This window comes from Achromobacter sp. SD115 (assembly GCF_017355315.1).
Taxonomy (GTDB): domain Bacteria; phylum Pseudomonadota; class Gammaproteobacteria; order Burkholderiales; family Burkholderiaceae_B; genus Achromobacter; species Achromobacter xylosoxidans_B.
In genome coordinates, this window is record NZ_JADIJM010000019.1 from 111,633 (window position 1) to 152,010 (window position 40,378).

A 40,378-nucleotide genomic window follows, 5' to 3' on the forward strand; every position below is an offset into this window, starting at 1 on the left:
CATCATCCAGGCGTTCTCGCTGGACGCCGGCCGCGAAGTACCGGCGCTGTCCTTGTACGTCGTGGCGGACCCGGAGACCGGCGAAGTCATCGAATCGGAAACCCGCCTGGAACGTATCGTGGTGCGCGAAAACCTGCGCCACAACATGCTGGACGCTCAGGTCACGGAAGCCAGCCTGTCCGATCCGTCGGCCGACCTGCCCTACGGCCATTGGCTGCGTCCGCTGTGGAAGCTGGCGCAGGCCCTGTCGGCGCAGCGCGAGAACGTGCGCGGCAAGCCAGAGAACAATTCCCGGGTGGAGTACAGCTTCTACCTGGACGGCAACCCCGACGATCCCGACACGCCGGTACGCCTGGTGCCGCGCCAGCGCAACGCGCCGCTGGACCGCATGGTGGCGGAATACATGATCCTGGCGAACAACCTCTGGGGCGGCCTGCTGCACCAGCATGGCGTGCCGGGCATCTACCGCTCGCAACAGGCAGGCCGCGTGCGCATGAGCACCCAGGCCCTGCCGCACGAGGCCATCGGGGTGCCGCAATACGCCTGGAGCACCTCGCCGCTGCGCCGCTACGTGGACCTGGTCAACCAGTGGCAACTGATCGCGGCAGTCGAGCACGGCGTGTCCGCCCGCCTGGTTGCCCCGTTCAAGCCGCGCGACGCGGACCTGTTCGCCATCATCGGCGCCTTCGACGCGCAATACGCGGCCTGGGCGGAGTTCCAGAGCGCGATGGAGCGCTACTGGTGCCTGCGCTGGCTGAAGCAGCACAACGTGACCCGTACCGTGGCGCACGTGCTGCGGGATGATCTTGTGCGGTTCGCGAATGCGCCGCTGGTGACTCGGGTGGGGGGGATGCCTGAGCTGGAGCGAGGCACCGCTGTCGAGATCGATATCCTGGGGATGGATGAGTTGTCTCTGGAGCTGGATTGCCGGTATATCGGGGAGATTAGTCCTGCCGTGGGTGGGCAGGAGTAAGGTCTTCTGCCTTGGCGTCTTTGGCGCTTGGTTGCGAGTTCTACCTAGGCTGCCCGTCATCGTCGGCCGCGCGGGCGGCCGACGATGACATACGTGATTTATTGAATTCCTATGATGTTCACTGGCGTGAATGCGGTTTGCGGTTTGCTGACGATCACTAGTTCATTGGGCGCCGCATGAACACCAAGAGGCCGCCGAAACGGCTGGCCTCTTGAAAACCCGCGACGCGCCGCAAGAAAACTAAGGCCGGCCCCGCAGCCACTCCTCGAGATCCGCCGCCGGCAACGGCGGAGAAAACAGAAACCCCTGCCCCGCCGCACACCCCTGCTCGATCAGGAACCGCCGCTGCTCCTCGTTCTCGACGCCCTCGGCCACCACCGGCAGGCTCAGGCTCTCGCCGATGCGAATCACCGCGCTGGTCAGCGCCCGCGCCGCGTCGTCGCTCTCCAGGCCCTGCACAAAACTGCGGTCCAGCTTCAGTTCGTCCACGATCAGCCGCCGCAAATGCCCCAGGCTGGAGTAACCGGTGCCGAAATCGTCCATCGACAAGCGCACGCCCAGGCGATGCAGCTCCGCGATGGTCCGCAAGGTGCCGGCGGTTGCGTCCAGCACCACGCCTTCGGTGATCTCCAGCATCAGGTCCGCGGCCGCCAAGCCGAATTCAGTCAGCGTCGCCTCGATCATCCGCGGCAGGTTCAAGTTGTGGAAGTTCGTCGCCGACAGGTTCACCGACACCGAGGGCACCTGCAGGCCCTTGGCGCGCCAGACCGCCAGCTGCGAACACGCTTCGCGCACAGCCCAGTCGCCCAGGTCGCCGATCAGCCCGCATTCCTCGGCCAGCGGCACGAAGCGCGCCGGCGAAATATCGCCCAAGGTCGGATGGCGCCAGCGGGCCAACGCCTCGACGCCGTACAGATGGCCGTTCTCCAGGCCTACCTGCGGCTGATAGTGCAGCCGCAGCGCCTTGGCCTCCAGCGCGTCGCGCAAGGCGGCTTCCAGCGCCAGGCGTTCTTGCGCCTGCCGGTTCATCTCGGCGCTGAAGAAGGAAATGCGGTTGCGTCCCGCCGTCTTGGCCTGGTACATCGCCATGTCGGCGTGACGCAGCAGCGTATCCATATCGCGGCCGTTTTCCGGGAACACGCTGATGCCGATGCTGACAGAAGGGTTCAGGGTGATGCCGCCCACCGAGAAAGGCTGGGCTAGGGCCACCAGCACGTGCTCGGCCGCGGCCGTCAGGCGGCCATGTTCGAAGTCCGGCATCAACATCACGAACTCGTCGCCGGACAACCGGCCCACGATGTCGGTCGCGCGCGCCAGGCGGCGCAGGCGCTGCGCCACGTCGCGCAGCAGCGCGTCGCCGATGGGATGGCCCAGCGTGTCGTTGACCTGCTTGAAACGGTCCAGGTCCAGGAACAGGACGGCAACACGCTTGCGCTCGGGTTCCGCGCGGGCGATGGCCTGTTCGGCCTGCGCCAGCAGCAGGTTGCGGTTGGGCAAGCCCGTCAGTTCGTCGTAGAACGCCAGTTGGCGGATGCGGGCGCGGGCCTCTTCGCGTTCCAGCGCCAGCGCGCATAGATAGACACACACGTCCACCAGCCGGTGGTGGAAATCGTCAGGCAGGCGCCGCTCGCGGAAATAGAAGCCGAAGGTGCCTATCACCCGGCCATCGCTGGATTTGATGGGCGAGGACCAGCAGGCCTTTATGTCCTCGGGCAGCGGCAGGTGCCGGTAATCGTCCCACAGCGGATCGGTGGAGATGTCCGGCACGATCACGGGCCGCCCCAGGAAGGCCGAGGTGCCGCAGGCGCCCGCCTGCGGACCGATGGCCACGCCGTCCAGGGCGTCGGCAAAGGCTTGCGGCAGGCTGGGCGCGGCCAGCGGTCGCAGCAGGCCGGCATCGTCCACCCGCAGCACGCTGGCCGCCACTTCGGGCGCCAGGCGCTCGACCTCGCGGCAGACCATGTTCATGACCTCGACCACCGAGGCCTCGTTGACCATGGCCTGCAGCACGCGGCGCTGCAACACTTCGTGCACCTTGGTGGGCGTGATGTCCGTCAGCACGTCCACGATGTTGACCAGCGCGCCGCGCTCGTCGAACACGGAGTTCGCCATGACCGATACCCACAGCGGCCGGCCGGCGCGATCGTAGACCAGCACGTCCTTGTGGTAACCCTCGCGGCAGGCGATGCGGCGGCCCAGTTCTTCGCGCGTGCCGCCGTCCTGCCGCCCGCCGGCCAGCAATTCACCCAGTTCCTGGCTCACGGCGTCGCCGCGGGCAAAGCCCAGCATGCGCTGGAAGCCGTCGTTCACGTAGACGATGCGGCCGTCCTTGCCCGATACCGCGACGGCGTTGCCGGTTTCGTTGATGCCCAGCAGCAGCAGGCGGATCTCTTCCTGGCGGTCGGCGTCCGCGATCGACTTGCGGGAGATGACGGAAATGCGGACCACTTCGCCGGCTTCGTCGGCGATGGGCATGTAGGTAGCCTCGATCCAGACGAAGCCGCCGTCGCTCTTGCGGTAGCGGCAAGTGCCGGTGAAGTGCTTGCCGCCCAGCAGCCTGGCCCACACCTGTTCGCCGCCGACGATGCCCTTGCCCTCGTCCATGCTGTCGCACAGCATGTCGTGGCGCAGTCCCAGGGCCTCTTCGCGGGCATGGCCCACCAAGGCGAGAAAGTTCGCGTTGGCGTTCAGCAAAGAGCCGGCAGGGTTGAAATCGAACAGCAGCAGCGCCCGATCCATGGACGCCAGGTAAGTTCCCGGGTGCCACGCGGCGCCTTGGGGACGCTCGTCGGTGACGCCTGGATAGGAATCAAGCATATGGGGCTCCATGCCGGATAACAGCGGGTCCGGTTTCATTCAGCGCTTCGGAAACCCGAGTTCGACGCGATCGCGTCCGTCCTGCTTGGCCAGGTACAAGGCCTGGTCCGCGCGGCTGAGCGTTTCAGAGAAGGTTTCTCCCAATTGGTGGTATGCCATGCCTATGCTGACCGTCAATCCCAAGACGCCATCCCCCACCGTGATTGCCAGGGCCCGCACCGCGCCCACCAGCCTGTCCATGACGCGCTGGGCGGCTTCGGGCTGGGTGCTGGGCAGCAGCACCAGGAATTCCTCGCCGCCCCAACGGCCGCACAGATCGTATTCGCGCAGGTTGTTGCACAGCGCGCCGGCCAGTTCGACCAACGCGCGGTCGCCAGTTTCATGGCCATAGCGGTCGTTGACCGACTTGAAATGATCCACGTCCAACATCGCCACCACAAAGGTCGAACCGCCGCGGGAGACCCGCAGGACCTCTTGCTTGATCATCTCCATCAAGGCCCGCCGGTTCAACAGCCCGGTCAAGGCATCGCGGTTGGAGGTTTCCAGCAGCGCTGAATTCAGATCCCGCATCATGCTCTGATAGTGGTCCGAAATGCGCGCGATGCGGGTCAGGCGGCGCAGTTGCCGGTCGAAACGATCGCACAGGCCCAGCTCGCGTTCGTGCGCCATGCTCTGGTAGGCGTCCGACAGCTGGGTTACGCGCTCGATGCGCGCCATCTGCTCGGCCGTATGCCGCCAGAGCGCGCCCAGCGCTTCGTGCAACGGATGGCCTTGATAGGCCGGGTCCGCCAGCAATTCGGCGATGCGCTTATCCAGCTGGGCGGCGTCGGATTTCATTGGCGGCCGACGACTGAAAAGGGAAAGGTGCAGTCTTCCTTGAATTCCTCGGCCAGCTCGCCGACGCGCTCGTTGCGCATGTCATAGAACCAGGTCACGCTGACCTCGCGGCCCTTGCCGTGAGCAGCCTCCAGCAGGTCGAAGATGTCCATGACGGACTTGATGCTGCTGGTGTTCAGGTACAGCAGCTCGAGCTCCAGCTTCAGGGGCGCGGCGCTGCTCAGCAAGTAGGCTTCGACCCATTCGATGACGGGGCCGAACAGCTCGAAGGAATTCTCGGGATAGGAGTCGCCGCGCATCGCCAACACGCCGGCAGCAGTGTCGGCGGTAATGGCGGGCGTGGACTGGGTCCCCGGAATATTCAAATCTTTCATCAATTGCTCCAAATATATTTCTTGGGCAGGCGCGTTCATATCACGACGCTCAGGCTGAAAAACGCCTGCCCTGCCGCCGCCGCAGGCGTGAGGCTGGCTTCCAGCGGCGCGCCTGCCCGGCGGGCGATGTCGATCAGCCCCAGGCCCGCGCCCGAAGCGACGCCCTGGGCGCGCGGCTTGTGCAGCTGCGTCTTGTACTCGGCCTTCAGGGCGGCCTTGTCCAGCGCCGCCAGTTCCTGGATGCGGGCGACCAGCGACTGGCCGTCCTCGGACTTGACCAGGTTGCCGGCCGACACCACATAGCGGCTTTCATCGCGGCGGCCGATCACCACGGTGGCCGAGGCATCCACGTCGCCATGCTGGGCGGCGTACTGGCGGATGTTCTGGATCATCTCGATGTAGACCGAGAAAACGTCCATGGCCTCGGCCGGCCGCGCGTGCTCCGCGTTCAAGTAGTTCTTGAGTGCGTTGCCGATTTCCTCGATCAGGCTGCGGGAAATCGGTCCGTTGAAGCACAACAGGGTGCGATTCTGGTTGAACCGTTCGCCCAATGCGTAAAGATCGGAGGCATTCATGGGGGTAACCGCCCTGATAACGTTTATTCGAAACGGAACGACAGCAAGGTGATGTCATCACGCTGCGGCTGGCCGCCTTGGTACTCGGCCAGCGCCTGGGTGAAGGCGGTCGCCTGTTCGGTTAACGGCCGGCGCGCGTGTGTCTTGAGCATTTCCGCGAACCGGGTATTGCCAAAGCCAAAACCGTGCTCGCCTCCTGCCTGGTCGAGGAACCCGTCCGTGACCAGATAGAAAGTCCAGCCAGGCTCCATCTGCAGTTCGATGTTTTCGTAGATCTCGGTACGCTTGTCCCCCAGCGCCCGCTTGCCGCCCGGCACCTCGCGCAGCTCATCGCCGTTGCTGGCATACAGGCTGATCTTGGCGCCGGCATAGCGCAGCCTGCCGGCTTGGCGGTCAATATAAACCAGGGCCGCATCCGTGTTGGTGGCCAGGGCGCGCGGCAATTGCGCATCCGCAAGCATGGCGCGGATGGCGTTGTCGGTACGGGTCAGGATGGCGGCCGGATCGGCCGGCCCCGTCTCGGTGATCGCCAAGTCTATGGCCGCGCGGGCCAGCATGGTCATCAGCGCACCGGGCACGCCGTGTCCGGCGCAATCCATGATGCCCAGCAGGCAGTTGGCGCCGTCGGAGCGGAACACGTAAAAGTCGCCGCCCACAACGTCGCGCGGCTTCCACAGCACGAAATGGTGTGCGCCCAGGGATTGGGTCAACTGGCGGTCTGGAAGGATGGCGCGCTGGATCAGGCTGGCGTAGTCGATGGAGTCGTCGATCTTCTTGTGCGCGGCGGCCATGGCGCGGTTGGCGTCCTCGAGTTCGGAGGTGCGCTCGCGTACCTTGGTTTCGAGTTCGGCCGTGTGCTGGCGCACCTTGTCCGCCATCACGCCGAAGGCGCGGCTGAGGTCACCGATCTCGTCCTGGCCGCCCGGCGGCAGGCGCACGTCGTAGCTGCCGTCGGCAATGGCGCGCGCCGACTGCTGCAGGCGGCGCAAGGGCCGCAGCATCAGGCGTTCGATGGCATATCCAAAGCACAGCAGCATGGCCGCGAACAGCACCACCAGGCCGATGGCGGCGGGCCAGAGCCAATCCGTGTCCAGCACCCGGGCCGCGCCGAGGTCCACCACGGTCAGCACGTGCCAGTGCAGTTCCGGCATGTAGGCCACCGAAACCAGCTGCCGGATGCCATCCATCTTGATCCAGGCGGATTGCACCGACTGCGGATCGGCCCGCGCCGCCTTCAAGGCCGCGGCCAGTTCGGCCCGACCCTCGCCGCCGTCCAGCAGGTTGAACACCGTGCCGCGGCCGGCGCCCGCGCCGCCGGCGCCCGAGTTGTAGGCGATGAGCGAGGCGTCCATGTGCGCCTGGATCGCGCCTTCCTCGTCGACGATGATGGGCGTGACTCCCGGCTGCCCGCTATTGACGAATTCGCGCAGGAACCCGCCCACGTCCAGGCCGGAGCCGGTCAGGCCGATGACCCGGTCGCCGTCGCGCACCTGGACGTTGATCCAGACCTTGGTGGTCTGCAGCTTCAGGTCTGGATTGACGTTGATGTTGTACTTGGCCGCGGACTCCAGCGTCAGGTAGAACCAGGCGTCGTCGGCGGCGCTCTTGCTCAAGGTGTAGCGCGGCGTCTCGGACAGGGGCTGGTCGTCGTTGAAGTAGTAGTTGCCCGAGGCGGCGCTGGCGATGAAGTAGGCGCGGCCAAGCAGATCGCGGCGATAGCCGTCGGCTTCGCGGAAGAACAGCTCGCGCGCGGCCGGATCGCCTTCGTGGCGCAGCCAGCGGCGCGTGACTTCGCTATCCGCCAGCCGCAGCGACAGGGCCAATTCGCGCGACACCGGCGCCAGGATGCGCTGGCGGTTCAATTGCGTGAAGTTGTCGGAGAAAGCGCGTCCGAAGTGCTCCCGGACGCCGTCCAGCACTTGCCAGCCGATCAAGGCGGCCGGCGCCAGCGCCACCACGCACGCCAGCAACAGCGCCATCAACGATTTTCTGCGCAAACCCCATTTCGCCATGCAAAGTCTTCCTGACAACTAGATAAGACGTAACGTGCGTGAAAAGGGGACGCATGCATGGGCGTCGGCCGTGTAAGCCGTCCCTTGCCGCGCGATTGCCCCGCCTGTTCAGCCGTGAGCCCGATGCGGGCGTACCCACGCGGCACGTCCAGCGCGACAAGTTTAGAGAACAGTGGTTCCAATTGAAACAGGCGCAAACGCTTGTAAGACGTTCCCGCGAGCTTAGTTGCATTGCTGCAATGTAAATGTCGATTTATTGCTTTTTATGTCACGACTGACGGCATTTGCCTGTTTACATTGCAGCTTTCTTGCTACACGCCCAGGTAGCGTTCCCACAGGCCGCGATCGGCGTCCAGGGCTTGGGAGTCGCCGGTCCATACCACCTTGCCGCGCTCCAGGATCACGTGGCGGTCGGCCAGGCTCAGCAACCGCTCGACGTATTTGTCGATGACCAGGATGGTCTGGCCGGCTTGGCGCAGGCGCGCCAGGCAATTCCAGATTTCCTCGCGGATCTTGGGCGCCAGGCCTTCGGTGGCCTCGTCCAGGATCAGCAGCCGGGGATTGGTGACCAGCGCCCGGCCGATGGCCAGCATCTGCTGTTCGCCGCCCGAGAGCTGGTTGCCCATGTTGCGGGCGCGCTCGTGCAGGCGCGGAAAGAGTTCGAAGACCCGTTCCGGCGTCCAGGGTTCGCCGATGTCCGGATTGCGGCCGGCGACGAAGGCCGTCAGGTGCTCGCGCACGGTCAGGTTGGGGAAGCACTGCCGCCCTTCCGGCACGATGGCCACGCCGACCCGCGCGATGCGGTCCGGGCTCCAGCCGCTGATGTCCTGGCCGGCGAACTGGATCTTGCCGCCGCGCAGGGGCAACTGGCCGAACAGGGTGCGCAGCAGCGTGGTCTTGCCCATGCCGTTGCGGCCCAGCAGGGTCACGACCTGGCCCGCGCCGATCTGCAGGTCCACGCCGAACAGCACCTGGCTGGCGCCGTAGCCGCTCTTGGCGGATTCGATGGTCAGCATCACGCGGTCTCCTCGTCGCCCAGGTAGGCCTGCCGCACTTCCGGGTTGGCGCGGATTTCGTCGGGGGTGCCGGTCGCGATGACCCGGCCGTACACCAGCACCGACAGGCGGTCGGCCAGGCGGAACACGGCCTGCATATCGTGTTCGACCAGCAGCATGGCGGCGCGGCCGCGCATGGATTCGATCAATTCAGTCAGCCGCACGGTTTCGTCCGGCCCCATGCCCGCCATGGGCTCGTCCAGCAGCAGCACGTCGGGCCGCGCGGCCAGGGCCAGCGCAAATTCGACCTTGCGCTGTTCGCCGTGCGGCAAGGTGCCGGCCGGGCGCTCCAACAGGCTGGCGTCGATGGCGCATTCCCGCGCCAATTCGCGCGCCTGTTCGTACAGGGCCGACTCGGCGGCGCGCGGCTTCCAGAAGCGGAAGCTGCTGCCCGCGTGCGCCTGCACCGCCAGCACCAGGTTATCCAGCACGGAAGACTGCTTGAAGATATTGGTGATCTGGTACGAACGCGACAGCCCGGCGGAGACCCGCTGGTGGGCGTTCATGCCGGTGACGTCGCGGCCGCCCACTTTCAGCGTGCCCGAATCCGCCGTCAGCGTACCGGACAGCAGGTGGATCAGCGTGGACTTGCCCGCGCCGTTGGGGCCGATCAGGGCGTGGATTTCGCCCGGGTTCAGGGACAGCGACACATTGTCGGTGGCGACCAGCGCGCCAAAGCGGCGCACCAATCCCGTAGCCTGCAAGGCCGGCGTTACGGCAGCGTTCATGATCCCACCTTGCCGGATTGGGGAGCAGCGGCGCGGCCGCTGAACAGCGGGCCGAACAGCCCGACCAAACCGCGCGGCGCGCCGAACACCACGCACAGCAGCAGCACGCCCAGGGGCAGGTGCCAGTATTCGGTCCACAGGCGCAGCACTTCTTCCAGAGTCAGCATGACCACGGCGCCGGCCACCCCGCCATAGCGCAGGCCGATGCCGCCCACCAGCACCATGATCAGCAGGTTGGCCGACTGGGTCCAGTGCATCAGGCTGGGCGAGATGAAGAGGTTGTGGTTGGCCAGCAGCGCGCCGGCCAGGCCGGCCACCGCGCCGCTCAGCGTGAAGGCCATCAGCTTGATGCGATAGACCGGATACCCCATGGACTCCATGCGCGATTCGTTCTCGCGTATGCCTTGCAAGGCGGTACCGAAGCGGGAAGTCACCACGCGGCCGAACACCCACATGATCAGCGCGAACAGCGCCAGCACCAGGTAGTAGAAGCTGACGTCATGGGCCAGGTCGATGCCAGGCAGGGTGGAATAGCCCGGCAGATTCAGCCCGTCCTCGCCGCCATACTGGCGCAGCGAGATGAAGATATAGAACAGCATCTGCGCGAAGGCCAGCGTGATCATGATGAAGTAAACGCCGCGGGTGCGCAGAGAGATCGCCCCCGTGATGCAGGCCAGCACCGCCGCCAGCAACATGGCCGCCGGCCAGACGATCAGCGCGGACGTGACGCCCGACATGGCCAGGATGCCGACCGCGTAGGCGCCCGCGCCGAAGAAGGCCGCGTGCCCCAGCGCCACCATGCCGCCATAGCCCAGGATCAGATTCAGGCTGGTGGCGGCCAGCGCGTAGATCAGCACGCGCCGCACGAAGGAAATATAGAAGTCCAGGCCCAGCGCCGGCGCCACCAGGGGGAAGACGGCCAGCGCGGCCAGCAGGACCACGGTCCAGATGATGGATTTCATGCTCAACCCCGCGCCGGAAACAAGCCGGAGGGCCGGAACACCAGCACTGCCGCCATCAATACGTAAATGGCGATGGCGGCCAGCGTCGGTCCGACGCTGGAAGCCACGGCCGGGGAAAAGACCTGGCGCAGCAGCATGGGCAAGAAAGCCCGCCCCGCCGTGTCCACCATGCCCACCAGCAGCGCGCCGACAAAGGCGCCGCGGATCGAGCCGATGCCGCCGATGACGATGCACACCAGCACCAGGATCAGGATTTCCTCGCCCATGCCCACCTGCACCGAGGTGATAGGACCGAGCAGCGCGCCGGCCACGGCTGCCAGCATGGCGCCCAGCACGAACACGCCCAGGAACAGCAGCGGCACGCGCACGCCCATCAGGGTGGCCATCTGGCGGTTGGACGCGCCCGCCCGCACCAGCACGCCCGCGCGGGTGCGCGTCACGAACCAGTACAGGCCCGCGGCGGCCGCCACTCCAAACACGATGATCATGAGGCGATAGGCGGGATACAGCAGATCCGGCAGCAGCCGGACCGGGCCGGACAGCGCGGCCGGCATGTTCAGCATGACGGGAGCCGGCCCCCAGATCATCTTGACCAGATCGTTGGCAATAAGAATGACGGCGTAGGTGCCCAGCACCTGGGCCAGGTGGTCGCGCAGCGCGAGGCGGCGGATCAGCGTGAGTTCCAGCACCACGCCGACGATGCCGGTGGCGACGGCCGCAACCAGGACGGCGGCGGTGAATGAACCTGTGCGCTGCATGGTCTCGGCGGCGACATAGGCGCCGGCCATGTAGAGCGAGCCGTGAGCCAGATTCATGATGTCCATGATGCCGAACACCAGGGTCAGCCCGGCCGCGATCAAAAACAACATCAACCCAAACTGCAGACCGTTCAGCAATTGCTCGACGATCAGCGTAAACGTCATAAAAACTTCCCCCTTGCCGCGAATTGCCGATGGCCTAGCTCGCGGTCAAATCACCAAAGCCAACTGATTGCCCATCACGCGCCGCGCGTGCAGCGGTGTCCCCCGACCCAGATGCCGCGGAGCCGGCTCCGCCGGTCCGCAGGCATGCCCCCTTGAGGGGGAAGCGCGCAGCGCTTCGGGGGTGGGCTACAGCTTGCACTCGCCGACGTAGACGTCCTGGTACTTGTCGAACACCTTGCCCACCAGCTTGTTGGTGATGCGGCCGCTGCCGTCCTTGTCGACGACGCGCAGGTAGTAGGACTGGATGGGATAGTGGTTCTTGCCGTAGGTAAAGCTGCCGCGCACCGAGGGGTAGTCGGCTTTTTCCAGCGCGCGCACGATGGCTTCGCGGTCGGAGGCCTTGCCGCCGGCCTGCTTGACGGCGGCGTCCATGGCCATGATCACGTCATAAGCCTGGGCGGCGTACACCGAGGGATAGCGGCCGTTGTATTCCTTGCGGAAGGCTTCGACGAAGGTCTTGTTCTGCGGCACGTCCAGGTCATGCGCCCACTGCGCCGTGTTGTACATGCCCAGCATGGGTTCGCCCACGGCCTGGATCACGTCCTCGTCGGCCGAGAAGCCCGGGCCGATCAGCTTGACGCTCTGCGCCAGGCCGGTCGAGACGAACTGCTTGACGAAGTTGATGCCCATGCCGCCCGGCAGGAAGATGTAGACGGCGTCTGGCTTGGCGGCGCGGATCTGCGCCAGCTCGGCGGCGTAGTCGATCTGGCCGAGCTTGGTGTAGACCTCGTCGCCCGGGGCGGTCTTGTAGCCGCGCTTGAAGCCGTTCAAGGCATCCTTGCCGGCCGGATAGTCCGGGGCCATGATGAACATCTTCTTGAAGCCGCGATCCGCCGCGACCTTGCCGGCCGCTTCGTGGAAGGCGTCGTTCTGGTAGGACGTGCCGAACCAGTACGCATTGCACTGCGCGCCGGCGAACTGGCTGGGGCCGGGGTTGTTCGACAGGTACGGCACCTTGGCCGCGAACAGGGCGGGGCCGACGGCCAGCGCCACGTTCGAGCCGATGGGGCCGGTGAAGAAATCGACCTTGTCGCGCTGGATGTAGCGCGTCACCAGTTGGCGGGCCTGGTCGGGGTTGCCGCCCATGTCGGTCTGCACGAATTCGGCGGGCTGTCCGCCCAGCTTGCTGCCCAGTTGCTTGATGGCCAGGTTGAAGCCGTCGCGGGCTTCGGCGCCCAGCGCCGAGAACGGGCCGGAGATGTCGTTGGCGATGCCGACTTTGATGGTGTCGGCGCTGGCCAGTGCCGGCACCAGGGCGGCGGCGGCCAGAAGGGAAGTGATCAAACGCATGGTGGTGTGCTCCGTGCGCGAGCCCGCGCAGAGGGTGTTCTTTTTTGGAATCGCGATTCGAAAGACTTCTTGCTGCACAGCCAAGGCTGGCGTGCTTCATAGTTTAGGTTTAAAGTATTCGGCAAAACAAGTCTAGGGTTTTTACCAAAGGGTTTTTACTAATAAGCTACCGCCATGGCTACCCTCCACCAAAACTATGAAAGCGCAGCGCCAGCTACCCGGCACGACGTTCGCGCGACAGTACCCGACATCCCGCCGATACTCAAGAAGCGCGCCGCCGGCAAGGCCACGACCTGCCCGACGATCCTCGTTCAACAGCATCTGGCGCCCGCCCCTCATTCCCGGTAATTTCCATAGCCATGACCGACACTCCCGACCTGGAATCCCGCGCCGCGCCCGACGATCACCATGCGTTGCGCCTGTGGCTGCGCATGCTGACCTGTGCCAATCTCGTCGAAAGCGAGATCCGCAGCCGCTTGCGCACTGAATTCGACACCACGCTGCCGCGCTTCGACCTGATGGCGCAATTGCAGCGCGCCCCCAAGGGCATGAAGATGGGCGAACTGTCACGCCACATGATGGTCACCAACGGCAACATCACCGGCATCACCGATCAGCTCGAAAAGGAAGGCCTGGTGGTGCGCACCAAGGTCGAGTCCGACCGCCGCAGCTCGCTCATCAAGCTCACGCCGCTGGGCAAGAAAAGCTTCGCCCGCATGGCCCGCGCCCACGAATCCTGGGTCAAGTCCATGTTCGGCGACCTGCCCGAAAGCACGCGCAACGCGCTGTTCCAGGCCCTGGGTGAACTCAAGCTGCAAGTGGTGGCGACCCGCTCGGAATCCGCCAAGACCTGAACGCCCCTGCGCGCCGATGTCCGCTTGCGGATTGGCGCATAATTGCCGCCATGATTCCGGTTTCTCTTCCTGGCGGTAATTTCTACGTGCTGATGGCAGCGTCGCTGGCCTGCCTCGCCACGCTGCTGACCTGGCTGGCCGTGCTAGCCACCACCCCCAGCGCCCGGGCATGGCTGGGCGGCCACCGACGCGGCGGCGCCAGCGTGATGGCCTTCCTCGCCATCATCGGCGCCATCTTTCCCTATCAGCAGTTCAGCCTGTGGCTCTCGGCCCGGCAAAGCGCCCAGGCCGATGCCGAACGCAAGACCGTGCTGGCCCAGCCGACCCAACTGGCGGGCGTGCAGATGCCGGCCGGCACCGTGCTCAGCCTGGCCAAGCCGGGCGACCTGACTTCGTTCGACCTCGCCGTCTTTCCCGAAGCCCACCCTGCCGCCATCCAGGGCGTCGCCGCCACGCGCATGTTCCGCTACCCGGCCAGCAGCAAGCAGGCCGAGACCCTGTCGGTGGAGATCGCGCGCGACCAGGCGCAGGACGGCTGGCTGTGCGCACACGGACACCGCCTCGAATTCGTGCTGCGCGAAGGCCAACCGCGCTTTGCCAGCTGCCATCTGGCCATCGGCAACACCCTGAACCAGCAACCCGTGCCGCCGGGCGCCTGGCTCAAGGTCATCAATGGCGGCGCCGCCGACGCGCCGCGCTGGCTGCTGCGCACTGAAGGCAGCGAGGCGCTGGAGGTGGCGCGCATGCCCCTGCTGAAGGTGGACATGCAGCTGGACAGCCAGCGCCGCATGCTGGATTTCGAGGGCCTGCTGGCCCGCGAAACCGCACTCGGCGACATGACCTACCAGCCCGGCACCCGGGTGCTGGCCGCCAATCTTCGCCTGCCCGGCGCCCAGCCAGGCGATCTGCTGTTCTCGCCTTCGCGCGGGCGTTCGGCGCGCCGCGCCGGCGGCGAGGACGTGCCGGCGGGCAAGTCGGTGCTGCAGGCCCCGGACGGCGCTGTGCGCAGCGTGCTGAGCAACCGCGAGGCCGGCGTGCTGGACGTAGCCGCCATGCGGATCGGCCCCTGACCGGACGCTGTCCCATTCCGGTGGGATAATACAAAGCTTTCCCCCGCGCGCCGCCTCGCCTGGCGGCGATTCCGTCCTGCTCATACATGAGACGAAGTCATGGCCGTTAATCTGCAGATCCCCTCCGAGTCCGAAATTTTTCCTGTTGCCGGCGTTGAAATCGGCGTTACCGAGGCCGGCATCCGCAAAGCCAACCGACGCGACCTGACCGTATTCCGCTTCGCGCCGGGCACCAGCGTGGCCGGCGTGTTCACGCGCAACCGCTTCTGCGCCGCGCCGGTGCAAGTCTGCCAGGCGCATCTTGCCGCCGGCGGCCCGATCAGCGCCCTGGTCATCAACACCGGCAACGCCAACGCCGGCACCGGCGAGGAAGGCCTGCAGAAGGCCAAGGACACCTGCGCCGCGCTGGGCAAGCTGCTGGGCGTGCCCGCCGCCGAAATCCTGCCCTTCTCCACCGGCGTCATCCTCGAACCGCTGCCGCTGGACCGCCTGGTGGCAGGCCTGCCGGCCGCCATCGCCGACCTGGGCGCCGACCACTGGTTCAGCGCCGCCCACGGCATCATGACGACCGACACCCTGCCGAAGATCGCTTCGGCCAAGGTGCAGATCGGCGGCAAGACCGTCACCTTCACCGGCATCAGCAAGGGCGCCGGCATGATCCGGCCCAACATGGCCACCATGCTGAGTTTCCTGGCGACCGACGCCGGCATCGCCCAGCCGCTGCTGGCCAAGCTGGCGGGCGAAATCGCCGACGCCTCGTTCAACCGCATCACGGTCGACGGCGACACCTCCACCAACGACTCCTTCATCATTGCCGCCACCGGCAAGTCGGGTGTCGAAGTGAATGCCGAATCCGATCCGGCCTACGCCGCCGTGCGCGCGGCCCTGACGGCCGCCGCGCTGGAACTGGCCACCAAGATCGTGCGCGACGCCGAAGGCGCCACCAAGTTCATGACCATCCGCGTGGAAGAAGCCGGCAACACCGAGGAAGCGCTGAAGGTGGCGTACGCCGTGGCCCACTCGCCGCTGGTCAAGACCGCCTTCTTCGCTTCGGACCCCAACCTGGGCCGCATCCTGGCCGCGGTGGGCTACGCCGGCATCGACGACCTGGACGTGTCCAATATCCGCTTGTGGCTGGACGAGGTGCTGGTGGCCAAGGACGGCGGCCGCAACCCCGCCTACCAGGAAGCCGATGGCCAGCGCGTGATGAAGCAGGCCGAGATCCAGGTGCGCATCGCGCTGGGCCGCGGCCAGGTCAGCGACACGGTCTACACCTGCGACTTCTCGCACGAGTACGTGTCCATCAACGCCGACTACCGCTCCTGATCCGCAACTTCCTGGACTGCAGACGTGACCGCAACCGAGTTCTCCACCCTTATCCAGCGCGCCGAGCGCGTGCTGGCGCAGCTGGAAGCCTGGCTTCCGCCCGCAACGCCCGAGATCGACTGGACCGCCCACGCCTACCGCTGGCGCAAGCGCGGCGCCCGCGGCTGGCTGGACGCCGTGCGCCACGTAGCGCGCATCGACATGGCGGACCTGCAGCACATCGAGCGCCAAAAGGGCATCATCGACCGCAACACGCTGCAGTTCCTTGAGAAGAAGCCCGCCAACAACGTGCTCATGACCGGCGCCCGCGGCACCGGCAAGAGCTCGCTGGTCAAGGCCATGCTGGCGGCCTATGGCGACCGCGGACTGCGCCTGATCGAAGTGGACAAGTCGGATCTCGGCGACCTGGCCGACATCGTCGAACTGGTCGCCGCCCGCCCCGAACGCTTCATCGTGTTCTGCGACGACCTGTCGTTCGAGGAAGGCGAAGCCGGCTACAAGGCGCTGAAGTCGGTGCTGGATGGGTCGGTGTCGGCCTCGGGCGACAACGTGCTGATCTACGCCACCTCCAACCGGCGCCACCTGATGCCGGAATACATGAGCGAGAACCTGGCGGCCAAGCACCAGCCCGACGGCGAGATCCACCCCGGCGAAACGGTCGAGGAAAAGATCTCGCTGTCCGAGCGCTTCGGCCTGTGGCTGTCGTTCTACCCCTTCAAGCAGGACGATTACCTGGACATCGTCTACCACTGGCTGCGCGAGCTGGGCTGCCCGGAAGCGCAGATCGAACCCTCGCGCACCGAGGCGCTGCAATGGACCATCGAGCGCGGCTCGCGTTCGGGCCGCGTGGCGTATCAGTTCGCGCGCGACTGGGCGGCCCGTCATGTCTGAAAAGATCGTCGACGTCGCTGCCGGCCTGATCCTGCGTCCGGACGGCATGCTGCTGCTGGGGCAGCGCCCCGAAGGCAAGCCCTGGGCAGGCTGGTGGGAGCTGCCCGGCGGCAAGCTCGAACCGGGCGAAACCGTGCTGGAAGCGCTGGCGCGCGAACTGCAGGAAGAAATCGGCATCCGCGTCACGCAGTCCCGCCCCTGGGTCACCTATGTGCACGCCTATCCCCACACCACGGTGCGCCTGGCGTTCTGCCACGTCACCGGCTGGGAAGGCGAGCCGCGCAGCCTGGAAAACCAGCGCCTGGAATGGGTCAACCCTGCGCAAGCGGCATCGGTGGGCGATTTGTTGCCTGCCACCCTGCCCCCGCTGCGCTGGTTGCAGCTGCCCACTTCCTACGGCATCAGTTCCGTGGGTTCGCGGGCCGGTGTGGCCGCTTTCCTGGGCCGGCTGGAAGCAGCGCTGGCGCGCGGCGTGAAGCTGGTACAGCTGCGCGAACCGCAATGGCCGGACGGCGTGGCCTCCCCTTCGCTGCATGACGTGCTGCAACAGGTCCTGAAGCGCTGCCGCGCCGCGGGCGCCCGGGTGCTGGTCAACAGCATCCATCCCGCCGCCTGGTGGCGCGAAGCCGACGGCGTGCATCTGCGCGCCGCCGATGCCGCCAAGCTGACGGCCCGCCCCGAACTGCCGGCCGGCGCGCTGGTCGGCGCATCCGCACACGACAACGCCCAGGTCGTCCACGCGCGCGAATTGGGCGCCGACTTCGCGGTGCTGGGTCCGGTGCTGGATACGCCCAGCCACCCCGGCGCGACGACGCTGGGATGGGAAGGCTTCGTGGCAGGCAACCGCGATGCCGGCATTCCGGTGTTCGCGCTGGGCGGCCAATCCACCCAGACCGTGTCGCAGGCGCTGCGCCATGGCGCGCACGGAATTGCGGGGATACGCGGGCTGATCTGAGCCGCGCGGCGGCTTTGCAGAAAGCCGCCGCCTGCCTGCCGGCTCGGCGGACGCATCGAATGGCTCCCTGTCCGAAGCAGCCTCCGGCCCCAGCCTCACCGGATTGACGCTACTCCGCGATTCCTTGCGGAACGCCGGCATGCGCCCTGCGCCGCGACACGCTTTCCCAGGCCGCCACCAGGATCATGATCAAGGTGGTCAGGCCGCCCACCATGAGGTTGTCGGTCACGAAGGCGATCGGCGCCAGAACGGCCAGCAGCACCAGCCCCACCACATGCGACAGCGGGAAGCGGCCATAGACGACGGCCTTGTAGATACCGTTGCCAACCAGGTATAACGCCGGGCCGCCGATCAAGGCCGCGGCGGCCGGCATGGCGATGCGACCGTCCGGATGCAAGATAACCAGCTCGTTGGCCACGGCGGACACGATCACGCCGGCGATCAGGACGACATGCACGTAGTGGAACCAGGCGCCGATGCGGCCTGGATCGTCGGAATGCACGATGGCCTCGCTACCGTCGCGGCTGCTGGTGTCGAAATACACCCACCACATGGCGGCCGTACCCAGGAAGGCCGCCAGCAGCGCGATCAGCGCGGGCGCGTTCCAGCGCTCCAGGTCGGCCAGCGTAGCGCCGCTGATGAGCAGGGTTTCGCCCAGCGCGACGATAACGAACAGCTGGCAGCGTTCGGCTAGGTGCCCGCCCTCGATCGTCCATTCGCGCGTGCTGGAACGGCCCAAGCCGGGAAAGCGGAAACCGATCATGGGCGACAAATATTCGCAGGCCACCGCCAGCGCCCACAGCGCCAGCCGCGTGCCGTCCTGAGACAAGCCGCCAGCGATCCACAGGACCGCCGACACGCACAGCCAGGCCAGCATGCGGCGGAAATTGGGCGCCAGCGGATGCCCGGCCCCCAGATGCAGCACGATGAACAGCGTGCGGCCCACCTGGATCAGCACGTAGCTGACCGCGAACACCAGCCCGGTGGCGCCGAAAGCGCCCGGCAAGGCCGCGCCGGAGACCAGCCCGGCCAGCATCACGGCGAACAGCATGACGCGCATGGGCACCGCGTCGGGGTCGAACCAGTTGGTGACCCAGCAGGTGTACTGCCAGCCCAGCCAGACGGCGAACCACAGCACCAGGGCATGGAGCGCGCCCATCAAGGTCAAATCGTGCAGCAGGCTATGGGAGATCTGGGTGACCGCGAAGACGTACACCAGGTCGAAGAACAGCTCGACGTAGGTGACGCGGGCTTCGTGCCCATCGCGGCGACGCAGCAGGTTGGCGCTTGCGAAGAAGGTCATGGCGTAGGCTGGCTGGTGATGGTGGCGCAGCCAGATTAGCGCATGGCAGGCCGTGCCGAACCGTCAAATTATGCAAAGCCAGGCGGGCGTGGCGGCGACGCCACGCGCCTGGTTCTGCCGTGCCTGGAGACCGACCTCACGGGCAGGGACCCACGCGCATGCCGCGCACGGCTGGCTGCGCCCTGCGGTAAGCCGTCATAGGCAGACTTCACATGGCGCGCTACAAAAGATCCGCCACGCAAGTACCAAGGAGCGTTCCATGAAACCAGCATTTGCCTACAAAACACGCCATAGCCGCGCCGCCAGCCTACGAAGCAGCACTGCCCGGCCAGCCAGTCGGGCTCCGGGGTATGGCCTCACCATCGACGAACGACAAGTCCCGACGCCAGCCGACAAATCGTGGGACGCCTGGTTCGCCGGCGAGCCGGCTACGGCCGACTTTCTCAACGACCGCGGACAGCCCGTGAATAGAGCAGGAAGGCATCCATGACACTGAAGTTCGTACTCGACACAAACACCTGCATCTTTACCATCAAGAACAAGCCGCAGGCAGTGCAGCACGCGTTCAACCGAAGGCGGGGCCAGCTATGCGTCAGTGCGATCACTGCAATGGAACTCGCTTACGGCGCTGAAAAATCAGCGGCGCCCGTGCGCAATCATGCCGTTGTCGATGGATTTCTTGAACGCCTCGAGGTCCTCGAGTACGACCGCGCGGCAGCTACAGACTCTGGCCAGCTTCGAGCAGAGCTGGCACGCGCCGGCACGCCTATCGGACCGTACGATGCAATGATCGCCGGCCAGACCCGCTCGCGGAGCCTCGTGCTTGTTACCAACAACACGCGTGAGTTTTCCCGCGTTGCTGGGCTGCGGCTGGACGATTGGACGCTATGATGCCCGGCCCGGTCCAGACATCGGAATCGGTCCGATACCGCACCGAACCTCGCCGTCAGTCAATCTTGTAATCCATCCACGACGCAACCATCTCGCGCAGGCCCCCGCCGTCATCGAAGGCTTCGCGTCCGCCCTCGGCCTTGTTGCGGCCCAACTCCAGGATGTACATGTAGTCCGACACTTCGGCGCAGCGGCGCACGTTCTGGTCCACCAGCACCACCGTCATGCCCTCGTCGGCGAAGCCGCGGATCAGGGTGTAGATCTCCTTGGAGATCTTGGGCGCCAGCATGGCGGTGGGCTCGTCCAGCAGGATGACCGACGGCTCGATCAGTAAGGCCCGTCCGAACTCCACGAAGCGCTGTTGCCCGCCGCTCATGCTGGAGACAGGATCGTCGCGCTTCTGCGCCAGGATCGGGAAGCGGTCGTAGACCGAGTCGATGCGCTGGCGCACGCGCGCCTTGTCCTTGCGGAACGGCCAGCAGCCCAGCAGCAGGTTGTCGTGCACCGACAGTTCGCCGAACAGGCTGCGGTGCTGCGGCACAAAGGCCACGCCGTGGCTGGCGCGCTCATGCGAGGGCTGCGCGCTGATGTCAGTGCCACGCAAGGTGATGCGGCCGGTGCGCGGCGGCAGAAAGCCGAACATGGTCTTCAACACCGTGGACTTGCCGGCGCCGTTGGGGCCGATGACGCCGGTCACCTTGCCCGCGCGCGCCTGGATGTTGACGTGGTTGAGGATGGTGATGTCGCCGTGGTAGGCCACGGTCACGTCTTCCAGCGCGAGTATCGACGTGCTCATGTCAGGCTCCCAGATAGGCTTCGACCACGCGGGGGTCGGCGCGCACTTGCTCGGCGTTGCCCTGGCTCAGGATGGCGCCTTCGTTCATGACGATGATGTGGTGGGACAGCTGGTAGATCGAGGTCAGATCGTGCGACACCAGCACCACCGAGCAATCGTGCTCCCCCGGCAGTTCGCGGATGACCGAGATCAGCAGTTGCGCCAGCGCCGGATTGACGCCGGCGAAGGGCTCGTCCAGCAGCACCACCTTGGGTCGCGCCACCATGATGCGCGCCAGCTCCACCAGCTTCTGCTGTCCGCCGGACAGCTCTTCCGCATAGTTGTGGCGCAGCCGGTGCAGTTCCACCTTGTGCAGCCAGTACTCGGATTGCGCGTAGCGTTCGTCGGCGCTGCGGCCAGTCTGCTGCTGCGCCACTTCCAGGTTGTCCAGCAGGGTCAGCTGGCGGAAGATGCGCGGCACCTGGAAAGTACGTCCCACACCCAGGCGGGCGACCTCGTGGATCTGCTTGCCGGCGATGTTCTGGCCGTCGAGCTCGATGCGGCCTTCGTCCGGCGTGTAGATGCCGTTGATGCAGTTGAGCATGGTGGTCTTGCCCGACCCATTCATGCCGATAATGCCCAGGATGGAACCCCGCGGCACGTCCACGTCCACGCCCTGCAAGGCCACCAGCCCGCCGAAGCGCTTCTTGAGATTGCTGACTTTCAACATGTGTCAGGCTCCTGTTAGCGCAACGCCTGGCGGCCGAAGAGTCCGCTGGGCCGGATGAAGATGGTGGCGACCATGAGCGCAAATCCGCAGATGGTGGCAATGGAAGGATTGAAGAACACCACCGACACCTGTTCCGTGACGCCGAACAGCAGCGCGCCCACCAGTGCCCCCACTGGATGGCCCAGGCCGCCCAGCACGATGACGATGAAGCCGATCAAGGTGTAATCGTTGCCCATGAACGGCGAGAACGCGGGGAACACCATCGCCACCAGCACGCCGCTGGCGGCGGCCAGGCCTATGCCCAGCCCGAAGGCCACGGCCGACAGGCGTTCGGCGTTGATGCCGACGATGCGCACGGCGTCGCGATTCATGATGATGGCGCGCAGCGCCTTGCCCAGCTGGCTGCGATACAGGAACACCGTCAGCGCGCCGATGATGGCCAGCGCGATGACCAGCGCCAACAGGCGCACGGTGGGGATCAGCACCGGCCCGAACTTCAGGAACACGGGTTCGATCTCATAGGGCAGCGAGCGCGCGTCCGCGTCGAACACCAGCAGCATGATGGCGCCCAGCATGATGGACACGCCAAACATCAGCAGCAGCGAGCTGATCTCGGGATCGTCCGCCTTGGACAGGCGCGGAATCAGTACGAAGTAAAGCAGGTAGCCCGCCAGGAAGAACGCGGCGAAGGCCAACGGCAGCGCCACCAGCGGGTTGATGCCGGCGTACTCCATCAGATAGAAGGCGAAGTAGGCGCCCAGCACCAGGAATTCGCCGTGCGCGAAGTTGACCACGCGCAGCACGCCGAAGATCACGTTCAGCCCCACTCCGATCAGGCCGTAGATGGCGCCCAGGATCAGGCCGTTGATCAGCCCTTGGATAATCAGTCCGGTCATGGCGGTTCCTCAGGCGATGTAGCGGCGCAGTTGCGGCTTGCGTTTGATCAGGCTGCCGACGATGCCGCGCGGCAGAAAGAGCATCAGCAGCACGATGATCAGGCCCAGCAGCAGCAGGTTCACCACCGGGAATTTCTGCCAGATCACGTGGTCGATGCCCAAGAGCGCCAGGGTGCCGACGACCGGCCCGAGGATGGTGCCGAAACCGCCCGCCATGGCGTAGATGATGCTCTTGGCGGTGATCAGCACATGGAAGGCGTATTCCGGATCCACCACGTTGGTGTACCAGGCCTCGATGCCGCCAGCCAGCGCCGGGAACAGCGCGGCCAGCAGCCAGGCCTTGAGCCGGGTATTGGGCACGTGGATGCCGACGCAGGCGGCGGCGCCGTCGTCGTCGCGGATGGCCTTGAGGGCGCGGCCCAGGCTGGACACCGACAGCCAGGTGACGGTGGCCAGGGTGGCGCCCATCACCGCCAGCATGGCGTAGTAGCTGTGCGTGGGGTTGTTGGCGTTGGACAGGATGATGCCCATGCTGCCGCCGGTGAAGGACTGCGGCAGGTTGGAAATGATGAGCTTGACGATGGTGGCCAGCGCCAGGCTCACGATGCCGAAGTACACCCCGCGCAAGCGCAGCGTGGGCGCCAGCAGCAGCGCGATCGCCACGCCCACGCCGCCCGCCGCCAGCAGCGACGGCAGGATGGGCCAGCCCAGGATCTTGTAGCAGATGCCGGTGGCGTACGAGCCCACGCCGTAGAACACCACGTAGCCGAACGGCAGGTAGCCGGTGAAGCCGACGCAGATGTTCATGGCGCTGGCCATGGTGATCCACAGCATCAGGTAGAACGCGAACGAGATGTTCGACGTCGCCATCGGGATCAAGGCCAGGCCCGCGGCCAGGCCGGCAAAGACGATGATGGCGATGCGGGTGCGCAACCGCACTGCGCGCTGATCCTGCGCGCGATGCGAGGCGGCGCCCGCCGCCAGGACGGGACTGCTGCTCATATGTCTTCCTCCGGGCCGTTTCCGGGTTGGACGGCCGCTTTATTTGGAGGCGATTATGACCAGTTCAAACCATAACTGCAAGTTAAGGACTAACCCTTATTTTCGGCCGGAAAGGCCTCGGCAAGTACGCCGCGCAGCTCTTTGATGAACTCCAGCGCTATGGCCGAGGGCTCGCGGTTGCTGGCATAGACGGCCGAGATATTCAGCGGAATGCGCTCGGCCAGCGGCACGATGACCACATCCGGCATGGTGTTCTGCATGACCGTGAATTCGTCGACGATGGCAATGCCGACCCCGGCATTCACCAGAGCACAGGCCAGTTGGCTCCAGGGCACGTCGGCGCACATGCGGCACGGCAGGCCCGCCTGCTCGAAGGCGCCCAGCACCAGCATGCCGAACGGCATGCGCGTACCCACCACGATGTGCGGATGCGGCGACAGATCAGCCAGGCTGACCTCGGCACGGGCCGCCAACGGATGCGCCTTGGGTATGGCGGCCACCATCTTCCCCACGTGCAGCGACTGGGACGTCAAGAAAGGATGATCCGCTTGCATCACCACCAAACCCAGCTCGGCCTCGCCCTGCAGCACGTCGGTGATCAGCGTGGGCAGTGCCGTCGTGTTCAGCCGCAACAGCAACTCCGGATGGCGCTGCTGGAAGCGCGCCACGGCGCGCGGCACCAGGAACTGGGCCAGGCTGGGGATGGACGCCAGCCGGAGCACCCCCGTGCCGTGCTCCGCCAGCGCATCAGCCAGGTCGTTGACGCGCTGCATCATGCGCTGCGTTTTCTCGATTTCCTCAAACAGGCTCTGCACTTGCGAGGTCGGCCGGAGCTTGCCGCGGACCCGCTCGAAGAGCGTCACCCCCATGGCCTTCTCGGTATGCGCCAGCATCCGGCTGACCGCCGGCTGCGAAATATTCAGCAGCCGGGCGGCGCCGCTGATGGATCCAGCCATGACGATGGCCCACAACATTTCGGTCTGTCGGTAATTCAATTTATTCAAGGCGTGCGCTCCATGCCTATTTGTTATACGCTATCTTGCGTGTTGAGCAAACATTGCCCAGCACCAGGCCTCTGTCCGATGGTCCGCCACGGAACGCGGGGCCGCATACCAAAAACGATAGGAGACCTCCAATGCACGCTAAACCCTGGCTGTTCCGCTTACCGGCGCTGGCTCTTGCCGTCGCCGCCCTGACCCCTGCCCTGGGCGCCGCCCAGACCTCGGACAAGATCCGCGTCGGCATGACGGTATCGTCCACCGGCAGCTTCGCACTGGCCTCGCAGTCGGGCGTGCGCGGCGTAGAACTGTGGGTCGACGACGTCAACCGCCGCGGCGGCATCGAAGTCAAAGGCAAGAAGTACCCGGTCGAACTGGTCAAACTGGACGACCGCAGCGACAAGCAGATGGTGACGCGCGTTTACGAACGCCTGATTGTCGATGAAAAAGTGGATCTGGTGTTCGCGCCCTTCGGCTCCACGCTGACCGCCGCGGCCGCCACCGTCACCGAGCGCCTGGGCAAGTACATGATGGTCTGGTCCGCCGCCAGCGACGATCTGTACAAGCAGGGTTTCAAGAACATGGTGTCGGGCACGCAAATGCCGGTGTCGGCCATGCTGCGCGCCAACATGGAGCTGGCCGCCAACCAGGGCGTGAAGAAGGTCGCCATCCTGTATTCGGACGAGCCGTTCCCGGCCGGCCTGGCCGAAGGCGGCAAGGAACAGGCCGCCAAGAACGGCATGCAGGTCGTGCTGTTCGAGAAGTATCCCAAGGGCCAGAAGGACTTCAGCACCATCCTGCAGAAGGCCCGCGCGGCCGGGGCCGAAGCGCTGGTTCCGACTTCGTACGAGGGCGACCTGATCAGCATGACGCGCCAGATGAAGCAGCTGGACATCAACTTCCCCTACGTCTTCATGGTGTATGCGTCGACCCCGCAATTCCAGGCCATCGGCGCGGATTCCAACTACATCTACAGCCACACCAACTACCACCCCGCGATCAACTGGAAGGTCAACGCCGGCATGACGCGCGAGCAGTTCGCCGCCGCCTATGACCAGCGCTTCCCCAAGGCCGAGTTCCCGCCCGATTTCCAGACCGCGCTGGCCTATGGCGCGGGCGCGCTGACCGAGGAAATCGTCAAGCAGGCCGGCAACACCGATGCGGCCGCGCTGAAGAAGGCCTCGCTGGACCTGTCGGGCAAGCTCACGGTCATGGCCGGCCCCTACGCCATCGACGAAACGGGCAAGCAGCTGCTGATGCCCTTCCCCGTGGTGCAACTGCTGCCGGGCAAGGGCATGGTGCCCGTGTGGCCCGCGGACGTGGCTACGCAGAAGCCGGTATACCCCGCCCCCGACTGGAACAAGCGCTGAGCGCGCAAGCAGGAAGACGGCGCGCGGCTGCCGCGCGCCGGTCTGACATCACCCGAGGAAAACATGTCTGACATTGCATTTGCCACGCTCAGCGAACTTGCGCAGGGCCTGGCCGAAGGCCGCTACAGCTCGGTGGAGCTGGCGCAGCACTACCTGGACCGCATCGACCGCGCCAATCCGGCGCTGGGCGCCTACGTCAGCGTCGACCGCGAGGGCGCGCTGCGTCTGGCCGAAGCCGCCGACGCGCGCCGCCGCGCCAGCTATGGCCTGCTCGGCCCGCTGGACGGCCTGCCCGTGGCCGTCAAGGACCTGTGCGACATCCAGGGCCAGATCACCACGGCCGGCTCGCAAGCCTGGCGCGAGCGCCGCAGCACAGTCACCGCCACGGCCGTGACCCGCCTGATCGACGCCGGCATGGTGGTGCTGGGCAAGACCCATATGGTGGAATTCGCCTTCGGCGGCTGGGGCACCAACCCCGTCATGGGCACCCCGCGCAATCCCTGGGACCTGGTGCGCGCCCGCATTCCCGGCGGCTCCTCCAGCGGCTCCGGCGTGGCGGTGGCCGCTGGCCTGGCGCCCGCCGCGCTGGGTTCAGACACCGGCGGTTCGGTGCGGATTCCCGCCGCGCTCAACGGGATCACCGGACTGAAAACCACGCGCGGACTCATCAGCCTGTACGGCTCGGTGGCGCTGTCCCACACCCTGGATTCGATCGGCCCGCTGACGCGCGACACGCGCGATTCGCTGCTGCTGACCGCGGCCATGTCCGGTCCCGATCCGCGCGATCCGGTGACCCGGGGCGTAGCCGCCTACCGCTACCGCGATCTGCGCGCGGGCGCAAAGCCGCTAGCCGGTACGCGCATCGCTCTCATGCCGCAGGCACAGTACCCCATCGCCATCGATGCGGCGGTACAGAACGCGCTGGACGATACGCGGCGCGCGCTGGCGGACCTGGGCGCGGAATGCGTGGAAGCGCCCTTCCCCTTCGATTTCCACGACATGATGCTGCGCAACGGCCTGATCATCGCGGCCGAAGCCTACGCCCAGCATCGCGACTACATCGAGGACGACAGCCTGCCCCTGGGCCGCTACGTGCGCGCCCGCATCCTGGGCGGCAAGCAGATAAGCGCCGCCGACTACGTACTGGCGCTGCAGGCCCATGCCCGCGCCTGCGAGGCCTGGCAGGACTGGATGCGCGACTATGACGCGGTCCTGGCGCCCTGCCTGCCGTTTGCCGCCTGCCCGCTGGAAGACGTGGACGAGGCCGCCACGCCGCTGGCCGCCTTCACCCGCCCCGGCAATTACGTCAACGCCTCGGGCCTGGCCCTGCCCGCCGGATTCTCGGCGGACGGCATGCCCATCGGCGTGCAACTGCTGGGCAAGCCCAACGGCGAAGACGCGCTGGGCCGCATCGGCATGGCCTTCCAGGCGGCGACGGACTGGCACCTGAAGCGTCCGGACCTGTCTGCGATCCAGTTGTAGACCGCCGGTTGTAGACCGACGGTTGTAAACCCCGCGCCCGCAGTTCTGGCACCAGCAAGGCCGGCCCGTCAGCGCGACGGCCGGCTTTTTTTCGTTCAACCCAGGCCGCAAGCCGGCCGTAGCAGCGCCTCCAGCCAGTCCGCGAACACCTGCACCCGCCGCGACGGCGACCGCCGCTGCGGATAGAGCAGCGTCATCGGCATGGGCGCGGGGCGGTGGTCCGGCATGACTTCGACCAGCTCGCCCGCGGCGATCTGCGGCTGCACGTCATAGGCCGGAATCTGGATCAGGCCCAGGCCCGCGACGCAGCTAGCAATGTACGCTTCGGCGCTGTTGACCGTGACCCGGCCGCGTAGCGGCACGGTCCGGGACACGCCGCCGTCCAGCCATTCCCAAGGCGCCAGCCGGCCAGTGGACGGCGAGGCGTAGTTCACGCAGGCATGCCCCGCCGCCAGGTCGTCCGGCGTCGACGGCACGCCATGGCGCGCCAGGTACGCCGGGCTGGCGACATTGATCAGGCCCAGCATGCCTATCGGCCGCGCCACCAGGCCCGAGTCCGGCAGCACGCCGACCCGCAACACGCAATCCACCCCTTCTTCTATCAGATTGACTGCGCGATCGGTCACGCCCAGCGTGACGTCGATCTGCGGATAGGCTTCCAGGAAAGCCGGCAGCGCCGGCGCCACGATCAGGCGGCCGACGCGGCCCGGCACATCGACGCGCAGCATGCCGCTGGGACCCACCGAGGCGTGGCGGAAGAGGTTCTCGGCCTCTTCCATGTCGGCCACCAGGCGCAGGCAGCGCTCATAGAAGGCCGCGCCCTCCTGCGTGGGCGCCACTTGCCGCGTGGTGCGGTTCAACAGCCGCGCGCCCAGCCGTCCCTCCAGTTCCTGCACGGCGGCGGACACGGTGGAACGCGGCAGGCCCAGCGTATCCGCCGCGCGGGAGAAGTTCGCGCACTCGACGACGCGGGCGTAAACCCGAAACAGGTCTATGCGGTCCATGGGGTGGATGGCTCCTGCGAGGCTTGGCCTCACTGTTCGTAATTTCTGGATAGAGATACCAGGAATAGCGGTTTTATGCGGATTTTTTGGAATATATCATCGTCTGCACTAGGGTCCGCATCCGGCGGCCCGATAGCGGAGAGGACCATGGCAGACCACGGAATCAAAGGCAAAACCGTCATCATCGCGGGCGGCGCGAAAAACCTGGGCGGACTGATCGCGCGGGACCTGGCGCAACAAGGCGCGCGGGCGGTAGCGGTGCACTACAACAGCGCGGGCACCAAAGCCGACGCCGACGCGACGGTCGCCGCCATCAAGGCCGCCGGCGCGCAGGCCGTCGCTTTGCAGGCCGACCTGAGCTCGGCCGGCGCAATGGAAAAGTTGTTCGCCGACGCAGTGGCCGCGGTAGGCCGGCCGGACATTGCGATCAATACCGTCGGCAAAGTGCTGAAGAAGCCCTTCACCGAAATCACGGAGGCGGAATACGACGAGATGACCGCGGTGAACTCGAAGTCCGCCTTCTTCTTCCTGAAGGAAGCCGGCCGCCACGTCAACGACAACGGCAAGATCTGCACGCTGGTGACCTCGCTGCTGGGCGCCTACACGCCCTTCTATGCGGCCTATGCCGGCACCAAGGCGCCGGTGGAGCACTACACCCGCGCCGCCTCCAAGGAGTTCGGCGCCCGCGGCATTTCGGTGACGGCGGTAGGCCCCGGCCCAATGGACACGCCGTTCTTCTATCCGGCCGAGGGCGCCGACGCGGTGGCGTACCATAAGACCGCGGCCGCCTTGTCGCCGTTCTCGAAAACCGGGCTGACCGATATCGAGGACGTAGTGCCCTTCATCCGGTTCCTGGTGTCGGACGGCTGGTGGATCACCGGGCAGACGGTCCTGATCAACGGCGGCTACACCACCAAATAGGAGCGGCGCCATGCACGTACTGTTGACCATCGTCGGAGGCCTGCTGCTGCTGGCCGTGTTTGCGCTGTTCGGCAAGCAATGGGGCGGCGACGCGGCCGGCTCGATTGCCGCCGCCAAATGGTTCCTGCCCGCGTGGCTGCTGATGTCGGTCGTCAACATGTGGGTCGGCGTCACGCGCGCCGGCTACACGGTGCGCGAGGAACTGCCCATCCTGCTGCTGGTGTTCGCGGTGCCGGCGGCGGCGGCCTGGCTGGTCGTCGCCTTCATGCCGCGCGGCTGAGACGCCGCTGGCCTTGGCCGCGCCAAGGTTCCACCACGCATCCGCGCGGTGGAACCTTCAGGGCCGCGCGGGCGCTGCTGCCGCAGGCGCGGCCTGATTGTCCGCGCGCGCCTGCGCGCCGGCGGGAGGCAAGCCCTCCCAGCCGCCGCCCAGCGCCACGATCAGATTGACGCTGGCCGTGAAGCGGTTGCCCAGCAAGCTCAGCGCATTGCGTTCGCTGTTGAGCGCCGTGGCGTCCACCACCGCCACGCTCAGGTAGTCGACCAGGCCAGCCTTGTACTGGTTCTGGGTCAGGCGCAGCGATTCGCGCGCCGCTTCGAGCGCGCGGCGCTGCACTATCTGTTCGTTTTCCATGACGCGCAGCTGGATCAGGTAATCCTCGACCTCGCGCAGTCCGGTCAGCGCCGTCTGACGGTAAGCGGCCGCCTGCGCGTCGTAGGAGGCGCGGGCCTGTTCCACTTGCGCTTCGCGCGCGCCGCCGTCGAATATCGTCAGCGCCAGCGCTGGTCCCAGCGACCAGAAGCGCGCCGGCGCCGTCAGCAGTTCCGCGAACTGGCCGTTGCGGAAACCGCCGTCGGCCGACAGCGTCAAGCTGGGGAACCACGCGGCCTGCGCCACCCCGATCTGCGCATTGGCGGCGGCGGCGCGCCGTTCGGCCGCCGCCACATCGGGCCGGCGCTCCAGCAGTTCGGACGGCAGGCCCACCGGGATCTGCGGCAGTTGCAGCGCGAACACCGTGGGCGGCAAGCTGAACTGCGATGGCGCCTGGCCCATCAGCACGGCTATGGCGTGTTCGAGCTGGCCGCGTTGCCAATCCAGGTCGATGGACTGGGCGCGCGTGCTTTCCACCTGCGTGCGCGCCACGGCCACGTCGGCCTGCCCGGCCACGCCCACGGCGTAGCGGTTCTGCGTCAGCTGCAAGGATTTTTCGTAGGCCGCCACGGTGGCGTCCAGCAGACGCTTCTGCTCGTCCAGCACGCGCAATTGCAGGTAGGCCTGCACCAGCGCGGCCTGCGCGCTCAGGCGCGTAGCGCCCAGGTCGGCCAGGCTGGCCGCGGCGCTGGCTTCCGAGGATTCGACGCTGCGGCGCACGCGGCCCCACAGGTCCACTTCCCAGCTGACGCTGCCGGTCAGCGAATACTGGTTCGAGACATTGCTGCCGGAAGAAGAGGTGGAACCGCTCTGCCCGCCGCCGCTGCCCGAGCGCGTCATGCCCGCGCCCGCGCCCACCGTCGGGAAGAAACCGGCGCGCGCGCCGCGCACCAGGCCCAGCGCCTGCCGGTAGTTGGCCTCGGCCTGGGCCACGGTCTGGTTCGAGGCATTCAGGCGTTCGACCAAGCCGTTCAAGGTCGCGTCGTCATAGACCCGCCACCAGTCGCCGCGTTCGGCCTGGTCCAGCGGCCGCGCCGGCTTCCAGCCCTCGACCTGGTCCTGCCCTTCCTTGTAGGCCGTGCCCACGTCCAGCGCCGGACGCTGGTAATCGGGACCGACCGCGCAAGCGCCCAGCAGCGCGCACAGCGCGGCTGCGGCGATGCTGCGGGGAAGGAACAGGGTCGGGACAGGCTTGGCGATACGCATCATGTAGGTTCTATGGAAGCGGAAGACCCGTCCTTGGCCGCGCGCCTGCGCGCGGCCCAGAGGCGGAAGCGGTCCAGGTAAAGATAGACCACGGGCGTGGTGTACAGCGTGAGGATCTGGCTCAGGACCAGGCCGCCGACTATGGTAATGCCCAGCGGCTGGCGCATCTCGACCCCGGCGCCGGTGGCCAGCACCAGCGGCAGCGCACCGAAGATGGCGGCCATGGTCGTCATCATGATGGGGCGAAAACGCGTCAGGCAAGCCTGGAAGATGGCGTCGCGCGGACTCATGCCCTGGGTGCGTTCGGCGTCCAGCGCAAAGTCCACCATCATGATGGCGTTCTTCTTGACGATGCCGATCAGCAGGAACACCCCGATCAGCGCGATCAGCGTGAAGTCATGGCGCACCAGCAGCAGCGCCAGCAGCGCGCCCAGCCCGGCCGACGGCAGGGTCGACAGGATGGTCAGCGGATGCACGAAGCTTTCGTACAGGATGCCCAGCACGATGTACATGGTGACCAGCGCCGCCAGGATCAGCCAGGGTTGCTGCGCCAGCGTCTGCTGCAGGGCCGCGGCCGTACCCTGGAAGCCGGCCTGGATCTGGTCGGAAGGCAGGCCGATGCGCGCCACCGCCGCATCGATGGCGCTGGTGGCCTGCCCCAGCGACACGCCCGGTGCCAGGCTGAACGAGATGGTATCGGCCACGAACAGCCCCTGGTGCTGCACGCTGAGCGGCGCGTTGGCGTTTTCCAGGCGGGTGAAGGCCGACAGCGGCACGCGCGCGCCGGCCGCGGTGATGACCTCGACCTGCCGCAGCGACTCGATGTCCTGCGCGAACTTCGGGTCCACGCCCAGCACCACGTGGTACTGGTTCAGCGGCCCGTACATCACCGACACCTGGCGCTGGCTGAAGGAGTTGTTCAGCACCGTGGAGATGGTGGACATGCTCACGCCCAGGCGGGTCGCGGCCTCGCGATCGATCACCAGATTGATCTGGCGGCCCTTGTCCTCGACGTCGGTGTCGACGTCGGTGATCTCGGGAATCTGCGCCATCGCCTGCTGCACCTTGGGCATCCAGGTGCGCAGCAATTGCAGGTCGCCCGCCATCAGCGTGTAGTCGTAGGAGCCCTGGCTCTGGCGGCCGCCGATGCGGATGTCTTGTTGCGACACCAGGAACATGCGCGCGCCCGGCATGTTCTGCAGTTTGCCGCGCAGCCGGTTGATGACCACGTCCGCCGAGACCTGGCGCTCTTCCAGGGGCTTCAACTGGATCTGCATGAAGCTGCTGTTGCTGCCGCCGCGTCCGCCGGCATAGCCCGTCATGCTCTGCACCGCCGGATCCGCCAACACGACCTTGCGCAGCGCCTCCAGCTTGGGCAGCGTGGCCTGGAACGAGGTCCCCTGGTCCACCCGGAAAAAGCCCAGCAGCTGGCCCGTGTCCTGCTGCGGGAAGAAACCCTTGGGCACCACGGTGTACAGGTAAACGTTCAGGCCCACCGCGACCGCCAGGATCAGCATCATCAGCCGGCTATGCGTCAGCGCCCAGCGCAGGCTGCGGCGGTAGCCGTCCAGCATGGATTCAAAGCCGCGCTCGGACCAGCGGGCCAGCCGTCCGGGCGGCTTCTCTTCGGGGGCTTCCTGGCGCAACAGGCGCGCGCACATCATCGGCGTCAAGGTCAGCGACACCACCAGCGACACCATGATGGCGGCCGACAACGTCACCGCGAACTCGCGGAACAGCCGCCCGACCACGCCGCCCATCAGGAGGATGGGGATGAACACCGCCACCAGCGACAGGCTCATCGACAGCACCGTGAAGCCCACTTCACGCGAACCGCGCAGCGCCGCGCGCATCGGCGACATGCCCCGCTCCACATGGCGCATGATGTTTTCGAGCACCACGATGGCGTCGTCCACCACGAAGCCGGTAGCCACGATCAGCGCCATCAGCGAAATGGTGTTCAGCGTGAAGCCGCTGAGATACATGACGCAGAAGGTGCCGATCAGCGACACCGGCACCGCCACGCTGGGAATGATGGCCGCGCGCCAACGCCGCAGGAACAGCAGCACCACCAGCACCACCAGGCCCACGGCGATGATCAGCGTCAGCTCGGCTTCATGCAGCGACGCGCGGATGCTGGGCGTGCGGTCCTGCGCCACCGTCATATGGGCGTCCGCCGGCATCAGGGCCTGCAGAATGGGCAACTGCGCGCGCACCGCGTCCACCGCTTCGATGATATTGGCGTCGGCCTGGCGCCGCACGATCATCAGGATGGCCTTGCGGTCGTTGTAGAAGCCGGTCTGGTACAGGTCCTCGACCGAATCCTCGACCCGGGCCACGTCGGACACGCGCACTGGCGCGCCGTCCTTCCAGGCGACGATCAGCGGCCGGTATTGCTCGGCGCGGCTGAGCTGGTCGCTGGCCATGATCTGCCAGTGGTAGCGGTCATTCTCCAGCACGCCCTTGGGACGGTTGGCGTTGGCGTTGGCCAGCGTGGCGCGCAGTTGGTCCAGCGACACGCCGCGGTTGGCCAGCGCGCCCGGCAGCACGGTGACGCGCACCGCCGGCAGCGAACTGCCCCCCACCGTCACCTCGCCCACGCCGTCCACCTGCGACAGCTTCTGCGCCACGATGGTCGACGCGATGTCGTAGAGTTGGCCCTGACTGAGCGTGTCGGACGTCAGCGCCAGGGTCATGATGGGCGCGTCGGACGGATTGGACTTGTGATACGTGGGATTGCTGCGCAGGCTGGTCGGCAAGAGCGAGCGCGCCGCATTGATGGCGGCCTGCACGTCGCGCGCCGCGCCGTTGATGTCGCGCGACAGATCGAATTGCAGCGTGATGCGAGTGGAACCCTGCGAGCTGCTGGAAGTCATCTCGGTGACGCCGGCGATGCTGCCCAGCGAGCGCTCCAGCGGCGTGGCCACGCTGGACGCCATGGTTTCGGGACTGGCGCCCGGCAGGCTCGCCGATACCGAAATGGTGGGAATGTCCACTTGCGGCAGCGGCGCCACGGGCAAGAGGAAGAACGACAGCATGCCTGCCAGCACAACCGCCAGGCTCAGCAGCGTGGTCGCTACTGGCCGGACGATGAAAGGTGCCGACAGGATCATGACGCATCCCCCGCCTGCGCCTGATCCACGCCGCGCCAGCGGCGCGACATGCGGTCGAACATCAGGTAGATGACGGGCGTGGTGAATAGCGTCAGCACCTGCGACAGCAGCAGCCCGCCCACCATCACCAGGCCCAAAGGCTGGCGCAGTTCCGCGCCCGTGCCGGTCGACAGCATCAGCGGCAGCGCGCCGAACAGCGCGGCCAGCGTGGTCATCAGGATGGGCCGGAAGCGCAGCAGCGCCGCCTCATGGATGGCCGCGCGCGGGCTCAGGCCGCGCTTGCGCTCCGCGTCCAGCGCGAAGTCGATCATCATGATGGCGTTCTTCTTGACGATGCCGATCAGCAGGATGATGCCGATGATCCCTATCATGTCCAGCTCGGTGCCGCTGATCAGCAAGGCCAGCAGCGCCCCCACGCCGGCCGAGGGCAAGGTCGACAGGATGGTGATGGGATGGATATAGCTCTCGTACAGCACCCCCAAGACGATGTACATCGTCACCACCGCGGCCAGGATCAGCCACAGGGTGCTGGACAGCGAATTCTGGAACGCCAGCGCCGCGCCCTGGAAGCGCGTCTCGACGCCGGTGGGCAGGCCGATCTCGGCCTCGGCCGCGATGATGTCCTCCACCGCGCCGGACAGCGAGGCGCCCGGCGCCAGGTTGAAGGACACCGTCACCATGGGGAACTGGTCCAGCCGGTTCACGGCCAGCACGGTCTTGCCCTCGCTGATATGCGCCACCGACGACAGCGGCACCTGCGCGCCGGTCGAAGTGGGCACGTGAATCTGCCCCAGCGAGGCTGGCGTCACCTGGAACTGCGGCTCGACCTCCAGCACCACGCGGTACTGGTTGGATTGCGTGAAGATGGTGGATATCAGCCGCTGGCCGAAGGCGTTATACAAAGCCTCGTCGATCACCGCCGCCGTGATGCCCAGCCGCGACGCGGCGTCGCGGTCGATCTCGACCCAGGTCTGCAGGCCGTCGTCCTGCAGGTCGTCGGTCACGTCCTTCAGGCCGGGCACCTGGCGCAAACGGTTGACCAGCTTGGGCGTCCATTCGCTCAGGACTTTCAGGTCGGGATTGGACAAGGTCATCTGATACTGCGTGCGGCTCACGCGGTCTTCGATGGTCAGGTCCTGCACCGGCTGCATGTAGACCGTCAGGCCGTCCTGCTTCGCCAGGGCCTGCTCCAGCCGCGCCATCACCGTGCGCAGGTCGCCGTTGCGCTCGGATTGCGGCTTGAGCGCGATCTGCATGCGGCCGGCGCTCAAGGTGGCGTTGCTGCCGTCCACCCCGATGAAGGACGACACCGCCTGCACGTCGGGGTCCTCCAGCACCAGGCGCGCGGCCGTGCGCTGGCGCTCGGACATGGCCGGGAAGGAGATCGATTGCGGCGCCTGGGTGATGGCCTGGATCAGGCCCGTGTCCTGCTGCGGGAAGAAACCCTTGGGAATCACCAGATAAAGCAGCACGGTCAGCGCGAAGGTCGCCAGCGCCACGATCAGCGTCAGCGGCTGGTGGCGCAGCACGACCTGCAGCCAACGGTCGTAGCCGGCGATGACGCGGTCGATGAAGGCGCCCGTGGCCTGATGGAAGCGGCCATGCTTCTGCTCGGACTCGGCGCGCAGGAGGCGCGCGCACATCATCGGCGTCAGGGTCAGCGACACCACCAGCGATATCAAGATGGACACCGCCAGCGTGATGGCGAACTCGCGGAACAGCCGCCCCACCACCTCGGTCATGAAGAGCAGCGGGATCAGCACCGCGATCAGCGAAAAGGTCAGCGAGATCAGCGTGAAACCGATCTGCGAAGCGCCCTTGAGCGCGGCCTGCAGCGGCGTTTCGCCCTCCTCGATGTGGCGGGCGATGTTCTCGATCATGACGATGGCGTCGTCCACCACGAAGCCGGTGGCGATCGTCAGCGCCATCAGGGTCAGGTTGTTGATGGAGAAGCCGGCCAGATACATGATGCCGAAGGTGCCCACCAGCGACAGCGGCACCACCACGCTGGGAATCAGCGTGGCCGTCAGGCTGCGCAGGAACACGAAGGTCACCATGACCACCAGGGCCACGGCCAGCATCATCTCGAACTGCACGTCGGCCACCGAATCGCGGATGGTCTGGGTGCGGTCGGACACCACGCTCACGTCCAAAGTCGCGGGCAAGGCGGCGCGCAGCTGCGGCAGCAGCGCCTGGATCCGGTTGACCACGTCGATCACGTTGGCGCCCGGCTGGCGCTGGATGTTGAGCAGGATGGCGGGCTTGTCGCCGGCCCAGGCCGCCTGGCGCGTGTCCTCGGCGCCTTCGACCGCGCGCGCCACGTCGGACAGGCGCAGCGGCGCGTTGTTCTTGTAGGCGATGATCAGGTCGTTGTAGTCGGTGGGCGTCTTGAGCTGATCGTTGGCGTTGATGGTGGTGGAGCGCTGCGGCCCGTCCAGGTTGCCCTTGGGCTGGTTGACGTTGGCGCCGACGATGGCCGTGCGCAGGTCCGACATCGCCAAGCCGTTGGCCGCCAGCGCCTGTGGATTGACCTGCACCCGCACCGCCGGCCGCTGCCCGCCCGCCACGCTGACCAGGCCCACGCCGGGAATCTGCGACAGCTTCTGCGCCACCCGCGTATCCACCAGGTCGCGCACCTGCGGCAGCGGCATGGTGGGCGAGGTGATGGCCAGCGTCAGCACCGCCGCGTCCGCCGGGTTGACCTTGTTGTAGGTCGGCGGCACCGGCAGGTCGCTGGGCAGCAGGTTGGAGGCCGCGTTGATCGCCGCCTGCACCTGCTGCTCGGCCACGTCCAGCGGCAGGGTCAGGTTGAACTGCAGCGTGATGACCGAGGCGCCGCCCGAACTGGTGGACGACATCTGGTTCAGGCCCGGCATCTGCCCGAACTGCCGCTCCAATGGCGAGGTGACCAGCGAGGTCATCACGTCGGGGCTGGCGCCGGGATACAGCGTCACCACCTGGATCGTCGGATAGTCCACTTCCGGCAGCGCCGAAACGGGCAGCAGCCGGTAGGCGATGAAACCGGCGATCAGAATGGCCACCATCGACAGCGTGGTGGCCACCGGACGCAGGATGAACAGGCGCGACGGGCTCACGATGTTTCCCGGCTTATTTCGACGGCGGCGTGGTGCCGGCCGGGGCGCCCGCGCCCAGGTTCTTGTCGCGGGCGGCGGGGATCACGTCCGAGCCGCCAGCCACTTCCACCTTGGCGCCCGCGCGCAGGCGATCGGTGCCTTCGACCACCACCCGGTCGCCGGGCTGCAGGCCTTCGTTGACGGCCACCATGCCATTGTTGACCGCGCCCAGCTTCAGCTGGCGCACCTGCACGGTATTGTCCGGCTGCACCAGGAACACGAAGGCGCCGGCCGAACCTTGCTGGATGGCGGCGGTGGGTATCGCGGTCACATCCTTGCGCGTGAGCACATGCAGGCGCACGTTGACGAACTGGTTCGGGAAGAGCGCGTCGTCGGCGTTTTCGAAGCGCGCCTTCAGCTTCAAGGTACCGGTGGTCACGTCGATCTGGTTGTCCATGGTTTCCAGCTGGCCGGTGGCGATGCGCCGGGTGTCGGCGCGGTCGTAGGCGTCCACGGCCAGCGTCTTGCCGGCCGCGATCTCGGCGCGCACTTCGGGCAACTGGGTCTCGGGCAGCGTGAACACCACGGAAATCGGCTGGGTCTGCGTGATCACCACCAGGCCATTGGTGTCAGAGCTGGACACCAGATTGCCGCGGTCCACCTGGCGCAGGCCCAGGCGGCCGCTGATCGGCGCCGTGATCCGCGCGTAGTCCAGTTGCAGGCGGGCATTGTCCACATTGGCCTGGTCGCTCTTGACCGTGCCCTCGTACTGGCGCACCAGCGCGGCCTGCGTATCGACCTGCTGCTTGGCGATCGAGTCCTGCTTGTACAGGGCCTGATAGCGCTGCAGGTCGCGCCGCGCGTTCTCCAGCTGCGCCAGATTCTGCATCTGCGTGCCGCGCGCCTGGTCCAGCGCCACCTGGAACGCCCGCGGGTCCACCTGCGCCAGCAGGTCGCCGGCCTTCACGCGCTGACCTTCCTGGAACGCCACTTCCACCAGTTCGCCGCTGACCCGGCTGCGCACGGTAACGGTGTTGTAGGCGGTGACCGTCCCCAGCGACTTCAGGTAGATGTCGATGTCCTGCTTGGTGGCCGTGGCAACGCGCACCGGCACCGCCGGCGTCATCATGGCGCCCGCCGGCGGCCTGCCGCCACGCGCTCCCGGCCCGCCTGCCCCGCCCGGCTTGGCCGCGGGCCGCAACACCAGCCAGGCGACGCCCGCCGCAACTAGCAATACCAACGCCAGCCCAAGCAGGCGGCGGCGGGTCCAACGGGTGGGCGGAGATACGGGACGGCTATCAGGCATGGAACAGTTCCGGCACGGGCGGAGAAAGCCGTATTGTGTACCAGACCGTCCCGGTTTCCAGCGCCGCGCTCCTTAGTTGAAACTGGGAGCAACAGGAATATGGGCGGAACGGAGGCGGGGCGCCTTACCCCGGGTGCTTGGCGGGCCCTGCCCCGCCCAAGCGCTGCTCGATGGGATACCCGCGTCGGGTGACGGTCTTCTTGCGCGGGAACTCTCGCGCCACACCCATCCTATGAGCTGCAGAGGGTCATCTGGAAGGGCACGTCGCGGGCGACCTGCTGAGGCTTGAACTCCCCGTCCTGGGTCGAAAAACGTATCCAGATCATGTACTTATTCGCGCTGATCTCGGGAAATACGCCCTGGGACGGGTCCAGCCAGACCCGCAGCAGCTGGAACTGTTTGCCGCCCAGCATCTGCTGGTAAGCCCCCTGCTCGCCCACGATGTCGGACTTGCGGCCGGACTCGCGCAGCAGGCGCAGGGCCAGGGTCAGGCCGTCATACAAGGGGATGAAGGGCGCCACCCAGGCCTGCAGGTCGGCGCAGCGGGCGGCCTCGGATTTGTTCTGCCAGGCGAAGTACGACGGCATGTCGACCTGCGTGGCGCTGCCCGGCACGGACAAGCGTCCGCGCAGGCTGGTCAGCCATTCGTTTTCGCGCAGGGACTGGCCGGTCTTGCCGGGCGCGGCCAGCGCCGTGGTCACCTTTTCCATTTCGCGCAGCATGGCTTCGAGCGCGTCCTGCGCCACGCCGGGGTGATCGCGCAGCCCGACCAGCGCCATGCGCTGGCGCTCCAGGTCTTGCAGGACCGCGCCCTTCACGTCGGTGCGTTCGCAGGCGTCGAGCAGATCGAACAGGGAGGTGACGGCAACCTGATGCAGGCGCGAGTCCCCCTCGCGGGCAAAGAAGAACAACCTGTCGAACAGGTATTCCAGCCGCAGATAAGCGCGGATGCGCTCATTGAAGGGGTATTCGTAAACAATCACGCTTCTTTACAGGCCCATCTGTGTTTGGCCGGTTGGCCAATGTGATTCAGGGGTGCCAGCCTAGCCTGGGGCTTGCCGGCCCGTCGTGCTCGCCAGCGCAAGCCAGCGGTCATGCAGGGTCTTCGCCTGCGCGCGCAATTGGTCCGGCGTAGTGCCGCCGTCATTGACGATGACGTCGTCGGCGACTTCCAGACGGCTTGCCCGCGCAGCCTGTGCCGCCATGATACGCCGGATGGCTGGCTCCGTCAGCCCGCTGCGCTGCCGCACCCGCGCCACCTGCGTGTCGGGGTCGCAGTCGACCACGCAGATGCGGTCCAGCCGCGCCCGCCAGCGCGGCAGCGATTCCACCAGCAGCGGCACCACGAAGACCAGGTAGACGCCACGCGCCGCATCGGCCTGGCGCTCGGTCTCCTGCCCGATAACGGGATGCAGCACGGCTTCCAGCCGCAAGCGCACTTGCGGATCCGAGAACGCCTGGTCGCGCATCCAGGCACGGTCCAGCGCGCCGTCCGGCGTCAGCGCGCGCGGGCCGAACTCGCGTTCGATCGCGGGCATGGCCGCCCCGCCCGCGGCGGTAAGCGTACGCGCGATCTCGTCGGTATCGACCAGCGTGGCGCCCCATTCCGCGAGCATGTCCGCGACCCGGGACTTGCCCGACCCGATGCCACCCGTCAGACCTATTTTCAACATACCGCCCATCCCATGCAGGGCATGACCCGCCCTATTGCAAAAACTGCCCCAGCCCAAGTTCGCCGCCCACCAACAGCGTCACCACGCCCGCCAGCGCAAGATAGGGTCCGAAGGGCAGCGGCTGTCCGCGGCCGGCGCGGCCGCTCAAGGTCAACGCGCCGCCGATCAGCACGCCCAGCAGCGACGCGCTCAGCAGCAGCGTCGGCAGGGCCTCCACGCCGAACCAGGCGCCCAGCGCCGCAAGCAGCTTGAAGTCGCCGTAGCCCATACCCCCGCGTCC

General features: G+C 66.7%; 35 protein-coding genes (1 of these 35 running past the window's edge). 11 read left to right on the forward strand and 24 right to left on the reverse strand.

What is annotated here, in order from left to right; all coding sequences use genetic code 11:
* Positions 1 to 973, forward strand: partial view of a ribonuclease catalytic domain-containing protein gene (locus tag IPU70_RS23970; RefSeq protein WP_207471055.1) — the 3' portion only. The gene continues 932 nt to the left of window position 1, outside the view; 973 of the gene's 1,905 nt are visible here — the last part of the coding sequence; the start codon falls outside the window, past its left edge; its stop codon occupies positions 971 to 973.
* Positions 974 to 1,213: 240 nt separating this feature from the next.
* On the opposite strand, the gene IPU70_RS23975 is transcribed toward IPU70_RS23970, so the two are convergent.
* The 10 genes from IPU70_RS23975 to IPU70_RS24020 form a co-directional block, all read right to left on the reverse strand.
* Positions 1,214 to 3,790 (reverse strand): EAL domain-containing protein, encoded by a 2,577-nt coding sequence (locus IPU70_RS23975; RefSeq protein WP_242702670.1) that lies wholly within the window; start codon positions 3,788 to 3,790, stop codon positions 1,214 to 1,216.
* A 39-nt stretch (positions 3,791 to 3,829) separates the two neighbouring features.
* Positions 3,830 to 4,627, reverse strand: coding sequence for a biofilm regulation diguanylate cyclase SiaD (siaD, locus tag IPU70_RS23980; RefSeq protein ID WP_207471067.1), 798 nt, complete (start codon positions 4,625 to 4,627; stop codon positions 3,830 to 3,832).
* Positions 4,624 to 5,001 (reverse strand): biofilm regulation phosphoprotein SiaC, encoded by a 378-nt coding sequence (gene siaC / locus IPU70_RS23985; protein WP_207471068.1) that lies wholly within the window; start codon positions 4,999 to 5,001, stop codon positions 4,624 to 4,626. The genes siaD and siaC overlap by 4 nt, the downstream gene beginning before the upstream one ends.
* A gap of 35 nt (positions 5,002 to 5,036) precedes the next feature.
* Entirely contained in the window at positions 5,037 to 5,576 is a 540-nt protein-coding gene (gene siaB, locus IPU70_RS23990) for a biofilm regulation protein kinase SiaB (protein WP_207471075.1), read from the reverse strand.
* A gap of 23 nt (positions 5,577 to 5,599) precedes the next feature.
* On the reverse strand, positions 5,600 to 7,588 hold the full coding sequence (siaA, locus tag IPU70_RS23995) for a biofilm regulation protein phosphatase SiaA (protein ID WP_207471083.1): 1,989 nt from the start codon (positions 7,586 to 7,588) through the stop codon (positions 5,600 to 5,602).
* Between the two features lie 311 nt (positions 7,589 to 7,899).
* Positions 7,900 to 8,604 carry an ABC transporter ATP-binding protein gene (locus IPU70_RS24000; RefSeq protein WP_013391332.1) on the reverse strand — a complete coding sequence of 235 codons (705 nt, stop codon included), beginning with the start codon at positions 8,602 to 8,604 and terminating at the stop codon, positions 7,900 to 7,902.
* Complete coding sequence (locus IPU70_RS24005) at positions 8,604 to 9,371, reverse strand: ABC transporter ATP-binding protein (RefSeq protein ID WP_013391331.1); 768 nt, start codon at positions 9,369 to 9,371, stop codon at positions 8,604 to 8,606. The genes IPU70_RS24000 and IPU70_RS24005 overlap by 1 nt, the downstream gene beginning before the upstream one ends.
* Positions 9,368 to 10,333, reverse strand: coding sequence for a branched-chain amino acid ABC transporter permease (locus IPU70_RS24010; RefSeq protein WP_207471085.1), 966 nt, complete (start codon positions 10,331 to 10,333; stop codon positions 9,368 to 9,370). The genes IPU70_RS24005 and IPU70_RS24010 overlap by 4 nt, the downstream gene beginning before the upstream one ends.
* Positions 10,334 to 10,335: 2 nt before the next feature.
* Entirely contained in the window at positions 10,336 to 11,256 is a 921-nt protein-coding gene (locus IPU70_RS24015) for a branched-chain amino acid ABC transporter permease (protein WP_013391329.1), read from the reverse strand.
* Between the two features lie 186 nt (positions 11,257 to 11,442).
* Complete coding sequence (locus IPU70_RS24020) at positions 11,443 to 12,606, reverse strand: ABC transporter substrate-binding protein (RefSeq protein ID WP_207471087.1); 1,164 nt, start codon at positions 12,604 to 12,606, stop codon at positions 11,443 to 11,445.
* A gap of 359 nt (positions 12,607 to 12,965) precedes the next feature.
* Between IPU70_RS24020 and IPU70_RS24025 the strand changes: the two genes are divergently transcribed.
* The 5 genes from IPU70_RS24025 to IPU70_RS24045 all read left to right on the forward strand — a co-directional run bounded on the left by IPU70_RS24025 (position 12,966) and on the right by IPU70_RS24045 (position 17,702).
* Positions 12,966 to 13,460, forward strand: coding sequence for a MarR family winged helix-turn-helix transcriptional regulator (locus tag IPU70_RS24025; RefSeq protein ID WP_207471090.1), 495 nt, complete (start codon positions 12,966 to 12,968; stop codon positions 13,458 to 13,460).
* Between the two features lie 50 nt (positions 13,461 to 13,510).
* The gene (locus IPU70_RS24030) at positions 13,511 to 14,530 is read left to right on the forward strand and encodes a hypothetical protein (protein WP_207471097.1); all 1,020 of its coding nucleotides are present in this window, start codon (positions 13,511 to 13,513) and stop codon (positions 14,528 to 14,530) included.
* Between the two features lie 99 nt (positions 14,531 to 14,629).
* The gene (gene argJ, locus IPU70_RS24035) at positions 14,630 to 15,856 is read left to right on the forward strand and encodes a bifunctional glutamate N-acetyltransferase/amino-acid acetyltransferase ArgJ (protein WP_207471099.1); all 1,227 of its coding nucleotides are present in this window, start codon (positions 14,630 to 14,632) and stop codon (positions 15,854 to 15,856) included.
* Positions 15,857 to 15,880: 24 nt separating this feature from the next.
* Positions 15,881 to 16,747, forward strand: a complete 867-nt coding sequence (locus tag IPU70_RS24040) for an ATP-binding protein (protein WP_207471101.1) — start codon at positions 15,881 to 15,883, stop codon at positions 16,745 to 16,747.
* Positions 16,740 to 17,702, forward strand: a complete 963-nt coding sequence (locus tag IPU70_RS24045; RefSeq protein ID WP_207471102.1) for a Nudix family hydrolase — start codon at positions 16,740 to 16,742, stop codon at positions 17,700 to 17,702. Before IPU70_RS24040 ends, IPU70_RS24045 begins: the two co-directional genes overlap by 8 nt.
* A gap of 109 nt (positions 17,703 to 17,811) precedes the next feature.
* On the opposite strand, the gene IPU70_RS24050 is transcribed toward IPU70_RS24045, so the two are convergent.
* Positions 17,812 to 19,005 carry a low temperature requirement protein A gene (locus IPU70_RS24050; protein WP_207471104.1) on the reverse strand — a complete coding sequence of 398 codons (1,194 nt, stop codon included), beginning with the start codon at positions 19,003 to 19,005 and terminating at the stop codon, positions 17,812 to 17,814.
* Between the two features lie 486 nt (positions 19,006 to 19,491).
* On the opposite strand from IPU70_RS24050, the gene vapC reads away from it, so the two are divergent.
* Entirely contained in the window at positions 19,492 to 19,896 is a 405-nt protein-coding gene (gene vapC, locus IPU70_RS24055) for a tRNA(fMet)-specific endonuclease VapC (RefSeq protein ID WP_207471106.1), read from the forward strand.
* A 55-nt stretch (positions 19,897 to 19,951) separates the two neighbouring features.
* Here the strand turns inward: vapC and IPU70_RS24060 are convergent, their stop codons facing one another.
* The 5 genes from IPU70_RS24060 to IPU70_RS24080 all read right to left on the reverse strand — a co-directional run bounded on the left by IPU70_RS24060 (position 19,952) and on the right by IPU70_RS24080 (position 24,273).
* Positions 19,952 to 20,692 carry an ABC transporter ATP-binding protein gene (locus IPU70_RS24060; protein WP_207471108.1) on the reverse strand — a complete coding sequence of 247 codons (741 nt, stop codon included), beginning with the start codon at positions 20,690 to 20,692 and terminating at the stop codon, positions 19,952 to 19,954.
* 1 nt (position 20,693) lies between these two features.
* Entirely contained in the window at positions 20,694 to 21,401 is a 708-nt protein-coding gene (locus IPU70_RS24065; RefSeq protein WP_013391320.1) for an ABC transporter ATP-binding protein, read from the reverse strand.
* Between the two features lie 14 nt (positions 21,402 to 21,415).
* Positions 21,416 to 22,297, reverse strand: a complete 882-nt coding sequence (locus IPU70_RS24070) for a branched-chain amino acid ABC transporter permease (protein ID WP_054459258.1) — start codon at positions 22,295 to 22,297, stop codon at positions 21,416 to 21,418.
* A gap of 9 nt (positions 22,298 to 22,306) precedes the next feature.
* A complete protein-coding gene (locus IPU70_RS24075) occupies positions 22,307 to 23,299 on the reverse strand; it encodes a branched-chain amino acid ABC transporter permease (protein ID WP_013391318.1) in 993 nt (330 codons plus the stop codon).
* A gap of 89 nt (positions 23,300 to 23,388) precedes the next feature.
* Positions 23,389 to 24,273, reverse strand: coding sequence for a LysR family transcriptional regulator (locus tag IPU70_RS24080; RefSeq protein ID WP_207471149.1), 885 nt, complete (start codon positions 24,271 to 24,273; stop codon positions 23,389 to 23,391).
* 161 nt (positions 24,274 to 24,434) lie between these two features.
* Here IPU70_RS24080 and IPU70_RS24085 point away from each other — a divergent pair, with 161 nt between their 5' ends.
* Both IPU70_RS24085 and IPU70_RS24090 read left to right on the forward strand, forming a co-directional pair.
* On the forward strand, positions 24,435 to 25,667 hold the full coding sequence (locus IPU70_RS24085) for an amino acid ABC transporter substrate-binding protein (RefSeq protein WP_207471109.1): 1,233 nt from the start codon (positions 24,435 to 24,437) through the stop codon (positions 25,665 to 25,667).
* A 63-nt stretch (positions 25,668 to 25,730) separates the two neighbouring features.
* Positions 25,731 to 27,149 (forward strand): amidase, encoded by a 1,419-nt coding sequence (locus IPU70_RS24090; protein WP_207471111.1) that lies wholly within the window; start codon positions 25,731 to 25,733, stop codon positions 27,147 to 27,149.
* 95 nt (positions 27,150 to 27,244) lie between these two features.
* Here the strand turns inward: IPU70_RS24090 and IPU70_RS24095 are convergent, their stop codons facing one another.
* Positions 27,245 to 28,153, reverse strand: a complete 909-nt coding sequence (locus IPU70_RS24095) for a LysR family transcriptional regulator (protein WP_207471113.1) — start codon at positions 28,151 to 28,153, stop codon at positions 27,245 to 27,247.
* A 147-nt stretch (positions 28,154 to 28,300) separates the two neighbouring features.
* Here IPU70_RS24095 and IPU70_RS24100 point away from each other — a divergent pair, with 147 nt between their 5' ends.
* Positions 28,301 to 29,074, forward strand: a complete 774-nt coding sequence (locus IPU70_RS24100; RefSeq protein ID WP_207471115.1) for an SDR family oxidoreductase — start codon at positions 28,301 to 28,303, stop codon at positions 29,072 to 29,074.
* A 10-nt stretch (positions 29,075 to 29,084) separates the two neighbouring features.
* The gene (locus tag IPU70_RS24105) at positions 29,085 to 29,354 is read left to right on the forward strand and encodes a hypothetical protein (RefSeq protein WP_013391312.1); all 270 of its coding nucleotides are present in this window, start codon (positions 29,085 to 29,087) and stop codon (positions 29,352 to 29,354) included.
* 57 nt (positions 29,355 to 29,411) lie between these two features.
* Here IPU70_RS24105 and IPU70_RS24110 read toward each other — a convergent pair whose 3' ends face one another.
* From IPU70_RS24110 to IPU70_RS24140, 7 genes are all read right to left on the reverse strand, one after another.
* Positions 29,412 to 30,935 carry an efflux transporter outer membrane subunit gene (locus tag IPU70_RS24110; RefSeq protein ID WP_207471117.1) on the reverse strand — a complete coding sequence of 508 codons (1,524 nt, stop codon included), beginning with the start codon at positions 30,933 to 30,935 and terminating at the stop codon, positions 29,412 to 29,414.
* Positions 30,932 to 34,045, reverse strand: a complete 3,114-nt coding sequence (locus IPU70_RS24115) for a multidrug efflux RND transporter permease subunit (RefSeq protein ID WP_207471119.1) — start codon at positions 34,043 to 34,045, stop codon at positions 30,932 to 30,934. The genes IPU70_RS24110 and IPU70_RS24115 overlap by 4 nt, the downstream gene beginning before the upstream one ends.
* Entirely contained in the window at positions 34,042 to 37,140 is a 3,099-nt protein-coding gene (locus tag IPU70_RS24120) for an MdtB/MuxB family multidrug efflux RND transporter permease subunit (RefSeq protein ID WP_207471121.1), read from the reverse strand. Before IPU70_RS24120 ends, IPU70_RS24115 begins: the two co-directional genes overlap by 4 nt.
* Positions 37,141 to 37,153: 13 nt before the next feature.
* Entirely contained in the window at positions 37,154 to 38,425 is a 1,272-nt protein-coding gene (locus IPU70_RS24125; protein WP_207471123.1) for an MdtA/MuxA family multidrug efflux RND transporter periplasmic adaptor subunit, read from the reverse strand.
* 230 nt (positions 38,426 to 38,655) lie between these two features.
* Entirely contained in the window at positions 38,656 to 39,408 is a 753-nt protein-coding gene (zapD, locus tag IPU70_RS24130) for a cell division protein ZapD (protein WP_207471125.1), read from the reverse strand.
* 60 nt (positions 39,409 to 39,468) lie between these two features.
* The gene (coaE, locus tag IPU70_RS24135; RefSeq protein ID WP_207471127.1) at positions 39,469 to 40,098 is read right to left on the reverse strand and encodes a dephospho-CoA kinase; all 630 of its coding nucleotides are present in this window, start codon (positions 40,096 to 40,098) and stop codon (positions 39,469 to 39,471) included.
* 31 nt (positions 40,099 to 40,129) lie between these two features.
* Positions 40,130 to 40,378: A24 family peptidase (locus tag IPU70_RS24140; protein WP_207471129.1), on the reverse strand; the 249-nt coding region annotated here is incomplete at its 5' end.

Coding starts and splice junctions, on each gene's coding strand:
- IPU70_RS24085 (WP_207471109.1), top strand. CDS start 24,435: ATGCACGCTAAACCCTGGCTGTTCCGCTTACCGGCGCTGGCTCTTGCC.
- IPU70_RS24030 (WP_207471097.1), top strand. CDS start 13,511: ATGATTCCGGTTTCTCTTCCTGGCGGTAATTTCTACGTGCTGATGGCA.
- IPU70_RS24075 (WP_013391318.1), bottom strand. CDS start 23,299: ATGAGCAGCAGTCCCGTCCTGGCGGCGGGCGCCGCCTCGCATCGCGCG.
- IPU70_RS24020 (WP_207471087.1), bottom strand. CDS start 12,606: ATGCGTTTGATCACTTCCCTTCTGGCCGCCGCCGCCCTGGTGCCGGCA.
- IPU70_RS24090 (WP_207471111.1), top strand. CDS start 25,731: ATGTCTGACATTGCATTTGCCACGCTCAGCGAACTTGCGCAGGGCCTG.
- IPU70_RS24110 (WP_207471117.1), bottom strand. CDS start 30,935: ATGATGCGTATCGCCAAGCCTGTCCCGACCCTGTTCCTTCCCCGCAGC.
- IPU70_RS24010 (WP_207471085.1), bottom strand. CDS start 10,333: ATGAAATCCATCATCTGGACCGTGGTCCTGCTGGCCGCGCTGGCCGTC.
- argJ (WP_207471099.1), top strand. CDS start 14,630: ATGGCCGTTAATCTGCAGATCCCCTCCGAGTCCGAAATTTTTCCTGTT.
- IPU70_RS24015 (WP_013391329.1), bottom strand. CDS start 11,256: ATGACGTTTACGCTGATCGTCGAGCAATTGCTGAACGGTCTGCAGTTT.
- siaC (WP_207471068.1), bottom strand. CDS start 5,001: ATGAAAGATTTGAATATTCCGGGGACCCAGTCCACGCCCGCCATTACC.
- IPU70_RS24060 (WP_207471108.1), bottom strand. CDS start 20,692: ATGAGCACGTCGATACTCGCGCTGGAAGACGTGACCGTGGCCTACCAC.
- IPU70_RS24000 (WP_013391332.1), bottom strand. CDS start 8,604: ATGCTGACCATCGAATCCGCCAAGAGCGGCTACGGCGCCAGCCAGGTG.
- IPU70_RS24100 (WP_207471115.1), top strand. CDS start 28,301: ATGGCAGACCACGGAATCAAAGGCAAAACCGTCATCATCGCGGGCGGC.
- IPU70_RS24045 (WP_207471102.1), top strand. CDS start 16,740: ATGTCTGAAAAGATCGTCGACGTCGCTGCCGGCCTGATCCTGCGTCCG.
- IPU70_RS24105 (WP_013391312.1), top strand. CDS start 29,085: ATGCACGTACTGTTGACCATCGTCGGAGGCCTGCTGCTGCTGGCCGTG.
- siaB (WP_207471075.1), bottom strand. CDS start 5,576: ATGAATGCCTCCGATCTTTACGCATTGGGCGAACGGTTCAACCAGAAT.
- siaA (WP_207471083.1), bottom strand. CDS start 7,588: ATGGCGAAATGGGGTTTGCGCAGAAAATCGTTGATGGCGCTGTTGCTG.
- IPU70_RS23975 (WP_242702670.1), bottom strand. CDS start 3,790: ATGCTTGATTCCTATCCAGGCGTCACCGACGAGCGTCCCCAAGGCGCC.
- IPU70_RS24080 (WP_207471149.1), bottom strand. CDS start 24,273: ATGTTGTGGGCCATCGTCATGGCTGGATCCATCAGCGGCGCCGCCCGG.
- IPU70_RS24005 (WP_013391331.1), bottom strand. CDS start 9,371: ATGAACGCTGCCGTAACGCCGGCCTTGCAGGCTACGGGATTGGTGCGC.
- IPU70_RS24025 (WP_207471090.1), top strand. CDS start 12,966: ATGACCGACACTCCCGACCTGGAATCCCGCGCCGCGCCCGACGATCAC.
- IPU70_RS24050 (WP_207471104.1), bottom strand. CDS start 19,005: ATGACCTTCTTCGCAAGCGCCAACCTGCTGCGTCGCCGCGATGGGCAC.
- siaD (WP_207471067.1), bottom strand. CDS start 4,627: ATGAAATCCGACGCCGCCCAGCTGGATAAGCGCATCGCCGAATTGCTG.
- coaE (WP_207471127.1), bottom strand. CDS start 40,098: ATGTTGAAAATAGGTCTGACGGGTGGCATCGGGTCGGGCAAGTCCCGG.
- IPU70_RS24115 (WP_207471119.1), bottom strand. CDS start 34,045: ATGATCCTGTCGGCACCTTTCATCGTCCGGCCAGTAGCGACCACGCTG.
- IPU70_RS24095 (WP_207471113.1), bottom strand. CDS start 28,153: ATGGACCGCATAGACCTGTTTCGGGTTTACGCCCGCGTCGTCGAGTGC.
- IPU70_RS24070 (WP_054459258.1), bottom strand. CDS start 22,297: ATGACCGGACTGATTATCCAAGGGCTGATCAACGGCCTGATCCTGGGC.
- vapC (WP_207471106.1), top strand. CDS start 19,492: ATGACACTGAAGTTCGTACTCGACACAAACACCTGCATCTTTACCATC.
- IPU70_RS24125 (WP_207471123.1), bottom strand. CDS start 38,425: ATGCCTGATAGCCGTCCCGTATCTCCGCCCACCCGTTGGACCCGCCGC.
- IPU70_RS24065 (WP_013391320.1), bottom strand. CDS start 21,401: ATGTTGAAAGTCAGCAATCTCAAGAAGCGCTTCGGCGGGCTGGTGGCC.